The organism is Mesorhizobium sp. 128a (assembly GCF_053848025.1).
Genome location: NZ_JBSPKY010000001.1, coordinates 683,224 through 738,414 on the forward strand (window position 1 = coordinate 683,224; position 55,191 = coordinate 738,414).

59 protein-coding genes and 1 tRNA gene (2 of these 60 cut by a window edge) are annotated in these 55,191 nt (G+C 62.9%); 25 read left to right on the forward strand and 35 right to left on the reverse strand.

What is annotated here, in order from left to right; genetic code table 11:
• A protein-coding gene (locus ACWTU9_RS03080; RefSeq protein ID WP_455857025.1) for an ABC transporter ATP-binding protein crosses the window boundary here: on the reverse strand, positions 1–959 show its 5' portion. 178 nt of this gene lie to the left of the window's left edge; the window shows 959 of its 1,137 coding nt (coding positions 1–959); it begins with the start codon at positions 957–959; its stop codon lies beyond the left edge, outside the window.
• 113 nt (positions 960–1,072) lie between these two features.
• Between ACWTU9_RS03080 and ACWTU9_RS03085 the strand changes: the two genes are divergently transcribed.
• Positions 1,073–1,882, forward strand: coding sequence for a helix-turn-helix transcriptional regulator (locus tag ACWTU9_RS03085; protein WP_455857026.1), 810 nt, complete (start codon positions 1,073–1,075; stop codon positions 1,880–1,882).
• Positions 1,883–1,936: 54 nt separating this feature from the next.
• Here ACWTU9_RS03085 and ACWTU9_RS03090 read toward each other — a convergent pair whose 3' ends face one another.
• From ACWTU9_RS03090 to ACWTU9_RS03135, 10 genes are all read right to left on the reverse strand, one after another.
• Positions 1,937–3,523 carry an FGGY-family carbohydrate kinase gene (locus tag ACWTU9_RS03090; RefSeq protein WP_455857027.1) on the reverse strand — a complete coding sequence of 529 codons (1,587 nt, stop codon included), beginning with the start codon at positions 3,521–3,523 and terminating at the stop codon, positions 1,937–1,939.
• Entirely contained in the window at positions 3,520–4,203 is a 684-nt protein-coding gene (locus ACWTU9_RS03095; RefSeq protein ID WP_455857028.1) for an HAD family hydrolase, read from the reverse strand. The genes ACWTU9_RS03090 and ACWTU9_RS03095 overlap by 4 nt, the downstream gene beginning before the upstream one ends.
• Before the next feature lie 11 nt (positions 4,204–4,214).
• Positions 4,215–5,693, reverse strand: coding sequence for a mannitol dehydrogenase family protein (locus ACWTU9_RS03100; protein WP_455857029.1), 1,479 nt, complete (start codon positions 5,691–5,693; stop codon positions 4,215–4,217).
• Positions 5,694–5,860: 167 nt separating this feature from the next.
• Positions 5,861–6,631: an L-iditol 2-dehydrogenase gene (locus tag ACWTU9_RS03105; RefSeq protein WP_455857030.1), complete on the reverse strand. Its 771-nt coding sequence runs from the start codon at positions 6,629–6,631 to the stop codon at positions 5,861–5,863.
• Positions 6,628–7,632 carry an ABC transporter ATP-binding protein gene (locus ACWTU9_RS03110; RefSeq protein WP_455857031.1) on the reverse strand — a complete coding sequence of 335 codons (1,005 nt, stop codon included), beginning with the start codon at positions 7,630–7,632 and terminating at the stop codon, positions 6,628–6,630. The genes ACWTU9_RS03105 and ACWTU9_RS03110 overlap by 4 nt, the downstream gene beginning before the upstream one ends.
• Before the next feature lie 108 nt (positions 7,633–7,740).
• Positions 7,741–8,565, reverse strand: coding sequence for a carbohydrate ABC transporter permease (locus ACWTU9_RS03115; RefSeq protein ID WP_454575277.1), 825 nt, complete (start codon positions 8,563–8,565; stop codon positions 7,741–7,743).
• A gap of 11 nt (positions 8,566–8,576) precedes the next feature.
• A complete protein-coding gene (locus ACWTU9_RS03120; protein ID WP_454575278.1) occupies positions 8,577–9,449 on the reverse strand; it encodes a carbohydrate ABC transporter permease in 873 nt (290 codons plus the stop codon).
• 118 nt (positions 9,450–9,567) lie between these two features.
• A complete protein-coding gene (locus ACWTU9_RS03125; protein WP_454587405.1) occupies positions 9,568–10,878 on the reverse strand; it encodes an ABC transporter substrate-binding protein in 1,311 nt (436 codons plus the stop codon).
• A gap of 236 nt (positions 10,879–11,114) precedes the next feature.
• Entirely contained in the window at positions 11,115–11,507 is a 393-nt protein-coding gene (locus ACWTU9_RS03130) for a hypothetical protein (protein WP_455857032.1), read from the reverse strand.
• A 13-nt stretch (positions 11,508–11,520) separates the two neighbouring features.
• Positions 11,521–12,432: a LysR substrate-binding domain-containing protein gene (locus ACWTU9_RS03135; RefSeq protein ID WP_455857033.1), complete on the reverse strand. Its 912-nt coding sequence runs from the start codon at positions 12,430–12,432 to the stop codon at positions 11,521–11,523.
• Between the two features lie 110 nt (positions 12,433–12,542).
• Here ACWTU9_RS03135 and ACWTU9_RS03140 point away from each other — a divergent pair, with 110 nt between their 5' ends.
• Entirely contained in the window at positions 12,543–12,728 is a 186-nt protein-coding gene (locus ACWTU9_RS03140; protein ID WP_455857129.1) for a hypothetical protein, read from the forward strand.
• Between the two features lie 22 nt (positions 12,729–12,750).
• Here ACWTU9_RS03140 and ACWTU9_RS03145 read toward each other — a convergent pair whose 3' ends face one another.
• Positions 12,751–13,707 (reverse strand): sugar-binding transcriptional regulator, encoded by a 957-nt coding sequence (locus ACWTU9_RS03145; protein WP_455857034.1) that lies wholly within the window; start codon positions 13,705–13,707, stop codon positions 12,751–12,753.
• 211 nt (positions 13,708–13,918) lie between these two features.
• On the opposite strand from ACWTU9_RS03145, the gene ACWTU9_RS03150 reads away from it, so the two are divergent.
• Positions 13,919–14,551 carry an HAD family hydrolase gene (locus ACWTU9_RS03150; RefSeq protein WP_455857035.1) on the forward strand — a complete coding sequence of 211 codons (633 nt, stop codon included), beginning with the start codon at positions 13,919–13,921 and terminating at the stop codon, positions 14,549–14,551.
• 61 nt (positions 14,552–14,612) lie between these two features.
• Here the strand turns inward: ACWTU9_RS03150 and ACWTU9_RS03155 are convergent, their stop codons facing one another.
• From ACWTU9_RS03155 to ureC, 8 genes are all read right to left on the reverse strand, one after another.
• Entirely contained in the window at positions 14,613–15,380 is a 768-nt protein-coding gene (locus tag ACWTU9_RS03155) for a class II aldolase and adducin N-terminal domain-containing protein (RefSeq protein ID WP_436257618.1), read from the reverse strand.
• Between the two features lie 65 nt (positions 15,381–15,445).
• Complete coding sequence (gene ureG / locus ACWTU9_RS03160) at positions 15,446–16,078, reverse strand: urease accessory protein UreG (RefSeq protein ID WP_455857036.1); 633 nt, start codon at positions 16,076–16,078, stop codon at positions 15,446–15,448.
• Entirely contained in the window at positions 16,075–16,515 is a 441-nt protein-coding gene (locus ACWTU9_RS03165; RefSeq protein WP_455857037.1) for a DUF3995 domain-containing protein, read from the reverse strand. The genes ureG and ACWTU9_RS03165 overlap by 4 nt, the downstream gene beginning before the upstream one ends.
• Positions 16,512–17,183 carry an urease accessory protein UreF gene (locus ACWTU9_RS03170; protein ID WP_455857038.1) on the reverse strand — a complete coding sequence of 224 codons (672 nt, stop codon included), beginning with the start codon at positions 17,181–17,183 and terminating at the stop codon, positions 16,512–16,514. The genes ACWTU9_RS03165 and ACWTU9_RS03170 overlap by 4 nt, the downstream gene beginning before the upstream one ends.
• Positions 17,176–17,766: an urease accessory protein UreE gene (locus ACWTU9_RS03175; protein WP_455857039.1), complete on the reverse strand. Its 591-nt coding sequence runs from the start codon at positions 17,764–17,766 to the stop codon at positions 17,176–17,178. Before ACWTU9_RS03175 ends, ACWTU9_RS03170 begins: the two co-directional genes overlap by 8 nt.
• Positions 17,763–18,368, reverse strand: coding sequence for a glutathione S-transferase family protein (locus ACWTU9_RS03180; protein WP_455857040.1), 606 nt, complete (start codon positions 18,366–18,368; stop codon positions 17,763–17,765). The genes ACWTU9_RS03175 and ACWTU9_RS03180 overlap by 4 nt, the downstream gene beginning before the upstream one ends.
• A 41-nt stretch (positions 18,369–18,409) precedes the next feature.
• On the reverse strand, positions 18,410–19,000 hold the full coding sequence (locus ACWTU9_RS03185) for a hypothetical protein (protein ID WP_455857041.1): 591 nt from the start codon (positions 18,998–19,000) through the stop codon (positions 18,410–18,412).
• A 92-nt stretch (positions 19,001–19,092) separates the two neighbouring features.
• Entirely contained in the window at positions 19,093–20,805 is a 1,713-nt protein-coding gene (ureC, locus tag ACWTU9_RS03190) for an urease subunit alpha (RefSeq protein WP_455857042.1), read from the reverse strand.
• 177 nt (positions 20,806–20,982) lie between these two features.
• On the opposite strand from ureC, the gene ACWTU9_RS03195 reads away from it, so the two are divergent.
• The gene (locus tag ACWTU9_RS03195; protein ID WP_455857043.1) at positions 20,983–21,345 is read left to right on the forward strand and encodes a hypothetical protein; all 363 of its coding nucleotides are present in this window, start codon (positions 20,983–20,985) and stop codon (positions 21,343–21,345) included.
• Positions 21,346–21,474: 129 nt separating this feature from the next.
• Positions 21,475–21,960: a hypothetical protein gene (locus ACWTU9_RS03200; RefSeq protein ID WP_455857044.1), complete on the forward strand. Its 486-nt coding sequence runs from the start codon at positions 21,475–21,477 to the stop codon at positions 21,958–21,960.
• Between the two features lie 26 nt (positions 21,961–21,986).
• On the opposite strand, the gene ACWTU9_RS03205 is transcribed toward ACWTU9_RS03200, so the two are convergent.
• The 5 genes from ACWTU9_RS03205 to ACWTU9_RS03225 are packed head-to-tail and all read right to left on the reverse strand — an operon-like array spanning position 21,987 to position 24,362.
• Positions 21,987–22,292, reverse strand: coding sequence for an urease subunit beta (locus ACWTU9_RS03205; RefSeq protein ID WP_455857045.1), 306 nt, complete (start codon positions 22,290–22,292; stop codon positions 21,987–21,989).
• 8 nt (positions 22,293–22,300) lie between these two features.
• The gene (locus ACWTU9_RS03210; RefSeq protein WP_455857046.1) at positions 22,301–22,894 is read right to left on the reverse strand and encodes a HupE/UreJ family protein; all 594 of its coding nucleotides are present in this window, start codon (positions 22,892–22,894) and stop codon (positions 22,301–22,303) included.
• 28 nt (positions 22,895–22,922) lie between these two features.
• A complete protein-coding gene (locus ACWTU9_RS03215; RefSeq protein WP_454587389.1) occupies positions 22,923–23,177 on the reverse strand; it encodes a DUF1272 domain-containing protein in 255 nt (84 codons plus the stop codon).
• A 9-nt stretch (positions 23,178–23,186) separates the two neighbouring features.
• Positions 23,187–23,489: an urease subunit gamma gene (locus ACWTU9_RS03220; protein WP_455857047.1), complete on the reverse strand. Its 303-nt coding sequence runs from the start codon at positions 23,487–23,489 to the stop codon at positions 23,187–23,189.
• Positions 23,490–23,519: 30 nt separating this feature from the next.
• Positions 23,520–24,362, reverse strand: a complete 843-nt coding sequence (locus ACWTU9_RS03225; RefSeq protein ID WP_455857048.1) for an urease accessory protein UreD — start codon at positions 24,360–24,362, stop codon at positions 23,520–23,522.
• A gap of 214 nt (positions 24,363–24,576) precedes the next feature.
• On the opposite strand from ACWTU9_RS03225, the gene ACWTU9_RS03230 reads away from it, so the two are divergent.
• The 3 genes from ACWTU9_RS03230 to ACWTU9_RS03240 all read left to right on the forward strand — a co-directional run bounded on the left by ACWTU9_RS03230 (position 24,577) and on the right by ACWTU9_RS03240 (position 26,878).
• Positions 24,577–24,831: an acyl carrier protein gene (locus ACWTU9_RS03230; protein WP_454575296.1), complete on the forward strand. Its 255-nt coding sequence runs from the start codon at positions 24,577–24,579 to the stop codon at positions 24,829–24,831.
• A complete protein-coding gene (locus ACWTU9_RS03235; protein ID WP_454575297.1) occupies positions 24,832–26,040 on the forward strand; it encodes a beta-ketoacyl-[acyl-carrier-protein] synthase family protein in 1,209 nt (402 codons plus the stop codon).
• Positions 26,041–26,173: 133 nt separating this feature from the next.
• Positions 26,174–26,878: a glutathione S-transferase family protein gene (locus tag ACWTU9_RS03240; RefSeq protein ID WP_455857049.1), complete on the forward strand. Its 705-nt coding sequence runs from the start codon at positions 26,174–26,176 to the stop codon at positions 26,876–26,878.
• An 88-nt stretch (positions 26,879–26,966) separates the two neighbouring features.
• On the opposite strand, the gene ACWTU9_RS03245 is transcribed toward ACWTU9_RS03240, so the two are convergent.
• The 4 genes from ACWTU9_RS03245 to ACWTU9_RS03260 all read right to left on the reverse strand — a co-directional run bounded on the left by ACWTU9_RS03245 (position 26,967) and on the right by ACWTU9_RS03260 (position 31,141).
• Positions 26,967–27,326 (reverse strand): hypothetical protein, encoded by a 360-nt coding sequence (locus ACWTU9_RS03245; protein WP_455857050.1) that lies wholly within the window; start codon positions 27,324–27,326, stop codon positions 26,967–26,969.
• An 87-nt stretch (positions 27,327–27,413) separates the two neighbouring features.
• On the reverse strand, positions 27,414–28,034 hold the full coding sequence (locus tag ACWTU9_RS03250) for a nucleoside triphosphate hydrolase (RefSeq protein ID WP_455857051.1): 621 nt from the start codon (positions 28,032–28,034) through the stop codon (positions 27,414–27,416).
• A 92-nt stretch (positions 28,035–28,126) separates the two neighbouring features.
• Entirely contained in the window at positions 28,127–29,218 is a 1,092-nt protein-coding gene (locus ACWTU9_RS03255) for a hypothetical protein (RefSeq protein ID WP_455857052.1), read from the reverse strand.
• A gap of 111 nt (positions 29,219–29,329) precedes the next feature.
• The gene (locus tag ACWTU9_RS03260) at positions 29,330–31,141 is read right to left on the reverse strand and encodes a methyl-accepting chemotaxis protein (protein WP_455857053.1); all 1,812 of its coding nucleotides are present in this window, start codon (positions 31,139–31,141) and stop codon (positions 29,330–29,332) included.
• Between the two features lie 358 nt (positions 31,142–31,499).
• Here ACWTU9_RS03260 and ACWTU9_RS03265 point away from each other — a divergent pair, with 358 nt between their 5' ends.
• Complete coding sequence (locus ACWTU9_RS03265; protein ID WP_455857054.1) at positions 31,500–32,468, forward strand: D-alanyl-D-alanine carboxypeptidase family protein; 969 nt, start codon at positions 31,500–31,502, stop codon at positions 32,466–32,468.
• 13 nt (positions 32,469–32,481) lie between these two features.
• On the opposite strand, the gene ACWTU9_RS03270 is transcribed toward ACWTU9_RS03265, so the two are convergent.
• Positions 32,482–32,931, reverse strand: a complete 450-nt coding sequence (locus ACWTU9_RS03270) for a universal stress protein (RefSeq protein WP_454587381.1) — start codon at positions 32,929–32,931, stop codon at positions 32,482–32,484.
• Between the two features lie 357 nt (positions 32,932–33,288).
• Between ACWTU9_RS03270 and ACWTU9_RS03275 the strand changes: the two genes are divergently transcribed.
• The 8 genes from ACWTU9_RS03275 to ACWTU9_RS03310 all read left to right on the forward strand — a co-directional run bounded on the left by ACWTU9_RS03275 (position 33,289) and on the right by ACWTU9_RS03310 (position 40,286).
• Positions 33,289–34,209 carry a DUF1003 domain-containing protein gene (locus ACWTU9_RS03275; RefSeq protein WP_455857055.1) on the forward strand — a complete coding sequence of 307 codons (921 nt, stop codon included), beginning with the start codon at positions 33,289–33,291 and terminating at the stop codon, positions 34,207–34,209.
• Positions 34,210–34,426: 217 nt separating this feature from the next.
• Positions 34,427–34,503 (forward strand) — tRNA-Arg (locus ACWTU9_RS03280).
• 319 nt (positions 34,504–34,822) lie between these two features.
• Positions 34,823–35,101, forward strand: coding sequence for a DUF2285 domain-containing protein (locus ACWTU9_RS03285; protein ID WP_455857056.1), 279 nt, complete (start codon positions 34,823–34,825; stop codon positions 35,099–35,101).
• Between the two features lie 167 nt (positions 35,102–35,268).
• On the forward strand, positions 35,269–36,141 hold the full coding sequence (locus ACWTU9_RS03290) for a glycosyltransferase (RefSeq protein WP_455857057.1): 873 nt from the start codon (positions 35,269–35,271) through the stop codon (positions 36,139–36,141).
• A complete protein-coding gene (locus tag ACWTU9_RS03295) occupies positions 36,141–37,115 on the forward strand; it encodes a sulfotransferase (protein ID WP_455857058.1) in 975 nt (324 codons plus the stop codon). The genes ACWTU9_RS03290 and ACWTU9_RS03295 overlap by 1 nt, the downstream gene beginning before the upstream one ends.
• On the forward strand, positions 37,112–38,290 hold the full coding sequence (locus tag ACWTU9_RS03300; protein WP_455857059.1) for a DegT/DnrJ/EryC1/StrS family aminotransferase: 1,179 nt from the start codon (positions 37,112–37,114) through the stop codon (positions 38,288–38,290). The genes ACWTU9_RS03295 and ACWTU9_RS03300 overlap by 4 nt, the downstream gene beginning before the upstream one ends.
• 26 nt (positions 38,291–38,316) lie before the next feature.
• A complete protein-coding gene (locus tag ACWTU9_RS03305) occupies positions 38,317–38,955 on the forward strand; it encodes an acetyltransferase (RefSeq protein WP_455857060.1) in 639 nt (212 codons plus the stop codon).
• Positions 38,956–39,245: 290 nt separating this feature from the next.
• Positions 39,246–40,286, forward strand: coding sequence for an acyltransferase family protein (locus tag ACWTU9_RS03310; RefSeq protein WP_455857061.1), 1,041 nt, complete (start codon positions 39,246–39,248; stop codon positions 40,284–40,286).
• Positions 40,287–40,486: 200 nt separating this feature from the next.
• On the opposite strand, the gene ACWTU9_RS03315 is transcribed toward ACWTU9_RS03310, so the two are convergent.
• Complete coding sequence (locus tag ACWTU9_RS03315; protein ID WP_455857062.1) at positions 40,487–40,768, reverse strand: hypothetical protein; 282 nt, start codon at positions 40,766–40,768, stop codon at positions 40,487–40,489.
• A 450-nt stretch (positions 40,769–41,218) separates the two neighbouring features.
• Positions 41,219–41,929 (reverse strand): haloacid dehalogenase type II, encoded by a 711-nt coding sequence (locus ACWTU9_RS03320; protein WP_455857063.1) that lies wholly within the window; start codon positions 41,927–41,929, stop codon positions 41,219–41,221.
• 90 nt (positions 41,930–42,019) lie between these two features.
• Between ACWTU9_RS03320 and ACWTU9_RS03325 the strand changes: the two genes are divergently transcribed.
• Positions 42,020–42,931: a LysR substrate-binding domain-containing protein gene (locus ACWTU9_RS03325; protein ID WP_455857064.1), complete on the forward strand. Its 912-nt coding sequence runs from the start codon at positions 42,020–42,022 to the stop codon at positions 42,929–42,931.
• Positions 42,932–43,034: 103 nt separating this feature from the next.
• On the opposite strand, the gene ACWTU9_RS03330 is transcribed toward ACWTU9_RS03325, so the two are convergent.
• Positions 43,035–44,273, reverse strand: a complete 1,239-nt coding sequence (locus ACWTU9_RS03330; RefSeq protein WP_455857065.1) for a YcaO-like family protein — start codon at positions 44,271–44,273, stop codon at positions 43,035–43,037.
• Between the two features lie 132 nt (positions 44,274–44,405).
• Between ACWTU9_RS03330 and ACWTU9_RS03335 the strand changes: the two genes are divergently transcribed.
• Positions 44,406–46,157, forward strand: a complete 1,752-nt coding sequence (locus ACWTU9_RS03335; RefSeq protein WP_455857066.1) for an adenylate/guanylate cyclase domain-containing protein — start codon at positions 44,406–44,408, stop codon at positions 46,155–46,157.
• 12 nt (positions 46,158–46,169) lie between these two features.
• On the opposite strand, the gene ACWTU9_RS03340 is transcribed toward ACWTU9_RS03335, so the two are convergent.
• Positions 46,170–46,589: a hypothetical protein gene (locus tag ACWTU9_RS03340; protein ID WP_455857067.1), complete on the reverse strand. Its 420-nt coding sequence runs from the start codon at positions 46,587–46,589 to the stop codon at positions 46,170–46,172.
• Positions 46,590–46,930: 341 nt separating this feature from the next.
• Here ACWTU9_RS03340 and ACWTU9_RS03345 point away from each other — a divergent pair, with 341 nt between their 5' ends.
• The 3 genes from ACWTU9_RS03345 (at position 46,931) to ACWTU9_RS03355 (ending at position 49,915) form a co-directional block, all read left to right on the forward strand.
• Positions 46,931–48,286 carry a S8 family serine peptidase gene (locus tag ACWTU9_RS03345; RefSeq protein ID WP_455857068.1) on the forward strand — a complete coding sequence of 452 codons (1,356 nt, stop codon included), beginning with the start codon at positions 46,931–46,933 and terminating at the stop codon, positions 48,284–48,286.
• Complete coding sequence (locus ACWTU9_RS03350) at positions 48,277–49,395, forward strand: DUF1501 domain-containing protein (RefSeq protein ID WP_455857069.1); 1,119 nt, start codon at positions 48,277–48,279, stop codon at positions 49,393–49,395. Before ACWTU9_RS03345 ends, ACWTU9_RS03350 begins: the two co-directional genes overlap by 10 nt.
• Positions 49,396–49,591: 196 nt before the next feature.
• Positions 49,592–49,915, forward strand: a complete 324-nt coding sequence (locus ACWTU9_RS03355; RefSeq protein WP_455857070.1) for a twin-arginine translocation signal domain-containing protein — start codon at positions 49,592–49,594, stop codon at positions 49,913–49,915.
• A gap of 73 nt (positions 49,916–49,988) precedes the next feature.
• On the opposite strand, the gene ACWTU9_RS03360 is transcribed toward ACWTU9_RS03355, so the two are convergent.
• Positions 49,989–51,104 (reverse strand): LacI family DNA-binding transcriptional regulator, encoded by a 1,116-nt coding sequence (locus ACWTU9_RS03360; protein WP_455857071.1) that lies wholly within the window; start codon positions 51,102–51,104, stop codon positions 49,989–49,991.
• 587 nt (positions 51,105–51,691) lie between these two features.
• On the opposite strand from ACWTU9_RS03360, the gene ACWTU9_RS03365 reads away from it, so the two are divergent.
• The 3 genes from ACWTU9_RS03365 to ACWTU9_RS03375 form a co-directional block, all read left to right on the forward strand.
• Positions 51,692–52,654: a sugar-binding protein gene (locus ACWTU9_RS03365; RefSeq protein WP_454575316.1), complete on the forward strand. Its 963-nt coding sequence runs from the start codon at positions 51,692–51,694 to the stop codon at positions 52,652–52,654.
• 122 nt (positions 52,655–52,776) lie between these two features.
• Entirely contained in the window at positions 52,777–54,315 is a 1,539-nt protein-coding gene (locus ACWTU9_RS03370; protein ID WP_455857130.1) for a sugar ABC transporter ATP-binding protein, read from the forward strand.
• Positions 54,316–54,355: 40 nt separating this feature from the next.
• On the forward strand, positions 54,356–55,191 hold the 5' portion of the coding sequence (locus tag ACWTU9_RS03375; RefSeq protein WP_455857072.1) for an ABC transporter permease. Its footprint extends 154 nt past the window's final position; only the first 836 of its 990 coding nucleotides appear in the window; its start codon is at positions 54,356–54,358; its stop codon lies off the right edge, out of view.

A 55,191-nucleotide genomic window follows, 5' to 3' on the forward strand; every position in this document is an offset into this window, starting at 1 on the left:
ACCTCGATCGCGTATTCCGCGGTCGAGCCCAGAAAAATCCGGTTGCGCACGATGCCCTTGAATGGGCTGCCTTGCGGGGCGCCGAGGCTTAGCGATTCAGGGCGCAGGCTGACCGAGACGGTCTCGCCCTTCCGCAAGGCGGCTCGCTTGCGCGCGGCAATGACGGTTCCGTCCGCCAGCGCCACGTTGACCAGGTCGCCTGTATGCCCGGCGACCTTGCCGCTCAACAGATTGGTCTTGCCGACGAAGTCGGCGACGAACAGGTCGGCCGGCTCGTCATAGATCTCGCTCGGCTGGCCGAGCTGGATGATACGGCCGCCGTTCATGACGCAGACGAAGTCGCTCATCGACAGCGCCTCCTCCTGGTCGTGGGTGACCAGCACGAAGGTGATGCCGATCTCACGCTGCAGGTTCTGCAGCTCGATCTGCATGTCGGTGCGCAATTTCTTGTCGAGCGCGGCCAGCGGCTCGTCGAGCAGCAGCACCGCCGGCTTGTTCACCAGCGCGCGCGCCAGCGCCACGCGCTGCTGCTGGCCGCCGGACAGTTCGTGGATCTTGCGGCTGCCATAGCCGGCGAGCCGCACCATTTCTAGCGCCTCGCCGGCGCGGCGGCCGATTTCCTGCGACGACAGGCGCGGCCGTGCCTGGCGCAGTCCGTAAGACACGTTGGCTTCCACATCGAGGTGCGGAAACAGCGCGTATTGCTGAAAAACCATGTTGACCGGCCGGCGATAGGGCGGCGTGCCGGCCATGTCCCGGCCGCGGATGAACACCTGGCCTTCGCTCGGCTGCTCGAAGCCGCCGATCATGCGCAGGCATGTCGTCTTGCCGCAGCCGGACGGTCCGAGAAGGGCGACAAAGGCGGACGGAGGGACCGTCAGATCGATGCCGCTGACGGCGGTCACCGCGCCATAGCGCTTGGTGACGCCGCGAAACTCGATGTCGGGCACTGCGGTCAAAGTGCTGGCTCCAGCAACAGGGCTATTTCCGGACGCTACCAGAGCCAATGGCGGCTAGTATATACCTCGCGGGTGGTATATCTAATCTATTTTCTCGTTTAAGGGGGTATGGTTTGAGTGCGTCCCGAAGCGACGAATACCGCCAACTCGCCGCGCTTGTCGCGGCAACGCGAGAAACCAGCGGCGACCTGTTCGGCCAGGCAATGGTCGGCTGGCTGCAACAGCACGTCCGCTTCGACCACTGTGTGATCTTCGGTTATCGGGGCGCCTCACGACCGCCGCTGCTGTTCGAAACCTTCTCGCCTGCCGAGAGCCATGTCTTCGTCACGCTCTATCAAGAAGGGCCTTATCTGCTCGACCCGTTTCATCACGCGGCGGTGGAGCGCAAGGAGGGGTTCTGGCGCATGCGCGAACTGGCGCCCGACCGTTTCTATGCCAGCGAGTATTTCCGCACCTACTACAGCCAGACAAGGCTCGCCGAGGAGGTCGGCTTCTTCGTGCCGCTGCCGGGCAAGGATGCGCTGGTGCTGTCACTGATGCGATTGCAGGCCTCGGGGGCCTTCGGCACCGCCGACGCCAGGCTGTTGCGCGACATGGCGCCGGCGGTGATCGGTTTCGCCCGGTTGCGCTGGCCAGCTCTTGCGGCCGACGAGCCGGACGAAGCGGAACAGGACGAGACGATCGCCGCAGTCAATGAGTTCGACCGTGCGCATATCTGGGAGAGCCTGTCGCTGACTCCGCGCGAAAAGCATGTCGTCGATCTGGTGCTGCAGGGGCATTCCACCGAGTCGATCGCGAGAGCCATGCGCATCGTGCCGGGAACCGTGAAGGTTCACCGCCGCAACATCCACCGCAAACTCGGCATCAAATCCCAGGCCGGACTGTTCGCCCGTTTCATCGAGATCATCGAGAGCCGGCGTTGAAATCTCGCCGTGACGAGAATATTTGTTTTTACGCAATTCCGGACGGGAATTGCCCTAGCTGATGGCGTCTAGCGCCTGCCGCTGGCGGTGCATTTCGAGAAAAATCTTGTAGTCGCGGTCGAAGCGGCCGGATGCGGCCGGGTTCGAGGCGCGTGTTCTGCCGCCTTGCTGCATGGCGACGCAAGCGGCATTCAGATCAGGGAATAGCCCTGCGGCGGTGGCGGCGACCATGCCGGTGCCGAGCAGCACAGCTTCATCGGCCAGCGGCTCGATCACGGCGCAGCCGGTGGCGTCGGCATAGAGCTCCATCAAAAGCGGGTTCTTGGTGTGGCCGCCGGTGACGTGCAGCGTGTCGATCAAATAGCCGTTCTCGTTCAGCGCCTCCAGCACATGGCGCACGCCGAGCGCGATGCCGACGGCGGTGCGCCAGTAGAGCTTGCACAGGCTGTCGAAGGAGGAGTCCAGCGTCAGCCCACTGACCACGCCGACGGCATGCGGATCGGCAAGCGGCGACCGGTTGCCGTGGAAGTCGGGCAGCACATGCAGCCTGGCGGCGAGCTTGTCGCCCTCGGTGGCGCGCAATTCGGCAACGCGCCTGGCGATCTTCGCATGCATGGCCGCATCCGGCTCGCCGCCGGCGCCGTGCCAGCGGATGATGTGGTCGAGTAGAGCACCGGTGGCCGACTGGCCACCTTCCGATAGCCACAGTTTTGGCAGCGCCGCACCGTAATAGGGGCCCCAGACGCCGGCGAAAGGCTGCGGGTCGGGCGACATCGCCATGACGCAGGACGACGTGCCGGCGATCAGCGCCAGATGCCGGCCGATATTGCCTTCGTCGCCGGCAAAGCCGCCGAGCACGCCGAGCGCGCCGGCATAGGCGTCGATGACGCCGGCGCCGACCCGGCAGTTCTCGGTCAGGCCAAGCTCCGCTGCCGCTTCTGCCGAGAGCGTGCCGATGTCGGCGCCAACCGCACTCGCCTTCTCCGGCAGGTTGCCGTGCTCGAACAGATCGCCGAGCCCGACGGTCTCGAAAAAGTCGCGCCGCCAACCGGTTTGCTCATGCGCCAGATAGGTCCATTTGGCGGTCAGCGTGCATTGCGAGCGCGCCAGCGAACCGGTCGCCTTCCAGGTCAGGAAATCGGTGAGGTCGAATAGATAGCCGGCTTCATGCCATGTGCCGGGCAGATTGCGCTTCAGCCACATCAGCTTCGGCGTCGCCATTTCCGGCGACATGACGCCGCCTATATAGTCGAGCACGGGGTGGCCGCTTGCCGTGCATTCGTCGGCTTCGGCGATGGCGCGATGGTCGAGCCAGACGATGGTGTCCCAGCGCCGTTCGCCGGTAACCGATACACTGAGCTGGCGGCCGTCCCTGTTCAGCACCACCAGCGAACAGGTGGCGTCGAACGAGATGCCGACGATGTCGTGCGCCGCCACGCCTGCCTTTTCGCGTGCCGCCCGCACGGCAATGCACACCGCCGACCAGATATCCTGCGAATTGTGCTCGGCGTGATCGGCCTTCGGCTGGTTCATCACGATCGGATGCTCGGCGCGGCCGAGCAAGGTGCCTGACGTGTCGAGAATGCCCGCGCGGGCGCTCCCGGTGCCAACATCGACCGCGCAAACGAAACTTTTCGTCAAGATGCTTTTACTCTCGCTCCCAGGCCTGCAATCAAATCGGGCAATTGCAGCATGTCAGCGAATATAAAGTCCGGTTCACTCGACGCAAGCCGCGCTTTCAAGGCCGGGTTGCCGGCGTGCGAACCGCCGGTGAAGGCAAATACGCGCATGCCGGCGGCGCGCGCAGCCGCGATGCCGGCCGGACTGTCCTCGACGACGATGCACTTGCCAGGATGCGCGCCCATGGCGGCGGCTGCATGCAGAAAAAGATCCGGCGCCGGCTTGCCGCACGCGACCATGGCGGCGCTGAACAGATGCGGTTCGAGCAGGCCGAGAAGCCCGGTGACGTCGAGCGCATAGCGAATGCGGTCGAGCGTGCCGGAGGAAGCGACGCAGCAGGGTACGCCCAGCTTCGGCAGGATCTCCCTGATGCCGGGTATCGGCTTCAGCTCCTCGCGGAATTTGCGCATCAGTTCGACGCGCATGTTGGTCAGATGGCCGTCGGTGATGTCGATCGCGAAATCGCGGCCGAGAATTTCGCGCACGCTCTTCATGCTCTTGCCGAGGAAATGCTCGTAGGCCGCATCTTCGCTGACCGAGCCACCGGCAGCCGAGATCATGCCGAGCAAAGCCGAGACCGACAGCGCCTCGCTGTCGACCAGCACGCCGTCACAGTCGAAGATGACCAGTTCGGGCGTCATTGCGGCTCGCGTCAGAGCTTGCCGGCGATGTAGCGCGTCAGCGTCGCGCGCGCGCCATTCGCCCACAAGACGTTGAGCGCATGGGCAAAGGCCTCGGCGAACGGCGCTGCGCGGCCAACATCGCCATAGACGTCCTCCATCGCAAGCCAGGCGCCGGGCTTGTCCTTCGCCGCCTTGGCGGTTGCCTGCAACCGGTCCCAGCTCGGGTCGTTGGCTTCGATGACGGCGCCGCTGTCGGTCGTGCCGAAGCAATAGCGACACCAAAGCGCCGATTCCAGCGCCAGACCGGCAACGCCTTTGCCGGCCTTCAGCCGGTCGGCGATGGTCGGGATGATGAATTTCGGCTGCCGGTTGGAACCGTCGAGGCAAAGCCGGCGGATGGTGTCGCCAATCTTGGGGTTGGAGAAGCGGTGCTCGATGAGCTGATAATAGTCTTCCAGCACGGTGTCCGGCACCGGCGGCACGGTCGGAATGATCTCGTCCTGTTCGAGTTTGGCGAGAAAGCCGCGCACCAGCGGCTCCTGCATCGCCTCATGAACGAAGTGGATGTCCATCAGTCCCGCGGGATAGGCGATCGTTGCATGGCCGCCATTGAGGATGCGGATCTTCATCAGTTCGTAGGGCGCTACGTCTTTGACGAATTGGACGCCGACCTTTTCCAGCGGCGGGCGACCGTCGGTGAAATGATCCTCCAGAACCCATTGCTTGAACGGCTCGCAGAACACCGGCCAATTGTCCTCCAGGCCGAATTCCGTTGCCAGAATGCCGCGCTCGCGATCGGAGGTGGCCGGCGTGATGCGGTCGACCATGCCGTTCGGAAAGGCGACGTTGTCGCTCACCCAGTTCGCCAGATCCTCGTCGATCAACCGGGCCAGCCCGATGACGCCGTCCGAGGTGACATGCCCGTTGTGGGGGATGTTGTCGCAGGACATGACGGTGAACGGCACGATGCCGTCGGCGCGGCGACGCATCAGCCCGGCCAGGATGAGGCCGAACACCGTCTTCGGCGTCGTGCCGGCCTGCGCATCGGCGACGATATCAGGATGGGTAGGATTGAACTTACCGGAGGCCGGATCGATGAAATAGCCGCCTTCGGTGATGGTCAGCGAGACGATCTTGATCGCCGGATCGGCAAGCTGGTCGACGATGCCGTCGGCATCGCCGGGCGTCAGGAAGTCGATCATGACACCGGTGACGCGGGCGCTCATATGGTCGGAATCCTGCTCGACCACGGTGGTCAGCCAGTCCTGCTCCTGCAGCTTGGTGCGGCCAACCTTTTCGCCCTCGAAGACGCCGGCGCCGATCAACGCCCAGTCATGGCCGATACCCGAATTGAAGAGGTCGTCGAGATAGACGGCCTGGTGCGAGCGATGGAAATTGCCGACGCCGAAATGGACGATGCCGGGTTTGAGCCTGGCGCGCTCGTACTGCGGACCGGCAACCTTGGCGGGGAGCTTGGCGAGGATGGAGGAAGAGAGTTTCACGGTCATCTGCTTTACCCTTTTGCCGGTGCTTACCCGTTTGCCGGCCTGACAATTCCGCCCTCAACCCTCTGAGGAGAGAGTGCGGGGGCGGCACGCGCCTTTGGCATTCATGCCGCCCCGTGGCGTCTTCTCCCCGGAGGAAAGGAGAGCGCCTCCCCCTCAACTCGTCCCAGTCAACTCATCCATTGGCCGCCATCGACATTGTAGGTCTGGGCGACGATGTATTCGGCCTCGTCGCTGGCCAGGAACACCGCCATGCCGGCAAGATCTTCAGGCTTGCCCATGCGGCCGTAAGGCACGCCCTCGCCGACGAGCCGCTTCTTCTCGCCCTTCGGCCGGTTCTCATACTTGGCGAACAGCGCGTCGACGTCATCCCACATGTCGCTGTCGACGACGCCCGGCGCGATGCCGTTGACGTTGATGCGGTGCTTGATCAGGTCGAGCCCGGCAGACTGGGTCAGTGAAATGACAGCCGCCTTGGTGGCGCAGTAGACGGCGACCAGAGGCTCCCCGCGCCGGCCGGCCTGGCTCGCCATGTTGATGATCCTGCCGCCCTTGCCACGCGCGATCATCGAGCGCGCGGCGGCCTGCAGCATGAACAGCGTGCCGGCGACATTGACCGAAAACAGTCTGTCGTAGCCGGCCTTCGATATTTCGACGATCGGCGCCAGGTCGAACAGAGCGGCGTTGTTGATCAATATGTCGAGGCCGCCGGTTTTGGCCTCGACCGCCTTCACGGCCGCTTCGATCGAAGCGAGATCGGAGACGTCCAGCCTGACCGCATAGGCCGCCGCGCCAATCGCCGCCGCCGTTTTCTGCGCGGCCTCCAGGTTTATGTCGGCGATCGCCACCGTGGCACCTTCGCGCGCATAGGCTTCGGCAAAAGCCCTGCCGATGCCGCGCGCCGCCCCGGTGATCAGCGCCGATTTGCCTTTCAGCCTCACTGCGTCAGCGCCTTTCCGTCGGGGCCGAAGCGATGCATCCGGACCTTGTCGGGCGTGAGATAGATGGTGTCGCCGTGACGGACGGGCATTTCGCCGTCAGCGCGCACGGTCAGCGTCCCGACACCGTCAGCCTGGACGTGCAGGAAGGTGTCGGAGCCGAGATGTTCGGCTACACCGACAGTGGCTTTCCAGTCGCCCGCCGTGGTCGAGATGTTCATGTGCTCGGGACGGATGCCGATGGTCTTTGCATTGTATTTGGCGGCCGGCGCCCCTTCGATCAGGTTCATCTTCGGCGAACCGATAAAGCCCGCCACGAACAGGTTCTTCGGCGACTTGTAGAGTTCCATCGGCGAGCCGACCTGCTCGATGTTGCCGGCATTGAGCACGACGATCTTGTCGGCCATGGTCATGGCTTCGATCTGGTCGTGGGTGACGTAGATCATCGTCGTCTTGAGCTGATGATGCAGCTCGCTGATCTCGAGACGCATGGTGCCGCGCAGTGCCGCATCGAGGTTGGACAGCGGTTCGTCGAACAGGAAGGCCGAAGGCTGGCGCACGATGGCGCGGCCGATGGCGACGCGCTGGCGCTGGCCGCCGGAGAGCTGGCCCGGCCGGCGCTCGAGATAGTTGGTAAGGTTCAGGACGCGCGCGGCGTCCTTCACCTTCTTGTCGATCGTCGCCACATCCTCGCCCGCCATCTTCAGCGGGAAGCCGATATTCTTGGCCACCGTCATATGCGGGTAAAGCGCATAGGACTGGAACACCATGGCCAGCTTGCGCTTGGCCGGCGCCTCGCCGGTGACGTCGCGGCCATCGATGTTGATGGCACCGCCGCTGGTGTCCTCGAGACCGGCGATGAGACGCAGCAGCGTGGACTTGCCGCAACCCGACGGGCCGACGAAGACGACGAACTCACCATTCTCGATGACCAGGTCGAGACCCGGAATGATGACCGTCGATCCGAAATGCTTGGAGACGTTCTTGAGCGTGATATTTCCCATGGTTTCCTCCCCGAGGGGTAAGTATTTGGTTTTACGCAATTCCGGACGGAAAACCGCTGCACACTTTTCCTGGAATTGCTTTCGCCGGTTGCTTCAGGCCGTTTCGGTTTACTTCACGGCTCCGAACGTCAGGCCGCGCACCAGCTGTTTCTGGCTGAACCAGCCCATGATCAGGATGGGGGCGATGGCCAGCGTCGAGGCTGCCGAAAGCTTGGCCCAGAATAGGCCTTGCGGGCTTGAGAACGAACTGATGAAGGCCGTCAGCGGCGCCGCCTCGGTGGTGGTGAGACGAATGGTCCAGAACGCTTCGTTCCATGCCAGGATGATGTTGAGGAGCATGGTCGAGGCAATGCCCGGCACCGCCATCGGGGTCAGCACATAGGCGATCTCGCCCCACAGCGTGGCGCCGTCCATGCGCGCCGCTTCGAGGATTTCGCCGGGGATTTCGCGGAAATAGGTGTAGAGCATCCACACCACGATCGGCAGGTTGATCAGCATCAGCATGACCATCAGGCCGATGCGGCTGTCGAGCAGGCCGGTGTCGCGGAAGATCAGGTAGATCGGGAACAGCACCGCGACCGCCGGCATCATCTTGGTCGAGAGCATCCACATCAGGATGTCCTTGGTCCACTTGCCCGGCGAGAAGGCCATCGACCATGCGGCCGGAACCGCAACGATCAGGGCCAGGATGGTCGAGCCGACCGCGAGCAGCACCGAGTTGAAGAAGAACTTGAAGTAGCCGCTCTGCGCCTGAACCTCGGTATAGCTCTCGAACGTCCCCGACGGGATCAGAGCGAAGCCCTGGATGGCTTCCTGCTCCGACTTGAACGAGGTGATGATCGTATAGAGGATCGGGAAGAAGATCAGCAGCGCGACGATCCAGGCGGCGCCCGTCGCAATGACCTTGTGTTGGGTGGTGACTGCACGTGCCATCGTATCCTCCCTTACTTGTCCAGATTCTTGCCGACTGCGCGCATGGCGAAGAAGGCGACGATGTTGGCGAGAATGACGGCGATGACACCGCCGGCGGATGCCTGTCCGATTTTGAACTCCAGCAATGCCTTCTGGTAGACGAGGAAGGGCAGGTTGGTGGAGGCGTAGCCGGGGCCGCCATTGGTGGTGACCAGGATCTCGGCATAGACCGACAGCAGGAAGATGGTCTGGATCAGGATGACGACGGTGATGGCGCGCGACATGTGCGGCAGCGTCAGATAGATGAAGCGGCTGACGAAGCCGGCGCCGTCCATCTCGGCGGCTTCCTTCTGCTCACCGTCGAGCGACTGCAGTGCGGTCAACAGGATCAGCGTGGCGAAGGGCAGCCATTGCCAGGCGACAATGATGATGATTGCCGTCATCGGATGCTGCCCGAACCAGTCGATCGGTTGAGCCCCGAAGAAGCGCGCAATGTCGGCAAAGACGCCGTATTGCGGGTGCATGATCATGTTCTTCCAGACCAGTGCCGCGACCGGCGGCATGACGAAGAACGGTGAGATGACGAGGATGCGCACGATCCCCTGTCCCCACATCGGTTGATCGATCAAAAGCGCCAGCAGGATGCCGCCGATCACGGTAATCAGCAGAACGCTGACCACCAGGACAAGCGTGTTGAGGATCGACTGCAGGAAGGCCGGGTTGGAATAGAACAGCGCATAGTTGGAGAAGCCGACGAACCCGTCGCGGACCGGATTGAGCGGATTGTACTGCTGGAAAGAGAACCACAGGGTGATGACCAGAGGCACGATCATCCAGACGAACAGCAGCACCACGGATGGCGCCATCATGAAACGGGCAAGCGAACGGGTCTGCTGAGTAGCCATGACGGTCACCCTTCAAGGTCAGCCAAATTTTCAAGAGTGTGAAAGGGGCCGCCCGAACTGGGATTCGGGCGGCCGTTGCCGGTCAAGGAGGAGACCGGCAGTCGGCGCCGGGAGGAGCCTACTTGATGTAACCGCCTTCGGTCATTGCCGCGGTGGCAGCGTCCTGGGCCTGCTTCAGGGCATCGTCGACGCTCGACTGGCCGGCAAGAGCCGCCGAGAAGAGCTGGCCGACGGTGGTGCCAAGGCCCTGGAACTCAGGGATGGCGACGAACTGGACGCCGACATAGGGCACCGGCTTGACGGTCGGATGCGTCGGGTCGGCAGCGTTGATGGAGTCCAGCGTCATCTTGGCGAACGGAGCCGCCTTCTGGTACTCGGCATTGGCGTAGAGCGAGGTGCGCGTTCCCGGAGGAGCGCTGGCCCAGCCGAGCTTGGAAGCGACGAGCTCGGAGTAATGCTTGCTGGTTGCCCAGGCGACGAACTTCTCGGCAGCGTCGGCCTTCTGCGTACCGGCCGGAACGGCCAGCGACCATGCCCACAGCCAGTTGCCGCGCTTGCCGAGACCGGTGTCAGGCGCAAGCGCATAGGCAACCTTGTCGGCGACCTTCGAGCTCTTGGGGTCGGAGACCATGGATGCGGCGACCGTGGCGTCGATCCACATACCGCACTTGCCCTGCTGGAACAGCGCCAGGTTCTCGTTGAAGCCGTTGGACGAGGCGCCCTCGGGGCCGTCGGCCTTCATCAGGTCGACGTAGAACTGCAGCGTGTTCTTCCATTCCGGCTGGTCGAACTGCGGCTTCCAGTTCTCGTCGAACCAACGTGCGCCGAAGGAGTTCGACATGGCGGTGAGGAAGGCCATGTTCTCGCCCCAGCCGGCCTTGCCGCGCAGGCAGACGCCGTTCACGCCATTGGCGCGGTCGGTCATCTTGTCGGCGGCCTGCTTGATGAAGTCCCAGGTCGGCGCGTCGGGCATGGTCAGCCCAGCCTTCTCCATCAGGTCCTTTCGGTACATGACGAAGGAGCTCTCGCCGTAGAACGGTGCTGCATAGAGCTTGCCGTCGACCGAAAGGCCCCCGGCGATGGCCGGCAGGATGTCCTTGACGTCGTAGTCGTCGCCGAGCTTGTCGAGCGGCAGGAGCCAGCTCTGCTTGGCCCAGATCGGAACCTCGTAGGTGCCGATGGTCATCACGTCATACTGACCACCCTTAGTGGCGATGTCGGTGGTGACACGCTCACGCAGCACGTTCTCTTCGAGCGTGACCCAGTTGAGCGTGATGTCGGGGTTCGCCTTGGTGAAGTCCTCCGTCAGCGTCTGCATGCGGACCATGTCAGCATTGTTGACGGTGGCGATGGTGATGGATTCGGCATGTGCGGCGAAGGCAAGAGCGCTGGCCGACAACAAGCCCAGGGTGAGCGTGCGCAGTTTCATCAAATTCCTCCCATGAACCAAGATGAGCATTTGCCTTGGTACTGAGCAATTACTCACTAGACCTTAATTGTGTCAAGCCGGATTCGATGCTGCAGCGCAGCAAGCGCGGTGCCGCCAGGCATCTGGCGGGGAGAGAATATTGAAATGGATTGGGGGAGTAGCTGTCGGCGATTCGCAGACCGGCTTCATGCTCGCCACAGCAACCCCATCCATAATGGAGCCAGGGACCAATGCCCTCAGCCGTGGGCTGGGTAGCTTCCGACAGAATATTCGAAAACCGTGCCATCGCGGGTTTGCTTGGCTCTGGTCGGTGTTTCCGTCACCCGGATCCAGTTGGGTTCGTCCCTGCGCAGCCTAACTTCCCGGCCGATTGCCTTTGCAGCAGCTTGAAACGGCGCGAATGCTTCGATCACGTGCGTCACACGCACAGTGTTGTTTTCGATTTCTTCGACACGATAGACTTTCATCAGCCCGCTGATCGATCCTGTTTCAATCCGCGGACGATTGATCCTCTTCGATCGAGTCGCCACAAGCACGGGGCCTGCCAGGCCAGCGATATCGACAGCGTTTTTGTCAAGCTTGGTTAACGGCCCCGCCGCAGTGCGACTGCGTGCTAGTAAAAAGCCCACAGGGTCCTCTGCCCTAGGCGCAGGCGATCTCGGCCAGGATCCAGTCACGGAAGGCGCGGATCTTCGGCACGTTGCGGCGCGCCGTCGGATAGACCAGCCAATAGGCGTGGCCGTCGTCGCCAACCAGGTCGAAGGGCTGGATCAGGCGGCCGGCGGCAAGCTCGGTCTTGAACAGCGCCGTGGTCAGGATCGCCACACCATGGCCGGCGATCGCCGCATTAGCCTCATAGGCCTGCGCGCCCATGCTGGTGCCGGGACGGCTGGCAAGTTCATCCGCAGGCACGCCGGCCAGGGCGAACCATTCCCGCCACCAGATGTCGCCGGGATCGAGAATGGGCAGCTTGAACAGGTCGGCCGGTTCGTGGACGCCGCCAATGCTGGCGGCGAGTGCCGGGCTGAGCACCGGCGTGAAATCGGCCTTGAACAGAAGGTGTGTTTCCACCCCCGGCCATTTGCCGCTGCCGGAGCGGATGGCGATGTCCATGTCCTCGCGGGCGAAATCGATGACCCTGTTCGAGGTATCGACGCGCACCGCCAGCGACGGATGCGACAGCTGGAAGGAGCCGAGATGCTGCGCCAGCCAGTTCGAGGCGAAGGTCAGCAGCGTCGACACGCAAAGCACGCCATCAGCGCCGCCGCGTACGGCCGAATAGGCGCTCGAGAGCAGGCTGAACGCCTCGCTGACCGCAGGCGCCAGGCGCTGGCCGGATTCGGTCAGCACGATCTGGCGCGGCTGGCGCAGGAACAGCGGCGAGCCGATGCGCTCCTCCAGGAGCTTGATCTGGTAGCTGGCGGCGGCCTGGGTCATGCCGAGCTCCGCCGCAGCCTTGGTGAAGGAGAGATGCCGTGCGACGGCCTCGAACACCCTGATGGCCTGCAGCGGCGGCAGTTGGGAAATCGACGGTGACGAGCCGAGATGGGGCATAAGGTCTCCTTATGGGTCATGATCGACGTTTGATTGGCGGCAGGGGCCAATCAGACCGATATTTGGTGTCGAAGATCAATCCAGTTCAAGCATAGCGGAGGTTGACGATCATGACCACGGTACAGCAAAAGCTCCATTCGACCCCGGCGCAGAGCTGGTTTTCCGTGCTGGCGCACGAATTCTCTCAGCTTTTGAGCCGCCGGCGCAGCTATGTCGACGTCCGGGAATTGTCACCGCATTTGCAGCGCGACATGGGTTTCCTCGATGGCAACGGCGTTTGCGGGCGGCATAAATAGCCGTGCCGATTTTATCGGTCGCTCAGGCGCCGAGCAGGGCCGCGGCGGTCCGCTCGTCGGTAATGAGGCCATTGACCAGTCGCCGGTTCACCGCGGCCAGAATGCCCGGCAATTTGCGCTCGCCCATGGCGAGCGCAATGACCAACGACTTTTCGCGTGACGGCAAGGCCGCCGACGACACCCGGTCGTTGGTGATGCCGTCGATCATGCGGCCTTCCCGGTCGAACACCCAACCGACGATCTCTGCAACGCCGCCGGCCTTTTGCAGCGCCTTCAATTCACTTTCCGAGATGAAGCCGTCCTCATAGAGTGGCGCTTTCGGGCCGAGATCGCCGATACCGACAAAGGTGACGTCGGCTTCCGCGGCAAGCGCCAGCGTCGGCTGGATCATCGGCTGGGCGAGCAGCATTTCGCGTTCTTCGGGCGACGAGGCGATGACCGGCAGCGGCATCGGAAACGAGCGCGCCTTGACCCTGTCGGCCATTGTGAAGATGACGTTGTAGAAGGCGGCGGAGCCGTCGGGCGAGATGTTACCGGTCAACGACACCACCTTGTGCTGCGAGCATTCCATCGGCGGTAACTGCTCGATCGCCGCCTTCAGCGTGCGGCCGGTGCCGATGGCCATGACAATCGGCTTCGGCGACCTGAGCCGCCGCTCGATCTCGGCCGCGGCCGCCTCGGCAATGCCTATCGTGGTCGAGGACGAGGTCGGGTCGCTCGGCACGACTTCGACCAAATCGAGCGCGAAGCGCGACCTCAGCCGAGCGGCGAGGTCGAGGCAATTGGCGATCGGGTGGTCGACGCGCACCTTGATCAGCCCCTCCGAGACCGCCAGCGACACCAGCCGCTGCGCCGTCTGCCGGGAGATGCCGAGCGTGGCGGCGATCTGGTCCTGCGTGTTGCCGGCGACATAATAAAGCCAGCCGGCGCGCGCCGCCTCGTCCAGCCTGTTGCTGCCGCCGTCCTGCCGCGAATTCAAAGTCCGTCTCCCAAGCCTGCCCCTTTGGGCGAAGCGTCATAGTCTTGCAGGGAATGCGCCGGCGCGCAATTGTCTATGCGAAGGGCAATTGCCTGCCGCATCGGCCTGAAGGCAGCGAGGCAATCGCCCCAGCCAAAATCGCCGGTGAACGGGTTCGGCGGTTTATCTCCCGTTACAAACGCTTTAAGGGGATCGGCAAAAGGAGCCTCGCATGACGCCGAAAGCGGTTTTCTGGGATATGGACGGCACGTTGGTCGACAGCGAGCCGTTGCATGAGGCCGCCCTGGTGGCGGCGCTGCGAAGCGTCGGCATCGCGCCGCCGGTCGACCTGCATGAGCGGGTGCTGGGCATCGCCGCATGGCCAGTCTACGAGATGCTGCGCGCCGAGTTCGGCCTCGACCTGCCCTTCGATGACTGGATCGTGCGCAAATACGATCATTACATGCCGATGGCCGCAACGCTGAAGCCCCGCCCCGGCGCGATCGAGGTCTTCAACGAATTGCGCGCGCTTGGCGTGCAGCAGGCGGTGGTGTCCAATTCAGACCGCGTGATCGTCGACGCCAATCTGAGCGCGGTTGGCCTGATCCATCCCGGCATGCGCACGATCAGCCGCAACGATGTGCGCGAGGGCAAGCCGCACCCGGAACCCTTCCTGCGCGCCGCCTGGCTGGCCGGCGTCGATCCCGCGGATGCGGTGGCGGTCGACGACAGCGTCACCGGCGCGACGTCCGGTCTGGCAGCCGGGATGCGGACGATTTTCTGGCCGGAAGCGCCGATGGCAGGGCCGAAGGGCGCTGTTGTTATCAATAGAGCTGAAGAGCTGCGAGGCGAACTCGGTCTCTGAGAGCCCCTCATCCGCCCTTCGGGCACCTTCTCCCCGTTGAACGGGGAGAAGGCAAGAGCGATCAGCTCCGGTAGACCGGCTCCTCCTCGTCGAGGATTGCCTTCAGTTCGGCAAGGTGACGCTCCGCCTGTCCGGGATAGTCGTCCATCTCGCTGGCGGCCTTTTCGGCAATGGCGTCGGACAGCGTGCGCAGCGGACGGCCGGTCCACAGCGCCTTGATGTAGGTCTCGGCGGCGCGCTCGAAATAGAACATGCGGTTGAAGGCGTCGGCGACGGTATCGCCGATGACCATCACGCCGTGATTGCCCATCACCATCACCTTGACCTTGGGGTCGGTCAGAAGTTGCGAGCAGCGCTCGCCCTCTTCCTCGAAAGCCAGTCCGCCATAGTGGGCGTCGACAACGTGGCGGTTGAAGAACATGGCCGAGTTCTGGTCGATCGGCGGCAGGGTCGAGTCGGCCAGCGAGGCCAGAACGGTGGCGTGGATGGAATGCACGTGCATGGCGCAGCGCGCGTGCGGGACGTTGCGATGGATGGCGCCATGCAGGCCCCAGGCCGTCGGGTCCGGTGCATTCGGGCCGGACAGTGTTTCGGGATCGTTGGCGTCGATCAGCAGCAGGTCGCTCGCCTTGATGCGTGAGAAATGCACCTGGTTGGGGTTCATCAGGAATTTGGTGCCGTCCTCGTTGACCGACAGCGAGAAATGATTGGCCACCGCCTCATGCATGTTGAGCCTTGCGGTCCAACGGAAGGCAGCGGCGAGATCGACGCGCTCCTCGTAATAGGGCAGGTTGGTCAGCGTTTCCTTCTGCAGGCGGGCGATGCTCATCTGAAAACCTCCGTTTTCGAGAGAATGCCGCGCCCAACCTTGGCCAGCAACCGGTAAGTGCTGGGTCAGGCGGCGGAGCGGGCCGACTGCAGCCCGCCATGCTCGACGATGAAGTCGATGACCTCCTGCAGTCCCTTGCCGCGCGACAGGTCGGTGAAGCCGAAGGGGCGCTTGCCGCGCATGCGGGCGGCGTCCCTCTCCATGACGTCGAGGTTGACGTTCACATAGGGGGCCAGATCACTCTTGTTGATGATGAGGAAATCGGAACGGGTGATTGCCGGCCCGCCCTTGCGCGGGATTTCCTCGCCCTGGCAGACGGAGATGACATAAAGGGTCAGGTCGGCAAGGTCGGGCGAGAAGGTGGCGGCAAGATTGTCGCCGCCGGATTCGATGAAGACGATGTCGAGATCCGGAAATCTTTTGTTCAAGCCGGCGATCGCCTGCAGATTGATGGAAGCATCTTCGCGAATAGCGGTGTGCGGGCAGCCGCCGGTCTCGACGCCGACGATGCGATCCTCGGGCAGCGCCTGCAGGCGGGCCAGCATCATGGCGTCTTCCTTGGTGTAGATGTCGTTGGTGACGACGGCGATGGAGAAGTCGTCGCGCAGCGCTTTGCAGAGCTTCTCGGTGAGCGCCGTCTTGCCGGATCCGACGGGACCGCCGATGCCGATGCGCAGAGGACCATTGGCCTGAGTCATGCAGAAAACTCCGTGATGGCGAGGATTGCGAAGCTGAGCCCGATCAGCAGGCAGAGCGGCGAATAGAAACTGACGTCCAGCCGCGCAAAAGGCTGTTCCGGCGCCAGCCGGCGCCACCAAGGCGTGAAGCCGGCAATTCCGCGGCCGAGAAACACCAGCCCGATGAGCAGCGCCGTGGCGGCGAGGCCTTCCCTGGGAAAAGGTGAGGCAAAGACACCTGTGAGCGCCAGCGGCCACAGCGTTGCCAGACACAGGCAAGCGCCAACGGCAAAACAGGCAAACGGCGTCGGCATCTCGTCGACGCCGCGAAAGCCGACAATGGCGTGAGCGCAAGAAGCACCGTCCCTGCCCGGCCAGATGCCGCCGAGGCCCCAATAGACATGCAGCGCGGTGATCAAAAGCAGGACGGCCGAGAGGGCGAAAGCAAGGACAGTCATGAGCGGAACAGCCTGGAATATTGCGTCTCGTGCTTCATCGCCATGACGTCGGAGACGAAGGCGCAGCCGCCGAGATCGTCCAATGTCGAGCCGGCAGCGCGCGCGGCGGTCGCCAGCGCCAGCGGCTCGAAGCCGGCGAGCAGGGCAGTCGCTCCGCTTTGGCCGACGACGCCGAGCCGGATCGACGCCTGGACGAGGTTGGAGAAGAAGGCCTGCAGGAAGGCCGACAGCGCGTCCTGAAGCGCAATGCCGTTGCCGCCGGCAACGGCGCCGACGGCGACGCAGTAGGCGCATTCGGCCGGCAAACGCCCGAGCACGGGGTTGGGCCAGGCCGATGCCGCTTTCAGGAACGCGGCGCCTTGCAGCATGGTTTCGGTGTGGCGCTCGGACGATCCGGCCAGCGCTTCGGCGAGCGCGGCGATGTCATCGAGGTCGCCGTCATCGCGGGCGCGACGCCAGGCCTCGGCGAACAGCACGGCGTCGTTCCAACCTGAGCCCATCTCGACGAGCGTTTCGAGCCAGCCGGCCAGGCTTTCGCTGTCGGCTACCAACCCGCCATGCACCGCCCGTTCGAGGCCGTGGCTGTAGGAGAAGCCGCCGACCGGAAAGGCCGGCGACAGCCACGCCATCAGCCGCAGCAAAGCGATGCCGGAAGGCTGGTCAATCATGATCGTGGTGATGCCTGGCATGAGAATGGCTGTGGGAATGGGACTCGCTGTGCGCGTGAGAATGCCCATCATGGGAATGCGCTTCTGCGTGGCTGTGCGCATGGCCGTGATCGTGGCCGCCGGAATAGGCGCCACGCACCGGCTTGAACGGCTCGGAGACCTCGCGCACCGTGGCGCCGAGCCCCTCCAGCATCGCCTTGATGACATGGTCGCGCAAAATCAGGATGCGGCCGGGCTCGATCGCCGCCGCCAGATGCCGGTTGCCGATATGCCAGGCAAGCTCGGTGAGATGCTCCGCGTCGCGGGCGCGGATGTCGTAGATTTCTTCAGGCGCTGCTGTGATTTCGACATGGCGGCCGTCCTCCAGCACCAGCCGGTCGCCATCGTTCAGGGTCACAGGCTCGGGCAGGTCGACCAGCACCTTGCTGCCGTCGGCAAGTTCGATGGCGCGGCGGCGCAGATGGCGCTCGTCATGCGGCAGAACGGCGCGACCGGACGGGGTTGTGGTTTCGGCACGGCCGGCAGGCAACACCGAGACGGCACGCGGGAATTTGGTGAAATCGGTGTTGAGGTTGAGTTTCATCGGATGGAACCTCCGTTCGCTTGCGCCCGCGCGCGGGCCGGCCGCGAAAGCACGCGGTCGAAATAAGCATTGACCCGTTCTGACTCGACCGGGAATTTGCCGGCGCGAGCCCAGCTGCCCATGTCGCCGAGCAGCACGTCGACGGCGGAAAACCGGTCGCCGAGCGCAAACGGCTTGTCGCCCAGCCGGCGGTCGAGCGCCTTGGTCTCGGAGGCGAAATCGTAGGCGGCGGCGGGGCCGACATCGACCCGTACTTCCTTCGGCAGCAGGAAGCGGTGGCGCAACTTGTTCCACAGCGGCGCCTCGAATTCCGACTGGGCGAAATGCATCCAGGAATCCATCTCGGCGCGGCCCGCGACACCGGGATTGGCGCCCATGCCCTTGTCGGCGTGCTTGTCGGCGAGATAGACGCAGATCGCCGCCGAATCCGTCACCGTCAGTTCATCGTCGATCAGGATCGGCACCTTGCCGGACGGGTTGAGCGCATATGCTTCCGGCGAGCGCAATTTGACCTCGACGAATTCATAGGGCTGCCCGAGTTCCTCGAGCATCCAGAGAACGCGGCTGACCCGGGATCCGCGCGATCCGATGGCCTTGTACATGGTTGAACCTCTTTCCCCGGACCCTAGACCATAGCATGCGCTCAGACGATGGTGTCGAAGAGCCGCAGGATGAACGATACCTGGTAGATCAGCGTGCCGACGACGAAGGCGATGTGAAAGCGGCGGTCGCGCACCAGTATGGCGGCGATGCACAGCGCAACAAAAACCGGCGTGCGGAACAGATATTCATGGCCGTAATGAGCGAAGTGCTCAGGCCCTTTCAAAAGCGTATCGACGACGTCGAGCAGGTAGGTGACGCCGAGCAGGCCGAAGAACCAGGCGCGCCGCGAATAGAAGTAGTCTTCATAGCTGGTGTAATCGAGCATGGAGTCTGGAAACAGCAGCGCGCACAGCAGGAACAAGGTGACGGCATAGGAGATGATGAAGAGGTATTTGCCGAAGGTCCAGGTCTCGATCGTGTAGAGGCCGAACTCCCACCACCAGAAATGCACCAGCAGCAACAGCATGGAAGCGACCCAGGCGAGGTGCACGGGATAGAGCTTGTACTGGCCGGGATGCTGGACGATGCGGGCGAGCCCCGACAAAAGGCGCGTGACGCCAAGCCCGATCACCATGCCCATGACGATGCGGATATGCGGGAAGACGTCGTGGGAGACGATTTCGGTGGCCATGCCTGATCACTATGCGGCTTATCGTGGGCCGCATATTGCGGCGTACCAATGCCAGCCGCAACGCATTTTGCCCGGTCGATCGGATTCCCGCGTCAGAAGAGAAAATACCGCTGCGCCATCGGCAGCACGGTTGCCGGCTGGCAAGTCAGCAGTTCACCGTCAGCGCGGACCTCGTAGGTTTCGGGATCGACCTCGACATGCGGCGTGGCGTCGTTGAGCACCATCGAATGCTTGCCGATGCCGCCTCGCGTGTTTTCGACGGCGACGAACTGCTTGTCGACGCCGAGTCTGCCATGCAGACCTGACTCCAGCGCTGCTTTCGAAACAAAGGTCACCGACGAATTGGTCCTCGCCTTGCCATAGGCGCCGAACATCGGCCGGTAGTGCATCGGCTGCGGCGTCGGTATCGAGGCGTTGGGATCGCCCATCGGGGCGGCAGCGATCATGCCGCCGATCAGCACCATGTCCGGTTTCACACCGAAGAAGGCCGGGTTCCACAGCACCAGATCGGCACGTTTGCCGACGGCGATCGAGCCGATATCCCTGGACAGGCCATGCGCGATGGCCGGGTTGATGGTGTATTTGGCGATGTAGCGGCGAACACGGAAATTGTCGTTGTCGCCGGTCTCCTGCGGCAGCGACCCGCGCTGGCGCTTCATCTTGTCGGCGGTCTGCCAGGTGCGGATCGCCACCTCGCCGACGCGGCCCATCGCCTGGCTGTCCGACGAGATGATCGAGAAGGCGCCGATATCGTGCAAAATGTCTTCGGCGGCGATGGTCTCCTTGCGGATGCGGCTTTCGGCAAAGGCGATGTCCTCGGGAATCGACGGCGACAGATGGTGGCAGACCATCAGCATATCGAGGTGCTCGGCCAGCGTGTTCACGGTGTAGGGCCGGGTCGGATTGGTCGAGGAGGGGATGACGTTGGGCAGGCCGCAGACCTTGATGATGTCAGGGGCATGGCCGCCGCCGGCGCCTTCGGTGTGGAAGGCATGAATGGTGCGGCCCTTGATCGCCGCGACGGTGTTTTCGACAAAGCCGGATTCGTTCAGCGTGTCGGTGTGGATCATCACCTGCACGTCATAGTCATCTGCGACCGACAGGCAGCAGTCGATGGCCGCCGGCGTCGTGCCCCAGTCCTCGTGCAGCTTCAGCGAGCAGGCGCCGCCCAGCACCATCTCTTCCAGCGCTGCCGGCAGGGAGGCATTGCCCTTGCCCGACAGGCCGATGTTCATGGGAAAGGCGTCGAAGGACTGGATCATACGCGCCATGTGCCAGGGGCCCGGCGTGCAGGTGGTGGCCAGCGTGCCATGCGCCGGGCCGGTGCCACCGCCGAGCATGGTGGTGATGCCGGACATCAGCGCTTCGTCGATCTGCTGCGGGCAGATGAAGTGGATATGCGCGTCGAATCCGCCGGCGGTGAGAATCTTGCCTTCGCCGGCGATGATCTCGGTGCCGGGGCCGATGATGATGGTGACGCCGTCCTGCGTATCGGGATTGCCGGCCTTGCCAATGGCCGCGATGCGGCCGTCGCGAAGGCCGATATCGGCCTTGAATATGCCGGCTGAGGCATCGACCACCAGCGCATTGGTGATGACGGTGTCGACCGCACCGCCCGCGCGCGACACCTGGCTCTGGCCCATACCGTCGCGGATGACCTTGCCGCCGCCGAATTTCACCTCTTCGCCGTGGATGGTGAGGTCCTTTTCGACCTCGATGAACAATTCGGTGTCGGCAAGGCGCACCTTGTCGCCGACCGTCGGACCGTACATCTGCGCATAGGCGGCGCGGGTAATTCTAGCCATCAGCAAATGCTCCTAAAACCGGTCTGGCCGAAGCCGAACTCCACATCGTCGCCATCCAATGGTCATGCAATGACCCGCTGGGCGACACCTTCTGATCCCATTTGGCGGTTGAGGTTGACATGCAACCCGAACCGACCGTTTGCCAAATCCCTGGCCCATACGATGGAAGGAAAATCCATGCGCAAAATCATCGTTCTTGCAGCCGCCGCCACGCTGGCTTCCGCGACAATTGCCGGCGCCCAGCAGCAGCCCACGCCGCAACCCAAGCCTGCGGCGCCCAGCGCTCAGCCGGCAGCGCCGGCGATCCAGAAGGTCAACATCGTCGACATAAGCGAATTGCCTGAGGCCACCCAGACGCAGGTCAATCAGGTGATCGCCCAGCGCGGCGACGCCGGCCTGCAGAAATTGCGCTCTTCGATCGACGCGACGCCGCAGATCAAGTCGGCGCTGCAGGCCAAGGGCCTCACCTCCGCACAGGTGGTTGCCGCCAGCATGACCACCGATGGCGCGCTGACCCTGGTCACCAAGAAGGCGAGCTGACGACAAGGCCTGGCGGGTCGGCATCCGACCCGCCGGCCCTATTGCGGAGGGAACCTTCGCCGGACGGGAGTCGTTTGGCTTCTTTGGCGCCGAACGGCGTTGCGCAGAAAAGTTCGCCAGGAGCGATCTATGCCGACCATTCCCTTTGCCGACGCCAGATGGCTCCAGAGCATTGCGACTTGCGTGTTCCTCGCGGCCTACGGCCCGCCTGCCGCGCAGGCCGTTGAAAGCCAGGAGACCGTCAACCGGATCGTCGGCTCCGACGTGCGGCAGGAAGAGGCGCACACGACGACGGAGACCGGAAAGCTCATCGCCGCGATCGAGCGGACGCGTGAAAACATCGGCACAGTGCGCAAGACATCCAAGCTCGATACGGTCGATATCGTCTTCCTCACAGATGCGGCGCGCAGCGAAGGCGGTCCGCCGCCTGCCGTCGAAAACAAGGTCAAGCAGCATCAGGACGACATTACCGAATTGCGCAAGGAGATCGACGCCAACGCGCTGCTGTTCAATGCTATCGATTCCAGGCGCGTGCTGGCCGAGGACGTTCTCGCCGTCGAATTCGACGGCCCCGCAGCAATCGTCATCTATGCCGCGGCAAGGCCGTCGAACTGATCCCAGGGCGTTCGACCCTGTCGATCTCACAGCTTGCCCATGATTTTCTGCTGGAAACCATAGACCTCGCGTTTTCCCCCGAGCGGCACCAGCGTGACGTCGCGCTGCTGTCCCGGCTCGAAGCGCATCGCAGTACCGGCGGCGATATCGAGGCGCATGCCGTGCGCTTTGTCGCGATCGAATTTCAGCCCCTCATTGGTTTCGAAGAAATGGTAGTGGCTGCCGACCTGGATCGGCCGGTCGCCGCTGTTGGCGACTTTGAGCGTCACAGTCGGCAAACCCTTGTTGAGCTCGATGTCGCCGCTTGCGGTGATGACTTCGCCGGGGATCATCTCAGGCCTCACAGAACGCCGAAGACCAGGCCGACTCCGACCGCAGCAGACGCCGCACCGGCAGCGCGGGCAAGGCCACGAAAGCGCATGCCGAGACGGAGGCCAGCGGTGATGCCTATGGCATGGAAAAGCGCGGTGGCGACGGCGAAGCCGGCCATATAGTCAAGCCCGCCGGCATTTTCCGGCACTTCGGTGCCATGGGCATGGCCATGGAACAGCGCGAACAGGCCGATGATTGCGACGCCGGCTGAAACCGGGAGGTCGACCGCCAGCGCCACCAGCAGGCCGAGGGCGACGACGGAGGCGAGGATGCCCGGCTCTACGAAAGGCACGGGCACATGCAGCATGCCGAGCGCGCCGCCGACCAGCATGACGCCGACAAAAGCCAGCGGCCAGGCCCATATCGCCTTGCCGCCCTTGAGCGCTGCCCACAGGCCGACGGCGATCATGACCGTCATATGGTCGAGACCGGACAGCGGATGCGCGAAGCCGGCAGCGAAGGACGAGGTGGCCCCGATGCCGACATGGGCATAGGCCGGCATGGCCGCCGCCAGCAGCAGGAGCGCGGCAAGCGTGGTGCGTTTGGTCGAAGCAGAGATCATCGGTCTACCTTCCAATTCAGGATAACAATCAAGCGGCCTTGCGCGGGCCGCAGCCCTCCGCCTTGAGCACGCGTCTGGTCGAGGCCGGATATTTGTTCAGCTTCTCTGCCGGCCGGATCGGCCGGGCCGAAAAATTGCCGCCGCAGTTCGGGCAGACACCGCCCAGCACGTTCTCGACACAGCCGGCGCAGAAGGTGCACTCAAAGGTGCAGATCAGCGCATCCGTCGCGTCCGGCGGCAGGTCCTTGTCGCAGCATTCACAGTTGGGCCTGAGTTCGAGCATCTCTTTTCCTCACCGGATCGGCTCGTGCACGGTGACCAGCTTGGTGCCGTCGGGAAACGTCGCCTCCACCTGCACGTCGTGGATCATCTCGGCGATGCCTGCCATCACCTGCGCCCGGGTGACGACATGGGCGCCGGCCTCCATCAGTTCGGCGACCGGGCGGCCGTCGCGGGCACCCTCGACGACGAAATCGGTGATCAGCGCGATCGCTTCGGGGTGATTGAGCTTGACGCCGCGTTCGAGCCGCTTTCGCGCCACGATAGCCGCCATGGCGATCAACAGCTTGTCCTTTTCACGCGGCGTAAGGTTCATGCGCTTCCCTGGGTTTGGCCTGGATTTGGTTCAGAGTGACCATAATTTGGGCAGACCGGCCCGCCCGTTGAGCAGTTCGACGAGCGGAACCAGCCGCTTGCGCAGCTGGTAACCGTCCTCGGCAAACAGCCTCGCAAGAAGCTTGCCAGATTTTTTCACGCTCCAGGCGCTGGCATCGCCCTCGGCGCCGATGATGTCGCGGGCCGGCTCGAGCAAGGCTTCGGCGTGCGGTGAAACCATCAGCAGCGTCGCCACGGCAATGGCGCCGCCGGCGACCGCCGGGCGGCCAAGGGTGGCCGCTATGGCCGGCCCGATGCGGAAATCCTCGGCATGAATGAGCGCACCATCCTGGCGAACTCGCCAGCGGTCGTGGAAATGGCCGTGCGCGGCCTGTTCGCCCATCGCCAGGCGGCCAAAGACGGTGGCCTCGAGCAGCAATACCTCGGCGCCTGCTTCAAGCTCCACGTCGAGCGCGCGGGCAAAGGCCGAGCGGTCGAAGACGATGGTTTCCTGCGGCAGCCAGGCAATACGGCCATCCGCGCCGACTTTGAGTTTTACCCGCACTTCGGCACGGTCGCTTTCGGCGCGATAGATCTTTTCGCAGGCCTGGGTGGTGATCGAAGCGGAGGCATTTGGCCCGACATCGATTTCCCAGCCAAGCCGATCACCGCCAGTCAGTCCGCCCGCGGTGTTGATGAGCACGGCTTCAAGCGGATCGGCCGCAACCGCCGGCATGCGGATCTTGGCCGATCCGTCCTGATAGAGGCGCGAAAGCCTGGTGCGGCCGGCGCTGACGCCGCATGCAAGCCGAGCCGCCCCTGCGACGCGCTGGGCCGGCAGCACCGGGGTCAAGCCATGTTGCAACGTATCCATCGCCCCAACGTTAAGCACTCCGGCTGCTTTGTCGATATGGTGCTTGTTGATATAGCTTGTTGCTTGACAGCGTTTCCGTTTCTATAGAGGGAGCCACTTTGGAACGGTCATGCCGCGCCTGGCGGGTTTTGAAGGCGACGGCGATTTTCAGTCCAGGCCACAGCGGCGCCAACCAATCGGCACCGTGAAATGATAAAATTGGGGAAGGAATCGAATGGCTGACGAGCTGGCAACGGAAATCATCGCCAAGATCAAGGCTCATGCCGAGCCTAGCGGCGAAGAGATCACCACCAATACGGAGCTGACCGCGCTTGGCATCCATTCGCTGGAATTGACCGAGATCATCTTCGATCTCGAGGAACAGTACGGCATCGAGATCGAGATGAACACGGTCGATGCCTGGAGCAATCTGAAAAATGTCGGCGACATGGTCGAGGCTGTTCGCGCGCTGATCGCGAAGAAAGCCTGAATGCACAAGCGCGTCGTCATTACCGGCATAGGCGGCATATGCGGCCTCGGCACCAACGCCCCCGCGATCTGGAACGAGATGCGCGCCGGACGTTCCGCCATCGGCCAGATCGACAATCCGCTGCTGCATGATCTGAAGACCAAGGTCGGTTGCGAGATCAAGGCAATGCCCGAGCATGGCATCGCTCACAGGCAGACCGTGTCGATGGACCGCTTCAGCCTGCTGGCGGCCATTGCCGCGCGCGAGGCCATGCAGCAAGCGGGGCTTACCGCTGATGAGGCCACCACCTACCGGATGGGCGCGGTGGTTGGCGTCGGCGTCTGCGGCTGGGAAGCGATCGAGGAAAACTATCGCGCCATCCTGATCGACGGAAGAAACCGCGCCGGCATCTTCACCGTGCCGAAGGTGATGCCAAGCGCCGCGGCCGGCCAGGTCAGCATGGTGCTTGGCCTGCGCGGGCCGGTGTTCGGCGTCACCTCGGCCTGCTCGTCGTCCAACCACGCCTTCGCCTCGGCGGTCGACCAGATCCGGCTCGGCCGCGCCGATGTCATGGTCGCCGGCGGCACCGATGCGCCACTGGTCTGGGGCATTCTGAAGGGTTGGGAAGCGTTGCGGGTGCTGGCGCCCGACACTTGCCGGCCGTTCTCTGCCGACCGCCAGGGCCTGTCGCTGGGCGAAGGTGCTGGAATGGCGGTGCTGGAAACCTACGAACACGCCATGGCGCGCGGCGCCGACATTCTGGCCGAGATTGCCGGCGCCGGGCTTTCGGCCGATGCCTCCGACATCGTCGCGCCGACCGTCGAGGGTCCGACGGCGGCGATGCAAGCCTGTCTTGCCGAGGCCGGGCTCAATCCAGAGGACGTCGACTATCTCAACGCCCACGGCACCGGCACCAAGGCCAACGATCAGATCGAGACGGCGGCGATCAAGCGCGTATTCGGCGACCACGCCTACAAGCTCTCGGTGTCGTCGACCAAATCCATGCACGCCCATTGCCTCGGCGCCTCGGGCGGGCTGGAGATGATCGCCTGCGTGATGGCGATCCGCGAAGGCATCGTGCCGCCGACGGCCAATTTCCGGCAGGCCGACCCCGATTGCGATCTCGACGTGACGCCCAATGTGGCGCGCGAGCGCAAGGTGCGGGCGGCGATCAGCAACGGTTTTGCCTTTGGCGGCACCAATGCCGTGGTGGCGTTCAAGGCGGTCTGACGACGGGCTGCCGGCCGCTGGTGAAGACTGTGTGTGCATCACGAGCCGGTTGATCGGCAAAGACGTCGCGGATAACCCTTCGCAACCCGCCAAACGGCGCGATGCCGCGCCAAATTCCCGTCCGGAGCTTTCGATGACCGACCTGTCCGCTTTTCCGATCACCAAGCGTTGGCCGGCTAGCCATCCCGACCGCCTGCAACTCTATTCCGCGACGACGCCGAACGGCGTGAAAGTGTCGATCGCGCTGGAAGAACTCGGCCTGCCCTACGAGGCACATCTGGTGGATATCGGCAAGGACCAGAGCTGGACGCCGGAATTCCTGGCGCTGAACCCGAACGGCAAGATACCGGCCATCATCGATCCCGATGGCCCGGGCGGCAAGCCGTTAGGCCTGTTCGAATCCGGTGCCATCCTGCTCTACCTCACCGACAAGACCGGCAAGCTGATCCCGGCCGATCCGGCGCGGCGCTACGAAACCATCCAGTGGGTGTTCTTCCAGATGGCGGCGATCGGGCCGATCTTCGGACAGGTCGGCTTTTTCAACAAATTCGCCGGACGCGAGATCGCCGACAAGCGGCCGCTGGATCGCTACCGCAACGAATCGCGGCGGCTGATCGGCGTGCTCGAGACAAGGCTGAAGGGCCGCAGCTGGATCATGGATGACGATTTCACCATCGCCGACATCTCGATGCTGGGCTGGGTGCGCAATCTGATCGGCTTCTACGAGGCGCGCGAACTCGTCGGCTTCGACGATTTCCCTACCGTCGCCGCATGGCTGGAACGCGGCCTGGGGCGGCCCGCGGTGCAACGCGGCCTCACCATCCCGGCCAAGGGCTGACGATCAAAGCCGCTTGAAAGCGGCTCTGAGCTCTTTTGTTTGACGCAATTCCGGACGGAAACCGCTTCACACTTTTCCTGGAATTGCTCTATTTTGCCTTGGCTTTGGCCTTGGAGCCGCCTCTGCCCATGACAGACGCGGCAAGCGAGGCCGCGCCCTTGGCCGTAGCGACGACCGCGCCAGCGGCCACGTTGGCTGCATTGCGCATGGTGCCCACTGAGCTGCCGCTGGTTGCAGGCTTCTTGGCCTTGGCAGGCTTTGATGCCGCCTTGGCCGCTACGCCCGGCACCACCTTTTTCGGCGCAGCCTTGCCGAAAGCCGGCTTTGCATCCTTGGAGCGCGCCGCGATCGCGGGACCCGCGCCTGCTTTTGCCTGAGTGGCTTTTGCCGGCGATGTCTTGGACTGAGCTGTCTTACTCTTGACGGGTGTTTTTGCCTTGGTTGCCATTTTGACGGTTCCCTCACGGCGGCACGATTGCCGGTCGGAGAATAACGACCTGAAAGTCTTAAGGTTCCCGTTCTGAAATCCAGCGAATTACGCCTGATCGCCGACAATCAGGTCGGCGGACCTGCGCCGGCCTAGCACGCGGTCGATATTGGGCATGTCGTTGGAGGCGATCCAGGCGCGGGCGTCTTCGTCGGAACGGCCATGCTCGTGCCAGCGCACCAGCAGGCGGCGCTCGAGTTCAGTACGCGGCACATCGACAAAGATGGTGAAGTCGAACAGTGGCGCCAGCCGCGACCACGGCTCCTCGTCGAGCAGCAGGTAATTGCCTTCGACCAGGATGAATTTGGTCTCGGCGGCAACGATGGAGGCGGCTGCGCGCGACAATTCCATGCTGCGGTCGAACACCGGAATGGCGATGTCGGGCTCGCCCGCGCGGATGCGCTTCAACAGCGCCTCAAAACCGGCGAAATCGAAGGTTTCGGGCGCGCCTTTTCTTGGCCGCAGACCGCGCTGGTCGAGGACGATGTCATCATAGTGAAACCCGTCCATCGGCACGATTTCCGAAGCGCCTTCCGGCAACAGATCATGCAGGCCGGACGACAGCGTCGACTTGCCGGCGCCGGGCGGGCCGGCAATGGCGACGATGAAGCGCTTCGCCTTGCCGGCGCGCTTGAAGATGGTGGCGGCGAGATGGGCGATTTCGGACATGAGAGCCTTTTTTGCAGCCGGATGGTTTCAGCCCCGCATCTTGGCGGCTGTTGGTGGAAATTTCAAACCCTGAACTTGCGATGCCGGCAGAGCTACGCTGACTTGTCGATGCGCAGGAAATCGCTGTCGAAGGCGACGTCGCGGGTCGAACCGTCGGCTCCAGTGACGCGCAAATGGCCACCGGTCGTCGCGATATCGCGCGGCGGCTCGCCGCTAGCCTGCGGCAACGCGCCGATGACATGGCGGAACGAGACTTCGCCGCCGAGTTCAAAGGCGGTCGCCACGCCTTCGCGCTTCAGCCAGTTGTCGCCGACCGATGCGGCATGGCCGACGGCGGCGCGGCCGTCCTCGATGCCGAGCACGCCGCGGTGGCGGCCGCTCCATGGCGCGTAGTCGCGGCCGCCATTGCTGAACCACAGCATGGTGACCGGCAATTCGCTGGGGTTCTTCAGCACCAGCACCAGATCCCGCTCGGCCCGGCGTGCCAGCGCCGTCCAACCCGGACCGCCATGATCGGCCTCGACCATGGTGATGAAATCCTCGCGCCGATCCTCCATGCGGTAGTCGGTGAGATCGAGCGTGCCGCCGTCGGCGCCCGGAAAGCGCGTCAGGTCGCTGGTGCGCGCTGGATAGGCAAGCTTGAAGCGGCCGCGGGCCGGATCGGGCTCCAGCGGTGTGTCCAGTGTCGCGGCAAAGCGCTTGGGTGAGAAGGCCAGCCGGCCGCCGTCGCGCATCGCGGTCATCGGATGATGGGCGGCGGAAACCGCACCCGAGCCGCCGGAAAAGACGTGTTCCTGGTAGAGGAAGGGGTGACCGTCGCGCAGCGTGAAAATCTTGTCGACCGTGGCGCCCATCACCGTGCGGCGCAGCCGGAACACGGCCCGCCAGCCGTCTGATGTCGCCTGATTGGAGACGACATCCCAGCTGCTGTTGGCCGGCCAGCCATGCAGCGGTGCTGCCTCGATATCGCTCGCCGAAAATGGCGCGCAGAGGAAATCGCCCGACAGCCGCACGGTGCCTTCAGGCAGGTCTGGCGGCAGCGTCTCGCCGGCATCGACCCATGGCGCACGGTGCAGCGGGTTCAGCTGGCGGCCATCGCCGTCGACCGTCATGTCGGCGATATGCCCGACGGTAAGGTCGAGCGTCACCGAAATGCCCTTTGCCTTGATCGTGACCATGTCCATCCGTGCACCTGCTGATTCTGATGGCAGCGAACAAACCCGCTCCGCGATTGATGCGCAAGCACAGCTTCCGGCATATTGCATCAGGCCAGTTCCGCCGGGAGGGCGGGGCGCCTACTGCCGCTTGTATTCCCTGATCGGCGACTTGGTGCCGTCGGTATAAGTGACCTGCACCGCCATCGACGTCACGCTGTCGGCGACCTTGAAGTAAGGCTGGTAGTCGTAGGGGATGGCGTAGGGATCCTTCTTGTCGCAAGGCGGCATCTTGATCTCCTTGTCGAGCGCGGTGCCGTTCAGGCTGTAGCGCACCTCCTTGATGCCGCAGCGGAACGACAGCATCTGGGAGAAATAGACAAGGCCGTGATTACCGCTGGCATCGAAGGCGATCCACGACGTCCAGAACTGGTCGAGGATCTGCTTGTTGCCCTGCTGCAGGGCGGCTTCCGGATCGAAGCTTATGTTGAACGGCCCGGTCTCGCGGCCCCTGAGATCGAGATATTTTACCCCGATGATGGTTGCCGTGGTGCTGTCGGGCAATTCGAAGCTCGGATTGGGCATCGGCTTGCCGGTGCGCTGGTCGTTCATCGCCATCAGCCCGGTGTCGGTGAACGGACCGGATTCACCCAGGCGCCAGAAAATGCCGGTCGCCGCCTCGGGCAGCGAGATGGAAATCGTCCAGCCGGCATTGGAGCGCATCGGCGTCAGCGACGGTGCGAAGCGGGCGGGGTCGAGCACGTCGCCAAGGGCCGTCAGCCGGCTGCGGCTGCGGTCCAGCCAGTCGGCAAGCTCGCGCTGGTCGACGAAATATTTGAGCAGCCCGCCATCCTTTTCGTAACCCATGAATTTGGTCAGCGCCTCGGCTTCGCTGCGCTTGTCGGACAGCGACTGGACGCCGAGGCGGTCCTCGGAAAACTCCTGCGCGAGCAGATAATAGGCCGGCGCGAAATCCGGATTGGCCGCAATGAAGGCGTTGAGCTTGTCGAGGCGCTGGGCATCGTCGAACTGCATGACATGGACCAGCTTGATCGACAGTGCCTTGGCCTTGTCGGCAAGCTGGCCGAACACTTCGCGCGCGCCGGCCTTGCCGTCCTGCACGCGCAGCAGCGTGGCGAAGCGCGTGTAGGGATCGACGGCGTCGACATCGAAGCCGGCAAAGGCGAGATAGGAGCGCCGGGCATTGAGCATGTCGCCGGAAAGCTCGTAGACGCGGGCATTGTGGTAGAATTCGTCAGGCCGCTTCGGCTCGGCGATCGCCCCGCCCTGTGCGGCGAGCGCGGCAAAGCCCTTGGCGATGGTGTCGATGGAGGCAGCGATCTGCTCGGTGGTCGCCTGCAGCTTGTCGGCCTGCTCGGCCTGTTTCTGCTGTCCGGCAGCAAGCGTTTCGGTGGTCTGCTTGACCTGATCGACGGTCTTTTGCGTCTGCGCGCCCTGTTCGGTCTGCTGCTGCTGGTTCGACGCGATTTGCTCGGTCCTTTTCGCCACCGCGTCGGTCGATTGCTTGACCTGGTCGACGGTCTGCTGCGTCTGCGTCACCGTCTGCTCGATCCTGGCGACCGTGGCCGAGACGATGCCCATCTGCTGCTGCAGTTGCGCGATGGCCGGCACCAGGCCGGCAATCACCCCGTTCTGCGAATTGGTCTGCTGCTGCAGGCCGTAGACGCCGCCGGCGACGGCCGCCGCACTGGTGGCAAAGATCAGCGCCGGCAAAGCCTTGGCCGCCAGCACCAGCCTGAGCACGATGGCGATGGCGATGATGGCGGCGGCGACCGAGGCGACCAGCGCGATATAGGCGGCGAACGGCGCCAGCGGATTGAGGATGTCGGACGCCGCCCCGCCGATGAAAGCGACGCTGCCGGCCCATTTGCCAGTGCGGCTGAGCGAAGCCCTGATAAGAGATGGCGCGGCCGCGCCGATGTCACCGGTCATTGTCAAATCCCCCAAGCAATTGCGGCAGCTATAGCAGCAGCGCGACCCCGCAGGCAAAACAGGACAGGAAACAGGCGATTTCGGGGCAATAAGCTTGGGTTCCTCGCCCCCGTAAGGCGGGGGAGAGGTGGCCGCGAAGCGGCCGGAGAGGGGCTTCGTAGAACGCCATACTGCAAAGCGAAGATCCGGACCCTATTCTGCCGCTGTTGGCGCCATCCCTCTCTCCGTCTCGGCTTCGCCGAGCCACCTCTCCCCCGCTCCGCGGGGGCGAGGAAAACCGGCCTTATGCGTTAACCAAATGGACGAACACAATGGGTTAGGCTAGGTTCCGGCCCCTCTCAGCAACGCCGGATCTGCCTTGCCCGACTTCCGTTTCCCCGCCCTCCTCCAGAGATTCTTTGCAGCCCTCCTGCTGCTCGTGTTCGTTGCCGGCTGCAGCACCACGGCGCCGCCCGACAGCGTGCTGGCGGTGCCGGCGGCGCAGGAGAAATATGCGGCTATCGTCGTCGATGCCGGCTCAGGCAAGACACTCTTCGAGGTCAGTTCGACGGCGCAGCGCTATCCGGCGTCGCTGACCAAGATGATGACGCTCTATCTGCTGTTCGAGGCGCTGGAGAGCGGCCGCGTCAGCAAGGAGACGCAGATCCCGGTTTCCGACAATGCCGCAAGGCAGCCGCCGACCAAACTGCGCTTCAAGCGTGGCGAGAGCATCGATGTGGATTCGGCGATTCGGGCGATCGTGGTCAAATCGGCCAATGACGTGGCGGTGGCAGTCGGCGAATATCTCGGCGGCTCCGAGGACCAGTTCGCCGCCATGATGACATCGAAGGCGCGCCAGATCGGCATGAGCAGCACCGTGTTCCGCAACGCATCGGGCCTGCCCGACAGCGGCCAGCACACGACGGCGCGCGACATGGCGGTGCTGGGCATGGCGCTGCGCGCCCGCTTCCCGCAGCATTTCCACTATTTCTCCGAAAGCGACTTCATGTTCCGCGGACGGCTGGTGCGCGGCCACAACGACATGCTGGGCCGCGTGCGCGGCGTCGACGGCATCAAGACCGGCTACATCAAGGCCTCCGGCTTCAACATCGTGACGTCCTACAATGCCGACGGCCGCCGGCTGATCGTGGTGGTGATGGGCGCTGACAGCGCCCGCCAGCGCAACGACCATGTCGAAGCGCTGATCCAGCGCAGCCTGTCGCCCGCTATGGCGGACACGAAGACGCGGCTGATGTTTGCGCAGCAGCAGCAACCCGCTTCGCCGCTTCCCGGCCTGCCGCCACCCGGTTCATCGCTTCCTGGCCTGCCTGGTTTCCCAGTTCAGTAAACAGCCGGCAATCCTACCGCACCACCAGAACCGGCGTTTCCGTCAGCGACAGCACTTCGGCCGTCTGGCTACCGAGCAGCAGGCGGCCGAGGCCCCGGCGGCCATGCGAGGCCATGACGATCAGGTCGCAAGCCTCGGTGCGGGCGACGTCGAGTATGCCCTCGGCGGGCGTCTTGTTTTCGATGTGCAAAGTCCTGGCCGGCACGCCGAGTTCGTCGGCCGAGGCCTTGCAGCGGTCGAGCACCTCGCCGGCGTAACGGCGGGCAGTTTCCTCATAATTGACCAGTTCGTCGCCGGCCGTGAACCCGGCGACGGCGCCGCCCCAGGCCAGGACCGGAAACGGCTCGGAGACATTGACGAAGGTGACCGTGGCCGCAAGGCTGTTGGCCAATGTCAGCCCGTGGGCAACGCCCTTGCCGGCGAGTTCCGAACCGTCGGTGGCGATCAGGATATGCTTGTACATGGCGACGACCCCTGTTGTGGGGCGGACCTGTGCCCCGGTGGCCTGGCGAAGCGCTTCACGGCGACACCGTCAGCTCTCCCATGGATATAAGCGCCCGGCCAGCTTGGCCAAAGGGTGAGGATGAGGCCAACCGGCGATGACCATGGCACCAGTGCGATGGCCGTGCTCGCGATCCTTCCTGGAAGGGGTAAGCATTCCCACAGGCTGTTCCCGCTTGCGCGATTTGCAGGCAGACGTGCCGGGCGCCCGCCGCCGTTGATCACAAGCGCTTGCTCAAGCCCTCAATCTTCGTCGCCACAGTGGCTATGCCGCGCCGGCTTGGCGTATATCGTGGGCGCGACAGCAGGAGCCGGCATCATGAGCACCGCCCCCAAACCATCCGAGCAGACCACCAACGAAAACGACAGCGGCGGCGAGTATTTCGAGGCGCCGCCCATCGGCGATCACGAAGCCGAGCTGGTCGCCGACGAGGCGCTCGAAGCGCCGGATGTTCCGGACTCCGAACCCGCCGGGCATGGCCGCCTGAAGCCGAAGCGAAAACCGTCGGCGATATCAGGCCGCAAGTTCCGCAAACGCGACCTGGTGCGCATCGACGATCTCAGGCCGAGCCTGGCCGACCGCATCCGCTCCGACCATCCCGACCTGCCGCGCGGCGCCCGCATCAGCCGCGAGGAGCTCGGCCGCTACCGCATGCGCTACATGGAGGAGTTACTGCAGCAGGAGCATGGCGAATTCTCCGAGCTCGACCGCCAGGTGGTCGAATCGATCGCCAGGCAGGACACGATCTCGGAAAACTCGGAAGAGGAGTTCGAGGAGCACAGGTCGTTCGCCGACCGCGTCTCCGACAATATGGCGGCCTTCGGTGGCAGCTGGTGGTTCCTGATCTCGTTCGGCAGCGTGCTTGCCGTCTGGATCGGCATCAATTTGATCGCGGGCATGAGCAGCGCCTTCGACCCCTACCCCTTTATCCTGCTCAACCTTCTGCTCTCCTGCATCGCCGCCATCCAGGCGCCGATCATCATGATGAGCCAGAGACGGACGGAGGCCAAGGACCGCCTGCGCTCCTTCAACGACTACCGGGTGAACCTGAAAGCCGAGCTGGAAGTGCGCCATCTGCACGAAAAGCTCGACTATTTGATCTCGCGCCAATGGACCCGGCTGGCCGAAATGCAGCAGATGCAGCTGGATGCGATGCACGAGCTGACCGGCGCGAAGAAGGCGAAGCGAACCACGCGCAGGGTGCGGCGGAGGGTGGCGAAGGTGGAGACGGCGGGGTGAGGAATGGTCCGCGTAGCGGACGAAAAGCCAATTGCCTGGCTTTTCGAATGACGAGCGCCCTGAGCCTGCGAAGGGCAGGACGCGGGACAATCCGGACAAACCTTTGCGGACCGGGCCAAGTTCACGGCGCAATTGCCCGTTGAAGCCCGGCGCGGCTTCCGCTAAGAAGCCGTTGCTGGCCGGCCTATCGGCTGGTTCGTTTTCAGGCTCCCTGAAGGCACCCGTAGCTCAGCTGGATAGAGCGCTGCCCTCCGAAGGCAGAGGTCACAGGTTCGAGTCCTGTCGGGTGCGCCAATTATTTCAACTGCTTAGCGTGATTTTGGCTTCTTTACGGACAAAGTCCCACACACGCAGCCCACACAGCCGACAAATAGTCGGCAGAGCGGAGCCGTACCCCTCGTGCCTTCGCCTCTCCCCCAAGGCACCGAACCCTCTATCAACTTCTCTGAGGCAAGGTGTCTGAAAGGCAGACTTGATCTGGATCAATGGCAAACCACGTCAAAGCAAACACTCGCCCAGCCCTGCTCTCGTTGGCATTGCGTGTATAGGTTTCGCCGACTTGATTGAACAGGAAGACTGGCGCTTCGCTTGACAACTTCGATATTGCTCGCCCATGCGGAAGCCTATCCTTGACCCCGAAATTGCCGACGAGGCGTCCACGTCTTCGGTCTTGACCGGGTACGACGAAGAACGGTTGCTTATCCACATTCGCCTGCTCGACGCCGCGACCGAAGATGCCGACTGGCGAGAGGTCGCCAGGATCGTCCTGCATATCGATCCAGAGAAGGAGCCGGAACGAGCGTTCCGGGCTTGGGAGACCCCTCTCGCTCGCGCCCGATGGATGACGACGAACGGCTACAAGTATTTGCTCGCCGGCGGGGCGCCGCACTAGCCTTAGTCTGCGCAGGGAAGCTGCGGGGGTGGGAGACCTGCGCCAAAGATGGCGATTTGCCATCCTGTGGCCGTGAGGGAAGACGATTTTTTTCATGCCCTCCCGGATATTTACACCCGGCCACCGATTCCCTTAATGGAAATGCAAGCAGGAGGGACAACTGAGATATGCCGCACGCTGCACCGGCAGACAAAGCCGTCCGGGTTTCGGTGCTCTGCCAGACCTTTAATCACGCATCCTTCATCGACCAAGCCTTGTCCTCCATTGTCACGCAGGAAACCACCTTCCCGTTCGAGGTGATCGTGCACGACGATGCATCAACCGACGGAACGACAGACATCGTCCGCGCGTACGTGGCGAAATATCCGGGAAAGGTGAGCGCGGTAACACAGCAAACCAATCTCTATTCCTGCGGCATCAGGGGCATGGTCGCGAAGTTTCTGCTGCCATTGGCTCGTGGCGAATACTGGATCGTCTGCGACGGAGATGACTATTTCACCGACGAGTACAAACTGGAAAAGCAGGTCAGATTTCTGGATGAGCGGCCAGATTATTCGTTGTGCTTCCACCCGGTTGAGGTTCGTTTTGAGGACAACAGCGAACCTACCTATCAGTTTCCTCAGAATGTAGCTGTCGGTAGACTCAACCTGGAAACCCTGTTGTCTGGGAATTTCATTCCGGCCAATTCGGTGATGTTCCGGCGCCAATCCTACCGTGACCTGTCGATCTCAAACATGTTACCGAACGACTGGTATCTGATCCTGTTTCACGCCATGGCTGGCAAGATTGGCTTTATCCCCGACATCATGGCCGTATACAGACGTCATGAGGGCGGGATTTGGGGCACTCGAGATAGGGCGCATCTGCGCACTCACGGTCTGAGTATTATCGTCATGCTGCATGAGGTATTGAAACTGTGTGGCGGCCAGCCGTTGCAGCAACAGATCATAAATGCGCAGATCACCGCCCTCGAAAGAGAAATTATAGCGCTTTTCGGTGTTCGTGGACGTTTATGCATAGATGCGGTGCGGAGTTGGTAGTGCGGCGCCTCGCAACTCGGCTGGCAGGACGCACCAGGCGGGCGGCCCGGCTTGACCTGGTCAGGACATCATTCCTGTTCAATGCTGCCTGGTACCTTGAGCGCTATCGTGATGTGCGCGATGCCGGTGTCGACCCTGCTTTGCACTACCTTGTCCATGGCGGGTTCGAGAATCGCGACCCTAGCCCGAGCTTCAGCACGGCCTGGTATTTGGACACCTATGAGGATGTGCGCGCCGCCCGTATCAATCCGCTGTTGCACTACCTCCAGCACGGCAAATCAGAGGGGCGCACCTTCGCCACCCATCTGAAGGTCATCAATGATCTGCTCACGATCACTCACAAGGTGTTCGTGATCGGCAGAAACAAGACAGGAACCACGTCCCTCGCCGCGGCCTTGGAGGCGGTTGGCTACAGGATTGGCTCACAGCATCAAGCAGAGGCTCTGCTTGATGATTGGCACCGTCGCGATTTTCGTGCCCTGATTGATTATTGCCATTCGGCGGATGCCTTTCAGGACGTGCCGTTCAGCCTGCCCTCTACATACAGAGCGCTGGATATCGCCTTCCCTGGCGCAAAGTTTATCCTGACAGTGCGGGATTCCGCGGATCAGTGGTACAAATCGGTCACGACGTTTCACGCTCATCTGATGGGCGTGGACAGACGGCCGACACCAGCCGATCTCAAGCAGTTCGGCTACCATGAACCGGGTTGGTTATGGCGCCAGCAACTCTACGTCTACGGCATCAATGAAGCGTCCTTGTACGACCCGGAGATTTACAAAGCGCACTATCTCCAGCACAACGCTGACGTGATCGAATATTTCAAGGATCGGCCGCAAAGCCTGCTCGTACTCAATCTCGCCCACAAGACGGCTGCCGGGAATCTCGCCCGGTTCCTCGGTATTGGCCAGTTGGGGATGACGATCCCACACCTGAATGCAACGCCTCAAAAAATGCGGCGAGGCAAGGCATGAGCACATCGACCCTCTACCTTGATCATTGCCATGAGCTGGCCCTGGTTGGCGGCATCCCGCCACGGCCCTACGGCGAAGCAACCCTTGCCGACCGGCCTGCGAGGAGCCGCATCCGTTATGTCGAAGCCAAGATGCCGGATTGGCGGCGCCTCACGGAATTGAGCGATCTTTGTGCGGAGCAGAATCAGTGGACCAATAGCGGTCCCCTGTCGCTGGCGCTTGGTCGCATCATCAGCCATATCGCACATGTGCCGGATTCCTACTGCACTGTGATGGCCAGTTCGGGAACTGCGGCGCTGTATGCTGCGGCTGGCATATTTGCCGCGAAGGCTGGCAAGCCTCTGCGCTGGGCGATCTCGGCTTTCGGGTTCTCCGCGACGCGGACAGGCCCGTTCGCGGGAATGACCATCGCGGTCGATTGTGACGAGCAGGGCTTTCTCGACCTCTCCGTGCTTGGCAAGATGCCAGATGACGGTTGGGACGGGTTGCTGGTCACCCGACCTTTCGGGCTCGAGCGCGATATGTCGGCCTACCGCCACTTTTGCGGCGCGCGGGGCAAGCCGTTGATCGTCGACGCTGCGCTGGCTTTTCCAGGGCTTCGCACTGTCGGGCCGCAGGTCATCGAAATCGTTAGCTTCCACCACACCAAGCCGTGGGGCTTCGGCGAGGGGGGATGTCTATTCGTGCCTGCGGCGGATGCGGCGCTGGCCCACTCGATCCTGAGTTTCGGTGAGGATCAGCCGGCCTGGGTCCTGCCCAGCGTCTCCAACGGCAAGCTGTCGGACCTCGCGGCTGCGGCGATCATCGATCGACTCGAGACGATGCCAGCATGGTCGCCCCGCTATCACACTCAACGCCGGCGCATCGTCGAAATGGTCGACCGATCGGACCTCGAGCGGTTGGGAGGCTATGACGCCGTTACCGTCGCGGCCAGCGTGCCGGTTCTGGCCCGCAGGCCGATCGGCATCGAGGACCTGCCGGACGTCGGTTTCGACTGCGGCAAATATTACGTGCCGTTGTCTATCTCGGCCAGGATGGCTGGTTCAATCTATGACCGAATCGTCAACATTCCTTGTCATGGCGACATGGCTGATATAGCCGATGCGCAAATCGAGGCGCTGCTGGAGCGCATGGCGCGCGGCTCTGTGTCTATCGGAGCCACCGTCAGGAAGTAAGTCATGTTCTGACTGCCGGGGGTGTCATGAAGGTAGTTGTTTTCGGCGACGGGCCGTTCGCCAGCCTGGTGTGGTATTGCCTGAAGCATGACAGCAGCCATCAGGTGGCGGCCTTCACCGTCGAGCGTGGCTTTCTTTCGAAGGACCGGCACAACGATCTGCCGGTCCATGCCTTCGAGGACATCGGAGATACCTTTGATCCATCGGAGACAGCAATTGCGGTTGCCATCGGCCCCCACGACAACAATCGCGTCAGGGCAAGGCTGCTCGATCAGGTCAAGGCGCGGGGTTTCCAGACGATCAGCTATCTGGCGAGCCGCGCCATCGCCGCGGCCGATTTCAGGGTCGAGGAGAACACCTTCATATTCGACGGCGCAGTGATCCAGCCTTTTGCGACAATAGGCGGCAACTGCATCATCCGAAGCGCCGCGCATGTATCTCATCATGTGCGGATTGCCGATCAATGTTTCGTTGCTGCTGGAGCCTGTATCGGCGGGAGCACCAAGATCGGAGCAGGCGCGTTCATCGGCCTGAATGCCACGATCCACGACAACATCGAGATAGCGCCGAATTGCGTGATCGGCGCGGGATCCGTCGTGACCCGATCGACCGATGCCGGCGGGATCTATGCCGGAGTGCCAGCTCGTAGGCTGCGCCAATCATAGACACCGTGCCTACAATGTGCGTGCGTCAACCGCGTGCTGCCAATCGCTTTGTTGAAACCTTCTTCGCTGACTTAGCCATAGCCTCACGCCCGAGCCCGCTGGACTTCGTCAGCGCCGACAGTTGGGCGTCACCATGGGATAGTCCGGCTTCAACCCTCGCGGTAGCAGGCGCACACGATCCGCTTCCGTCGCCCGGTTGAGATCCGCTGGGAGAGCGGGTAATCTGGCTGGACGAATAGATCGCGTTGCTGCGCTGTTCAGGAGCTCCGGCACTGTGCTATTGGGCCAAAATGGCAACGCATCGGAACCACGATCTTGACGGCCTTCGCGGCTTGGCCGCGTTCAGTGTAGCGGTCGGGCATTGCGCTTCTGTCGCCGGCGGCCTTGGGCCAGCCTATCGAATGACGGTTGCGACCGCGCCGGATGCGAGCCTGCATGATGCAGTTTTCCGCCTGCTGCACATCATCTTCCACGCCGACGCTGCGGTCATCGTGTTCTTTGTGCTGTCTGGCCTAGTGCTCTCCCGGTCGCTCAGACTGAGGGACGATGGCATTCTTTCTTATGTCATTCGACGGACCTTCCGCCTCATGCCCGTCGCCGGTGTCTCGGCGCTCATAATCGGCTACCTGACGCCGGCGAGCACGTGGGCGCAGATCCTCGGCGCCTCGATCTTCTACGACACGTCGCTCAACGGAGTTCTGTGGACCTTGCAGATCGAGGTTTGGGGAAGTCTTTGGGTTTACGCGGCCGCGACGGCCAGACGCATACACCCAGCGCTTTTCTGTGCCCTGCTGGTCGCCACGTTCGCAGTGTCCTATTTCGACCATCGCCCTATCCCGCTGTTCATGAGCGCCTTTGCCCTAGGCGCGATCGTCGACGACCTTCCAGCCGTCGCACCCAATCGTATCACCGCATCGCTCGGGCTTGTCGCCCTGATGACCGCGGATTTCGCGATGGACCCAGGCTTCGCAATGCGGTGCTGGCAGATGGCCGGGGCTTTCTGCGTTGTCGCCTACGTCTCACGACATTCGGTCTGGCTCACCGCAAATTCATTCGCCCACTTTCTCGGGCGGGTCAGCTACCCGTTTTACCTGCTCCACTTGGCCGGTGCGCTGATCATCGTCAACCTTGGCATTAAGGCGCTCGGACTGGATCCGTATTCGCTATTCGCCACCTACAGCGTGGCCTCGATCGCCATCGCCGCGTTGCTCGCGTGGCTCGTTCATACCGCCGTAGAAGCGCCTGGCATGATCGCAGGCGAGACGGTCAGACGTCTCCTTGCGACACCTAGAACCGCACCCGCGTCGGCTAGTCCAGTATCTCAACCGTAAGTCCCTGACAGGTGATGTCGCCAGCGCTAGCCGTGCCGTTCTGGCCCGTCCTGATTGCCGGCAGAGGTGATGAAGATGTCGGCCTGCAACCGCCACGGCGCGTTGTTAAATGTTGAGGCGTAATCAACGACAGAGTTTGCGCCAAACCACAACCGCATTGTTTTGGTGTTGGCGTTGGCTGCCACGGTACCCGAAAGCCGTCAGCCGCACCTTCTGCCCGGCAGCAGCGTGCTCGCCGGGATCGAATACGTCATGAGGTCTTCATGGGTGGTTATAGCCGTGGTTGCGGCCGAACCGGTGTTGCGGCTGACTTCCTTTGATGTGACGCCATTAACGACTCGCTGCCCGGTGGCGTTGACACCGGCGGCGCCAATGACGTTCGCGCCGTGCAACCTAACGTCAGCGAAGGGCGAGGCGCCGAGATCGACTTCGTGGTTCGACCCAGCAACCTGGTTGTTGTTCTCCGCCGTGAAGTTGCCCACGCGGACTTTCTTAGCCCCGCTCTGCACTACCAGCCTGGACTTTTGATCATAGGCGAAAAGGGCGTTGACGATCGATAAAGCGTGAAGGCCGACGACCGCGTCTCGGCTCTCCTTCGAGAGGCTGGCCGTTCTGGTCGAGAGGGTGGTGCAATTCGGGCGCGCTGTAAGGCGAATTCAGAATTGGCCGCTCATGAAAGCTATTCAACGTCTCCGCCCCGAACCGAATGCAACTGCCAGTATCCCACCCGTCTTTGTAGCTGTAATTTAGCTTGAGGAATACATCCAGACGCGTTTAACGTGCCTGACGCGCAATCAGTCGTGCGTTATTTAGGTTGTTCGACAGCCAACCTCGCGCGGCGACCGCCCTAAGCGGTCCGCTTCCGCGTCGGCCGGATCGCGGCTCCCAGCGGCCCAGCCTGCCACCTCGGAGGTGGCGCGCTTCGCGTACGTCTAGCGCGCCGGAAGCCAGCCTGCCGCGTCGAAAAACCCGGGCACGTCGTCCAGCCCATGGGCGATCGCGTCCGGCTGGTAGTCGGGCGGTGGGCGGCGCCCTGTGCCGCGGTCGACCCATACGGCGCGAAAGTCGAGATCGCGCGCGGCGGTCAGGTCGAGATGTGGGCTGGCGCAGATGTGCACAAGCTGGTCCCTGGTCACGCCAAGGGTTCGCCACGCATGTTCGAATATCTGCCGCGACGGCTTGTAGGCCTGCGCCTGTTCGGCGGTGATGACCTGGTCGATGGCGCCGCCGAGCTGCGCGACGTTGCCGGCGATGATGGCGTCATCGGTGTTGGAGATGATCGCCAGCCTGAAGCCGGCATCCTTTAGCCGGCGCAGCGTTGCGACGACTTCGGGAAAAGGCGGCATCCTGCCGATCGACGAGGTCAGCAGCTCCGCATCATCGGCCGCCGCTTCCAGCGAGAACTCACGCAGCGCCAGCCGCAGCGCCTTTGCCGTGACGTCGGCGAAGGACAAATGCGGCCTGGTGTGCTCGAGCTCATGCTCGTGCCGGTCATAGACGGGAATGAAGTCTTTCGCTTCGATCTTGCGGCCCTTGCGCGCAAGGATCGTTTCCATCGCCGCCATCAGGCCTTCGTCCCACTGGATCAGCGTTCCGTAGCAATCGAATGTCAGCCAGGTCGGGCGCGGCCCGTTCAATGCCATTTGAATACCTCAGGGAAAGTTGGCTGGACAGTGGCAGCGATTTCAGTCATTTGAAAATTAAATGTTGCGGTCGAGTCAAGTGGGAATTCGATGGAGCTGGATCTCGATCTGTTGCGCAGCTTCGTCGCCGTGGTCGAAACCGGCGGTTTCACACGCGCTGCCGAGCGCATCCACCTGACGCAGTCGACCATCAGCCAGCAGATCAAGCGGCTGGAGGCCAGCGTCGGCCACGGCCTGCTTGTGCGCGAGCGCGCGCCGGGCGGTGTGCAGCTCACCGAAGAGGGCGAAGTGCTGCTCGGCTATGCACGCCGGCTGCTGTCGATCTCGGCGGAGGCGGAAGCCGCCCTGCGGCACCCCGCGGCGCCGAAGACGGTGCGGCTCGGCGTGCCGGAAGACTTTGCCGGCCGGCGGCTGATCGACCTGCTGTCGGGATTTGCGACGGCCTCGCCGCACCTGCGGCTCGACACTGTCAGCGGCTGGAGTTTTGAGCTGCGGCGCCTTTTGGACAATGGCGAGATCGATCTGGCGCTGATCAAGCGCGAGCCCGGCGACGCTCACTGCCTGGGGCGCTGGCCGGAGACCCTGGCCTGGGTGGCCGGCCCGTCCGGCACGCTCGACGCCGACCCGTTGCCGCTGGCGATGTTTCCGCAGGGCTGCATCTACCGACAGAGGGCGACGCGCGCGATCGAGGCGACGGGGCGGATGTGGCGCATCGCCTATACAAGCCAGGGGCTGATCGGCGTGCAGGCGGCGGTGGCGTCGGGGCTGGGCATCAGCCTGCTGCCGGTGGATGCGGTGCTTCCCGAGCATCGCCTGCTGCGCGCCGCCGACGGGTTTGCCGAACAGCCGCCGTCGGAGCTGGCGTTGATCGCGCCCTCGCAACGGTTGGATGCGCCGGCGCGCGAACTGGCCGCGTTTCTGGTCGCAAACATCGGCAGCATTCTGCATGGGTCGGTCGCCCAGCCGAAGGAAGCACGGCGCCCGGTCGCGGCCCTGCGCTAACTGCCGCCTCTGCGGAACGGCCGCTTGACGGAAGCCGAAGCGGTAGAGCATGCTCCTCGGTGTGCTCCCAAATTGGAGCTTTGCAGCAGCTCTGGTTCCGGCGCTAGAACGGGAAAGGGTCTCGGCCTATTGAGCCCGCAGGCCTGAGGCCAAGAGTGCCTGGGACAGAATAGAGCCTGCCCGGACCAAACCTTGGTTTGGTCGAACGCAAGCCCGGAGCGAAAATGCGGACAAGGGACCGCCGCTCATCCTGCATCAGGATGACGGCGAACACCCCCAGGTTTCGTTCGTGGCAGAGTTTGACGCATGAGGCGTAGTCAAGTGTGGATTCATCCACGCAGGCAGGGCCGCCGGTCCCACCCTGCAAATATGGACACAGCCCAAGATCCGTCTCTTGATGCCAGCGATAAAGCTGCCGCGCCCCGGGCGTGAAGCCGGTCGTTCCCCGTTGCTGCGCCTGTCGGGAGAGCAGAGCAAGGTTCGCCTCGCATTGAGCCAGCTCGCCAATTGCCCTTGTGGCAGCCGCCGACCAGGATGCGCCTGCCGCAAACCCCATCGCCGGACACCGGCCGGAACTGTCGCTGGAGATTGCCGCAACGACCGGCACCGCCAAATCCAACGTCAGTCGCTGAAGCCGCAGTTCGCGACCTCGGTGCCGAAGCCAATCCTCGTAAGACGATACGGTGTCGCTTGCCATCGACTTCGGATCTATTCGAGGCAGGACAAGTCGATTGTACCACCAGATGGAGGTCGCATCTCGCTCTATCAGCTCGAGAAGTGCGCTCATCGCAGCGTCCTCAGGGTTGATGCCCAGCGCAAGTCCGTTCGAGTCGGCAGCCGGCAAAGATGATTCCCTGCCACCGGGATCATATCCGAGGAAACACAGGCCCGCGGGCACCCAGGCTTGCTCCGTGCCGAGCTTGTCGTCACTCAGGATCCAGTCTTCAGGCGCGGATCTGTCCCAGCGGGCCGGTACCATGTTGCGGGACTGTCGGTTCCCGGCCTCTCGCCGGTCATATTGCTCTTCGCTGAAAATAAGGATGCCGGGCGGCTCGACGACCCGCCCCTCGATCGCATCGGCACACGACCGGAGAATTCGCCCCTCGGGAATGATGTGGGCGAAGTAGGTCTCGTCCGCCTCATAAAGGCAGCCTTGCAGCGCCTGCTCGACTGTCGGGCCCCAACCAGACACGAAGTAAGTGCTCTCATCGCCATCCCTGGCGGCGCGAACGCGGCCGGCCGCCACGGTGAGAGGACAGCCGAGCAATGGGTCCGAGATCACCACCGGGCCATAAAGAAGACTTGACCCCACGCAGACCTCGAATGTGCGGATCTTTCGCATTGCGAGCGCTTCAGAACGGATTTTGCCCTGTCGTGCGTCGGAAGCTCTCGTGTGGCAGTTTACACGCTGCCATGCGCGATAGCATCATGCAAATGTGCTAACGTACGTTCGGACGTCCGACCCGAGGTATGGATGACCCCAAAGCCTGGATTGAGCGCAAACAACGGCACCCTGAAGCGTCGCCTGACTGCGATCGTGGTCGCCGACGTGGTCGGCTATTCGCAACAAATGGCGGAAGACGAGGAAGGCACCTTTACCCGCGTCCGGGAGCTGATGCACGACGAGGTCCCAAGCTACGTTCATCGGCATGACGGCCGCGTTGTAAAGAACACCGGCGACGGTGTCGTAGCGGAGTTCCCCAGCGCGGTCGAAGCGGTCCGGTGTAGCGTGGCTATCCAGGCCTATCTCGCAAGCCCCGAGCGATCGTCGCCCGGTCTGCTGCTTCGAATGGGCATAAATTTCGGCGATATTATCGTCGACGGGGACGGAGACGTGTTCGGCGACGGTGTAAACGTAGCCGCACGCCTTGAACAGATCGCCGCCCCCGGAGGCATTTGCCTTTCGGCAAAAGTGCATGAGGAGGTCCGCGGAGGACTGCAACTGCCCTTCGAATATTGCGGCGAGTTTCTGCTCAAGAACATTCCCCGACCCGTGACAGTCTACTCGCTTGTTCACAGACCCGAAGGCCCTTCTCCGAGGGTCGGCGCCGAGACTTCGGGCTCGAACACGCCATCGATCCTGGTCCGCCCATTCGTCAGCACCGGCGGCGTGGAACCCTATTTCAGCGAAGGGTTCACGGAAGACGTCATCACCGAGCTGACGCGGTTCACGCAGCTCTCCGTCGCGTCATATCATACCTCGTTGCGGCTCAAGGATGTGGAACTGCCGAAGCTGGTCTTGGATATCGGGCTCGATTTCGAGCTTTCGGGGCGAATCCGGAGGATGGGGAAGCGTATCCGCCTTTCATGCGAACTGGTTGACGCCACGTCCGGCGGCGACGTTTGGGCCGAGCACTACGACAGCGACGATCAGGACATATTCGAAGTGCAGGACGAGCTGGTCCGCAAGATCGTGGGCACGGTCATCGGGCGCCTCAAGGCAGCGGGTGCCGAGAAGGCGCGGCGCAAGCCGCCGGCCAACCTGGCGGCCTATGAGTGCGTGCTGCGCGGCAATGCCCTGCCGCTCGGCGACCTCGCGTCCGAAGCGGAAGCCAGGCAATGGTATCAGCGCGCCATCGACCTCGATCCGACCTATGGGCGCGCCTATGCCAAGCTGGCTCACTACAAGCAGCTGGAATGGTTTCGCGACATGGGATCTTCCGACGCCCTGCTCGACGAGGCGCATGCAATTGCCAAGAAGGCGGTGGCGCTCTCCGCCAACGATCCGGTTTGCCTCAACATTCTCGGCTGGGTGCTGCTGCACCGGCGAGACTTCGACGTCGCCGCGCAACTCTACGCACGGGCCCTCTACCTCAATCCGAACGATCCCGAGCAGGTTTCCTATCTCGGCACCCTCTACACATTTTGCGGCGAACCGGATCGCGCCATGCAATGGTTCGAGCGGGCGCAGGTGCTCGATCCCCTCTACGAACCATCCTGGTATTGGCCGTTTCGCGGCATCGTCCACTTCATTGCGGGCCGGCCCGAGCCGGCATTGGTCGCTTTGAGCCGTTCGTCGACTATGCCGACATGGGTTACGGCCTACATGGCCGCTTCGAGCTCGGCGCTTGGCCGGGACAGCGATGCGAACTTGTATGCGGCTCGCGTGTTGGCGGGTACGCCCAGCTTTTCCAGCAGTCGATTTGTGGCCAAGGAACCCTATCGCCTGGAGGAGGATCGGGCCACGCTGTTCAAGGGGCTGCTCGCCGCAGGGCTGCCGAACTGATATCGACGTTTGCTATCGGCAGCCGAAAAGGACCGCGGACGCAAGCTCTTCATGATAGTGCCGACCCTGTGCGTTGTTGTGGTACTTCCCCAGGTAGTCCAGCAGGTCCGCTCGCGTGACGACGCCTTCCGGCAGAGCTGGCAGGACCACAGTCAGCTCCGTTGGGGGATCGCACACCACTGTCACTTTCGCGTCGACGATCTGCTCCAGCACAATCTTAAGTTCGCCGAGAAGAGACGCATCATTCAGGTCCTTTACCTTCGACACTACGCCATTCAGCAAACTTTTGCCTTGGTAGTCGATATCAAGACCGCCAAGATCAACAACGCTAAAGGTTTTTCCCGCAGTGCCCGTGGTGATCTGCCCTACCCTCACACTTCGAAGGCCACCAGTCTTGTCTTTAGTGCGCAGAGCTATGACGTCATTGGGCATGAATGCGTTCGGTATGTCGACGGTTATACTCAAGGAACGACCGGTCGAAGTCACTGTTGATATAGCCGCTGATATAGTCGCCGTGAACGCGGGCGGCAAAGCCTTCAGCCAAGCCCCCACGAGCGACGCGCCAATCTCCTGAGCCTGTCGGCCTTGCTTGAGTTTCACCTTGGGCACAAGCGTCGCTCCCCGCGCTTTGAGGCGTGCGAGAACAACCTAGGCCGCTTTTTCTTTGGCTGCAAGAAGAGCCTCAAGCGGTTTACGTCCAATGCTTTACCGTGGACAGACAGAGGTATTGGGAGCATGCTGCCAGTCAGTCGACCAGCAGACGGTGGGGATCCATGAGGTTCGCCTGGCTTGTGACTTTTCTCGCCGCCAACCTTTCCGCGGCCACGATCGTGTACGCGGACGAAGCCCCCAGCGAGCCGCAAGTAACGCAACACACATTCATCGCGCCACTTGCGGACAAGGACAGGTTTGGATCGGATATCGCCGACCTGAAGAAGATCAATCCGTCGGGGGCCGCCCTGCAGGCTGTCGACATGCCGGACCTGGGATTTAGCCTGGTCACCGGAAGCTTTACCGACGAGGAAGCGGGCAAGCTTCTATCTGAGGGGTATCAGGAACCGGACTCACTGGAAGTAAGCCTGTTCGCGGATGGCGGTTGCGAAGGACTCAGCCCGCTAGCGCCTGTGACGGGTGACAAGCTCGTGCCGCCGAGCGTTTGCAGAGTAATCGGGTCGCCCACTCCTCAGCCCGAGGGATCCGCGGTCTGGGTCATCGATAGCGGTGTCGATGACGACGTCGTCGCAAAAGGGCTTCTTAACATTTCGGAACGGATCAACTGTATGGCCACTCCATGCAGCACGAGCATCGGCGTGCCAGACCATCAAGGTCACGGCACGATGGTCGCAGGCATCATTGGCGGAATGCGTGTGAAAAGCGGAACAACCGGAAATCAATACCTTGGCATCGTTGGCGTCAGTCCCGGAGTGCCGCTCAAGATTGTCAAGGCATTTGAGAGCAACAAGTCGAAGATCTTCGGACCGCCGCTTGCCGCCCTGCAATATGTCAGTGAACATGCGTCCGCCGGGCAGATCCTGAACATCAGCTGGGGCGCGCAGTTCTTGGAGACCGCGAGGAAGGGTGGCCAATTGGACCTGCTTGGTCAGATGGACAAGCTGCTGTTTGAGATCGCAAACAAGCAAGTCCGCATTGTGATTGCGGCGGGCAATGCGCGGGAAGGCGACGAGGCGTCGTGGGTACAGTCTTTTTTCCCGGCGAATGCGTCGGAATATTTGTCTCCAAACCCGACGCAAGGCTTCATCCAAAGTGTCTCGGCATCCGACAGCACTTATGTCCCGACCGGCACCACCGGCACTGGCGCGTGCAGCACCGTTTCAGGCAATTGGTGTGATGAGCTTTGGAATGGTGGCTCTTTTGGCGCGGCCATGTCCGAGCCCGGCGTTGACGTCCGGGTGCTTTGGCGGAGCACAAACAACAAGTTAAGACAGAATATCTGTTCGGGGACATCCCTTGCCGCTCCCGTTCTGGCAGGACTGCTGGCTCGGACCACTGCGAGTTTGCCGAAAGCCCAGGTCAAAAAGGGCGTGATCCCAGATGCCGATCAGCTTGGGTATTCGACGGCCGGAACGCCGGACGTCGTCAGTAATCCGGATTATCCGACATGCAATTGACGCGCCGTGCGGCCCTCCAGTGTTTGGGTCTTACCTCGCTGTTTGCAACGCGCGCAGCGCGCGCTTCGGCGGTTTTTGCGGGCGACAGCCAGCCGCGGCTGCTGGTCGTTCATCTCAGGGGTGGACTTGATGCGCTGGCCGCGCTGCCGCCCCATGGTGATCCGGATTTACGGCGGGCGCGAGGCAGGGCGAAAGAACCTGGCGACCCCGACGACGCATTCGGTGTGAAGCTTGATCCGCTGTTTGCGCTTCATCCGGCGCTGGAACCTCTTGCCCCGTACTATTTAGCCGGCGAATTACTGGTCCTGCCCGCAACGGGCATCCCGGGTACCGGGAAATCGCATGGCGCCGCGCAGAGGGTCTTGTTCGACGGCGATGTCGACAGCGGCGATTTTGGCTGGCCAGGGAGAGCCGCTTCGGTGCTGTCGCAGGGACGGCAAACAATCTGGCGTGCAGCGCCGGCCGGCCTGCAAAATGATGTGCTTTTCGATCTTGTGTTGGCCAATCCGGGCCTTGATATCGCTCGCCTTTGCCTTGGTGAGGCGTGTGGTTCACCCGGAGACGCGGTGCAGACGTTGCTTGCGCGGCGACATTCGCTGAGTGCGGCCAGCTTTGCCGCGGCGGCGACCTCCGCGGCGCAGGCGCTGTCCAGGCCCGACGGTCCGCGCGTGGCCCTGCTGCAGTTGGACGGCCTGGATACCCATGTTGCTCAGGGAGAGCGTCTTTCGGCGACCCTTGGGACATTGGCGCGTGGTATCTTTGCGTTCTCGGAAGCGGCAGCCGCAATCTGGCGTCAAACCGTTGTGCTCGGCATTACGGAATTCGGGCGCTCCATCCACTTCAACGAACAAGGCGGCACCGACCATGGCAGTGCCAGCGTGGCGTTCTTGATGGGTGGTGCGATAGCCGGGGGGCGGATTGCGGGTCACTGGCCCGGATTGGCGGCAGATCAGCTCCGCGAGGGGACCGACCTAGCGGTCACGACCGATGTCCGCTCGATCGTCAACGCGGTGTTGAAGGACCATCTTGGACTCTCCAGCCAGGCAATTGCGATGGTCGCTCCAAGCACATCGGGTCTTCAAGCAATTAAAGGCTTGCTTCGGACTTGACGCACGCTTGGCAGAACGCGTAGCGGCGCCAACATCTGGCATACGCTCCCTTGTTGACGACCATCCTTTCCAGGTTGGCCAGATGACAGACTAAGACTTCCTTAAGATACCTTGCACCTTGCTGGTACTTACCCACTGGCCTTTTCAATCCGCCGCGCTATCTCCATTTCGTTAGGTCTTGCTGATGGAGGTTTTGATGGATCGGCGATCATTCTTGACAGCATTGTTCGGCGTTGCGGGGGCCGCGGCGCTTGCTACTACGGTTCGGCCTCTCGAGGCCATGGCCGGGGTTCCCAATCTCGGCAACGGCATTCTCGATGAGCTCGACAAGCAGGATGCCGGTGCTTTCGATGACGACGAAGGCCCGGGCGATGTCGAGCAGATCTACCATCGGCGATGGCACCATCGTCGCCATCACAGGCGGCGCGTCTGGAGGCGGCACTGCCGCACGTTCTGGCGGTACGGCCGGCTGCACCGGCGCTGCTATCGCAGGCGCTCCTATGTCATCTTGCGGTTCTAGCCGCAGCTTGGGGTTTGGAATAGTCCTGCCCTGAGGCGCAAATACCATCCCGATTTGCTTCGGGATGGGCCGTTCAGGCTTGCCCCGCCACCGCCGCCACCGAGTCGCGCTCGACCAGCGGGCACTCCAGCTTGGTGATGGGATAGCGGCCACGGCCGGGGGGCGGCGGAACTTCGAGCTGCTCGATCGCCCATTGGCCCATCGCCATGTGCGGCAGGATCGATGTCGTCAGCGGCGGAAACAGATGCCGGGCGATCTCCTCGTCGTCATAGCCGACAACCGAAATGTCCTGCGGTATGTGCAGCCCCGCCTCCTTCAGCGCCTCGTAACAACCGATGGCGGTGCGGTCATTCTGGCAGAAGATGGCGGTCGGGCGATCTTTCAGCGCCAAAAGCTTGACGGTCGCGGCATAGCCGGCGCTGGCCGACCAGTCGCCTTCGACCACCAGCTCCGGATCGAACGGGATGTCGGCGGTGGCGAGCGCCCTGCGATAGCCTTTCAGCCGGTCCTGCGCGGCCTGCATCCATGGCTCGCCGGTGATGGTGGCGATGCGGCGGTGGCCATGGCCGATCAGATGCCGGGTCGAGCTCTGGCCGCCGGCAATCTCGGAAGGCACCACGGCCGGGAAGGCATAGTCGGACGTGTAGCAGTTGAGCAGGATCACCGGGATGTCCAGGCCGTAGAGGAAGTCCGGCACCGTGATCTCGCGGGTGAAGATGGTCATGTAGATAAGCGCCGAGATGCCGCGCTTGCTGAGTGCGGCAATGGCGCGTGGCTCCATCACGGCGTCGCCCATGGTCTGCGCCACAAGCAACACATTGCCGGCGTTCCACGACGCCTGGCGCGCTCCCTCGATGGCGACGACGGCTTCCGGACTGGTGGCCAGCTGATCGACGGCGAAGCCGATGACCCCATCAAGCCCCTCGAAGGCGGGAACCGGCTTGCGCAGCGCCGAGAAGGCGGGGGCGGCGTAGCCGAGCGCCCGTGCGGCATCGATCACCCGCTCGCGCGTCTGCTGCGATAGCCTGATCCCCGGCGAGTTGTTAAGAACGAAAGAGACGGTCGCCTGCGAGCAGCCGGCGGCCCTGGCAATATCCGTCATGGTGACGCGTCCGACCTTGGCGCCCTTCGCCGGCGCTTTGCGCCGCCGCGCCGTATCGGTGTCCTCCGGATCCTTCGTCTCGCTCATGGCATTTTTTGTCCCTAATCCCTCGCCTCTCTAGCGGCAGCCTGTCAGGCCGACAAGATGGCGTGGCGCCGTCGATTAATGAAAATTGTCGAAGGCGTTTATGTTTATTATCAGGTTTGAAGTTCCTCCACCATGCGACTCCGCGCTCTTGAACCTTATAGACTGCAAGGCATCCACCTGGGATGCAGCCGATGCGGAACGCGTTCGGAAAGAGCCTCATGGCCCCGTCGAGCGTTGGCTCGAGGCCTTCTACTAATACTGTTTACTAATACAAAAATGCGCTGTAACGTCAATCCGTCGCGCCCGGCTCCGGTTATGGGCGGCGCGGCAGAAAGTGCTGTGAGCAGCCTGATGGCGAGCGGGATTTGTCTCCGCAAGCTTTGTCTCGGATATATGATATGTCAGACAAATCGGACTATTTACGAGCGCGAGATGAGTCTCTAAAGTCCGCATCGTGACTGGAACGACGCCATTCTTTTTGAGTGCCGGGAACCCCTGAGGAGGAGGGCGTCCAAGCCGCAAGCGGCAAATTCAGGTGAAGGCAAGAACGTTCAGTCCGACGACTGAACCAAAATGGGAGGTTGAACATGAATTCCTTGATACGACATGCATCCGTTGCCACCGCAGCACTGCTGCTTGGCCTGACAGTGACGGCGATCGCGCGCGCCGACGACAAGCCGACGCTGGCCTTCGTGGTCAACGGCGCTTCCGACTTCTGGAAGGCGGCCGAGGCCGGCGTCAAGAAGGCGCAGGCCGAACTGCCAGACTACAATCTTGAGCTCAAATATCCCGAGCAGTCCTCGGTCGCCATCCAGCAGCGGCTGATGGACGATCTGGTGACGGCCGGCGTCAAGGGAATCATGGTTTCGGCCGTCGACCCCAAGACCTCGACCGACGGCCTGAACAAGATCGCCTCTGAGACGGCGCTGTTCACCACCGACAGCGACGCCCCGCAGACCAAGCGCGTCGCCTATATCGGCTCGTCCAATGTCGATGCCGGCAAGCAGGCGGCCGAGATCGCCAAGAAGGCGATGCCGGACGGCGGCAAGTGCCTCGGCTTCGTCGGCCTGCTCGGCGCCGACAATGCCAAGGAACGCATCCAGGGCATGAAGGACGGGCTCGCCGGCAGCAAGATCGAGCTGGTCGACGTGCGCGGCGACGATATCGACCAGGCGCGCGCCAAGAAGAATGTCGAGGACGCGCTGGTCGCCAGCCCCGACATCACCTGCATGGTCGGCTTCTATTCCTACAACACGCCGCGCATCTATGAAGCGCTGCGCGACGCCGGCAAGCTCGGCTCGATCACCGTCGTCGGCTTCGACGACGATCCGATCACGCTGGGCGGCGTCAAGGAAGGCACCGTTGCCGCGACCGTCGTGCAGCAGCCCTTCGAATGGGCCTATCAGGGCATGAAGCTGATGGCCGCCTATCTCAAGGGCGACAAGTCGGGCATTCCGGAGGGTGGCCTGATCATCATCCCGACCAAGATCATCGGCAAGGACGATGTCGACACCTATGCCGCCAATCTGAAGGCGATGTCCGGAGGCTGAGACCACGAGCAGTTATGCCGGCTCAGGGTTCGCCTTGAGCCGGCGATCATATTGACGGGCCCTGTCAGGCCCGTCAGTCTGCTGAAGGGGCCGTTTTGGCCCAGCGGCTGCTGTCAGGCTTGATGAACTATTCCGACACATCCATTGCAGCGACTACCCCGTTCCTCGGCCTCGAGAACGTGCGCAAGACCTATCCGGGCGTGGTTGCGCTGGATGGTTTTTCCATGGAGGTCAGGCCGGGCGAGGTGATTGGCCTCGTCGGCGAAAACGGCGCCGGCAAATCGACCCTGATGAAGATCCTCGGCGGCGTCACCAGGCCGGACAGCGGCACCATTGCCGTCGACGGCGTTGCGCATGACGGGCTAACCGTCGAAGGCAGCCTGGGGTCGGGCATCGCATTCGTGCACCAGGAACTCAATCTGTTCGAAAACCTCGACGTCGCCGCCAATATCTTCTTCGGCCGCGAACCGTTGCGCGGCGGGCCGCTGAGACTGGTCGACCGCGCCAGGCTGCGCGATATGGTGGCGCCATTGTTGAAGCGCGTCGGCGCCAATTTCTCCGCCGACACGCCGGTCTCGGCGCTATCGCTGGCGCAGCAGCAGATGGTCGAGATCGCCAAGGCGCTGTCGATCAAGGCGCGGCTGGTCATCCTCGACGAGCCGACATCGAGCTTGCCGATCGCCGAAACCGACAAGCTGCTCGACGTCATCAAGGCGCTGAAGGCTGACGGCATCAGCGTCATCTTCATTTCGCACCGCCTGCACGAGATCGAGCGTGTCGCCGACCGCGTCGTCGTGCTGCGCGACGGCATGCTGGCCGGCACCTTGCCGAAGAGCGCCATCAACCATGACCAGATGGTCAAGCTGATGATCGGCCGCATGTTGAAGGAGCGCGAGAAAGCCTCCGAAGCGGCGCGGGCACCGGGCGCGACCGCACTCTCGGCCAAAGCTGTTCGCACTCCCGCCTACCCTGCCCGGCCGGTCGACCTCGACGTCAGGCGTGGCGAAATCCTCGGCCTTGCCGGTCTTGTCGGCTCCGGCCGCACCGAACTGGCGCGGGTGTTCTTCGGCATCGACAGCACGCTTGGCGGCGCGCTCGAACTCAACGGCAAGCCGCTCGTGCTGGGCTCGGCCGCCGATGCGGTCGCGCACGGCATATTTCTTGTGCCGGAAGACCGCAAGCTGACCGGCATCCTGCTCGATTTGTCGATCGCGCAGAACATTTCGCTGCCCAACCTGCCGGCACATGCGAAGCGCCAGCTGGTGTCGGCGAATGCCGAGACCGTCACCGCCGAGAAGCAGAAGAGCAATCTCGGAATCAAGGCGCCGTCGGTGCAGACGCGCACCGGCTCGCTGTCGGGCGGCAACCAGCAGAAGGTGGTGCTGGGCAAATGGCTGGCCATGAACCCTAAAGTGATGATCCTAGACGAGCCGACGCGCGGCATCGACATCGGCGCCAAGGCCGAAATCTATGGGCTGATGCGGGCGCTGGCCGATGCCGGCGTCGCCGTGCTGATGATCTCCAGCGACATGGAAGAGGTGATCGGCGTGTCCGACCGCATCGCCGTCATGCATGAGGGCCAGATCTCGGGCATTCTCGACAAGGATCAATTCAGCCAGGAAAACGTGCTGTTGCTGGCGGTCGGCAAGCCGGCAAACTAGCCGGATTTTGGCATTGCCGTTCCGGCATGGGGAGAAGACGATGAGCAAAAAAGATCTCGGCCTGCTGATCCTGATCCTGGTGGTCGGTGCCATCGTTGCGCTCATCAATCCGCGTTTCCTGCTGCCGATCAATCTTGCCAACACCTCGAACCTGATCGGCCTGTTCGGGATTCTCTCGATCGGCCAGGCCTTCGTGATCATCACCGGCGGCATCGAATTGTCGGTCGGCTCGGTGGTTGCGCTGCTCGGTACGCTGTTCATCGACTTCATCGCCGTGCGCGGTTTGGGATGGCCGATTGCGCTGCCGCTGATCCTGGTGCTCGGCGGCATTATCGGGCTTGTGCATGGCTGGCTGATCACCCGGCTCAAATTGCAGCCCTTCGTGGTGACGCTCTGCGGCCTGCTGATCTATCGCGGCGTGGCGCGCTTCTACACCGCCGATGGCACCGCGGGCTTCGGCTTCGGGCAGAATTTTCCGGAGCTGGAATTCCTCACCGCGGGCCGGTCATGGGGCGTGCCGAACAGCTTCATCGCGCTGATCGTGATTTCCATCGTCATGTGGGTGGTACTGCACCGTTCGGTGTTCGGACGCTATCTCTACGCCATCGGCAAGAATGAGGAGGCGGCGAAATATTCCGGCATTCGCACCGGCCGCGTCGTCATGGCCGCCTATGTCATCTGCGGCGTGCTCACGGCGCTGTCGGCGATCTATTTCGCCATGTATACGCGCTCGATCTCGCCGGCCAGCCATGGCCAGTTCTACGAACTCTACGCCATTGCGGCGGCCGTGCTCGGCGGCTTCTCGCTGCGCGGCGGCGAAGGCTCGCTGGTCGGCGTCATCCTCGGCACCGTGCTGTTGCAGGAGTTGCAGAACCT

Coding starts and splice junctions, on each gene's coding strand:
- ACWTU9_RS03095 (WP_455857028.1), bottom strand. CDS start 4,203: ATGACGCCCGAACTGGTCATCTTCGACTGTGACGGCGTGCTGGTCGAC.
- ACWTU9_RS03100 (WP_455857029.1), bottom strand. CDS start 5,693: ATGACCGTGAAACTCTCTTCCTCCATCCTCGCCAAGCTCCCCGCCAAG.
- ACWTU9_RS03110 (WP_455857031.1), bottom strand. CDS start 7,632: ATGGGAAATATCACGCTCAAGAACGTCTCCAAGCATTTCGGATCGACG.
- ACWTU9_RS03115 (WP_454575277.1), bottom strand. CDS start 8,565: ATGGCACGTGCAGTCACCACCCAACACAAGGTCATTGCGACGGGCGCC.
- ACWTU9_RS03120 (WP_454575278.1), bottom strand. CDS start 9,449: ATGGCTACTCAGCAGACCCGTTCGCTTGCCCGTTTCATGATGGCGCCA.
- ACWTU9_RS03125 (WP_454587405.1), bottom strand. CDS start 10,878: ATGAAACTGCGCACGCTCACCCTGGGCTTGTTGTCGGCCAGCGCTCTT.
- ACWTU9_RS03135 (WP_455857033.1), bottom strand. CDS start 12,432: ATGCCCCATCTCGGCTCGTCACCGTCGATTTCCCAACTGCCGCCGCTG.
- ACWTU9_RS03140 (WP_455857129.1), top strand. CDS start 12,543: ATGACCACGGTACAGCAAAAGCTCCATTCGACCCCGGCGCAGAGCTGG.
- ACWTU9_RS03150 (WP_455857035.1), top strand. CDS start 13,919: ATGACGCCGAAAGCGGTTTTCTGGGATATGGACGGCACGTTGGTCGAC.
- ACWTU9_RS03155 (WP_436257618.1), bottom strand. CDS start 15,380: ATGAGCATCGCCCGCCTGCAGAAGGAAACGCTGACCAACCTGCCCTAT.
- ureG (WP_455857036.1), bottom strand. CDS start 16,078: ATGACTCAGGCCAATGGTCCTCTGCGCATCGGCATCGGCGGTCCCGTC.
- ACWTU9_RS03165 (WP_455857037.1), bottom strand. CDS start 16,515: ATGACTGTCCTTGCTTTCGCCCTCTCGGCCGTCCTGCTTTTGATCACC.
- ACWTU9_RS03170 (WP_455857038.1), bottom strand. CDS start 17,183: ATGATTGACCAGCCTTCCGGCATCGCTTTGCTGCGGCTGATGGCGTGG.
- ACWTU9_RS03175 (WP_455857039.1), bottom strand. CDS start 17,766: ATGAAACTCAACCTCAACACCGATTTCACCAAATTCCCGCGTGCCGTC.
- ACWTU9_RS03180 (WP_455857040.1), bottom strand. CDS start 18,368: ATGTACAAGGCCATCGGATCGCGCGGATCCCGGGTCAGCCGCGTTCTC.
- ACWTU9_RS03185 (WP_455857041.1), bottom strand. CDS start 19,000: ATGGCCACCGAAATCGTCTCCCACGACGTCTTCCCGCATATCCGCATC.
- ureC (WP_455857042.1), bottom strand. CDS start 20,805: ATGGCTAGAATTACCCGCGCCGCCTATGCGCAGATGTACGGTCCGACG.
- ACWTU9_RS03195 (WP_455857043.1), top strand. CDS start 20,983: ATGCGCAAAATCATCGTTCTTGCAGCCGCCGCCACGCTGGCTTCCGCG.
- ACWTU9_RS03200 (WP_455857044.1), top strand. CDS start 21,475: ATGCCGACCATTCCCTTTGCCGACGCCAGATGGCTCCAGAGCATTGCG.
- ACWTU9_RS03205 (WP_455857045.1), bottom strand. CDS start 22,292: ATGATCCCCGGCGAAGTCATCACCGCAAGCGGCGACATCGAGCTCAAC.
- ACWTU9_RS03210 (WP_455857046.1), bottom strand. CDS start 22,894: ATGATCTCTGCTTCGACCAAACGCACCACGCTTGCCGCGCTCCTGCTG.
- ACWTU9_RS03215 (WP_454587389.1), bottom strand. CDS start 23,177: ATGCTCGAACTCAGGCCCAACTGTGAATGCTGCGACAAGGACCTGCCG.
- ACWTU9_RS03220 (WP_455857047.1), bottom strand. CDS start 23,489: ATGAACCTTACGCCGCGTGAAAAGGACAAGCTGTTGATCGCCATGGCG.
- ACWTU9_RS03225 (WP_455857048.1), bottom strand. CDS start 24,362: ATGGATACGTTGCAACATGGCTTGACCCCGGTGCTGCCGGCCCAGCGC.
- ACWTU9_RS03230 (WP_454575296.1), top strand. CDS start 24,577: ATGGCTGACGAGCTGGCAACGGAAATCATCGCCAAGATCAAGGCTCAT.
- ACWTU9_RS03235 (WP_454575297.1), top strand. CDS start 24,832: ATGCACAAGCGCGTCGTCATTACCGGCATAGGCGGCATATGCGGCCTC.
- ACWTU9_RS03240 (WP_455857049.1), top strand. CDS start 26,174: ATGACCGACCTGTCCGCTTTTCCGATCACCAAGCGTTGGCCGGCTAGC.
- ACWTU9_RS03245 (WP_455857050.1), bottom strand. CDS start 27,326: ATGGCAACCAAGGCAAAAACACCCGTCAAGAGTAAGACAGCTCAGTCC.
- ACWTU9_RS03250 (WP_455857051.1), bottom strand. CDS start 28,034: ATGTCCGAAATCGCCCATCTCGCCGCCACCATCTTCAAGCGCGCCGGC.
- ACWTU9_RS03255 (WP_455857052.1), bottom strand. CDS start 29,218: ATGGACATGGTCACGATCAAGGCAAAGGGCATTTCGGTGACGCTCGAC.
- ACWTU9_RS03260 (WP_455857053.1), bottom strand. CDS start 31,141: ATGACCGGTGACATCGGCGCGGCCGCGCCATCTCTTATCAGGGCTTCG.
- ACWTU9_RS03270 (WP_454587381.1), bottom strand. CDS start 32,931: ATGTACAAGCATATCCTGATCGCCACCGACGGTTCGGAACTCGCCGGC.
- ACWTU9_RS03275 (WP_455857055.1), top strand. CDS start 33,289: ATGAGCACCGCCCCCAAACCATCCGAGCAGACCACCAACGAAAACGAC.
- ACWTU9_RS03285 (WP_455857056.1), top strand. CDS start 34,823: ATGCGGAAGCCTATCCTTGACCCCGAAATTGCCGACGAGGCGTCCACG.
- ACWTU9_RS03290 (WP_455857057.1), top strand. CDS start 35,269: ATGCCGCACGCTGCACCGGCAGACAAAGCCGTCCGGGTTTCGGTGCTC.
- ACWTU9_RS03300 (WP_455857059.1), top strand. CDS start 37,112: ATGAGCACATCGACCCTCTACCTTGATCATTGCCATGAGCTGGCCCTG.
- ACWTU9_RS03305 (WP_455857060.1), top strand. CDS start 38,317: ATGAAGGTAGTTGTTTTCGGCGACGGGCCGTTCGCCAGCCTGGTGTGG.
- ACWTU9_RS03310 (WP_455857061.1), top strand. CDS start 39,246: ATGGCAACGCATCGGAACCACGATCTTGACGGCCTTCGCGGCTTGGCC.
- ACWTU9_RS03320 (WP_455857063.1), bottom strand. CDS start 41,929: ATGGCATTGAACGGGCCGCGCCCGACCTGGCTGACATTCGATTGCTAC.
- ACWTU9_RS03325 (WP_455857064.1), top strand. CDS start 42,020: ATGGAGCTGGATCTCGATCTGTTGCGCAGCTTCGTCGCCGTGGTCGAA.
- ACWTU9_RS03330 (WP_455857065.1), bottom strand. CDS start 44,273: ATGCGAAAGATCCGCACATTCGAGGTCTGCGTGGGGTCAAGTCTTCTT.
- ACWTU9_RS03335 (WP_455857066.1), top strand. CDS start 44,406: ATGACCCCAAAGCCTGGATTGAGCGCAAACAACGGCACCCTGAAGCGT.
- ACWTU9_RS03340 (WP_455857067.1), bottom strand. CDS start 46,589: ATGCCCAATGACGTCATAGCTCTGCGCACTAAAGACAAGACTGGTGGC.
- ACWTU9_RS03345 (WP_455857068.1), top strand. CDS start 46,931: ATGAGGTTCGCCTGGCTTGTGACTTTTCTCGCCGCCAACCTTTCCGCG.
- ACWTU9_RS03350 (WP_455857069.1), top strand. CDS start 48,277: ATGCAATTGACGCGCCGTGCGGCCCTCCAGTGTTTGGGTCTTACCTCG.
- ACWTU9_RS03355 (WP_455857070.1), top strand. CDS start 49,592: ATGGATCGGCGATCATTCTTGACAGCATTGTTCGGCGTTGCGGGGGCC.
- ACWTU9_RS03360 (WP_455857071.1), bottom strand. CDS start 51,104: ATGAGCGAGACGAAGGATCCGGAGGACACCGATACGGCGCGGCGGCGC.
- ACWTU9_RS03365 (WP_454575316.1), top strand. CDS start 51,692: ATGAATTCCTTGATACGACATGCATCCGTTGCCACCGCAGCACTGCTG.
- ACWTU9_RS03370 (WP_455857130.1), top strand. CDS start 52,777: ATGAACTATTCCGACACATCCATTGCAGCGACTACCCCGTTCCTCGGC.